65 protein-coding genes and 1 pseudogene (2 of these 66 cut by a window edge) are annotated in these 54345 nt (G+C 68.8%); 49 read left to right on the top strand and 17 right to left on the bottom strand.

Features of this window, described 5'->3' with window-relative positions:
- Positions 1-748, bottom strand: partial view of a phage tail protein gene (locus tag P8A20_RS14520; RefSeq protein ID WP_147959053.1) — the 5' portion only. Its footprint begins 452 nt before the window's first position; 748 of the gene's 1200 nt are visible here — the first part of the coding sequence; its start codon is at positions 746-748; the stop codon falls past the left edge of the window.
- A gap of 47 nt (positions 749-795) precedes the next feature.
- Positions 796-1614 (bottom strand): hypothetical protein, encoded by an 819-nt coding sequence (locus tag P8A20_RS14515; RefSeq protein ID WP_306103623.1) that lies wholly within the window; start codon positions 1612-1614, stop codon positions 796-798.
- Between the two features lie 80 nt (positions 1615-1694).
- On the opposite strand from P8A20_RS14515, the gene P8A20_RS14510 reads away from it, so the two are divergent.
- Together P8A20_RS14510 and P8A20_RS14505 are read left to right on the top strand one after the other, a co-directional pair.
- On the top strand, positions 1695-2081 hold the full coding sequence (locus tag P8A20_RS14510) for a DUF3592 domain-containing protein (RefSeq protein ID WP_147959055.1): 387 nt from the start codon (positions 1695-1697) through the stop codon (positions 2079-2081).
- Between the two features lie 167 nt (positions 2082-2248).
- Positions 2249-2620, top strand: coding sequence for a DUF3592 domain-containing protein (locus tag P8A20_RS14505; protein ID WP_424920516.1), 372 nt, complete (start codon positions 2249-2251; stop codon positions 2618-2620).
- 29 nt (positions 2621-2649) lie between these two features.
- Here P8A20_RS14505 and P8A20_RS14500 read toward each other — a convergent pair whose 3' ends face one another.
- The 4 genes from P8A20_RS14500 to P8A20_RS14485 all read right to left on the bottom strand — a co-directional run bounded on the left by P8A20_RS14500 (position 2650) and on the right by P8A20_RS14485 (position 4578).
- Entirely contained in the window at positions 2650-2988 is a 339-nt protein-coding gene (locus tag P8A20_RS14500; RefSeq protein ID WP_147960394.1) for a hypothetical protein, read from the bottom strand.
- A gap of 65 nt (positions 2989-3053) precedes the next feature.
- On the bottom strand, positions 3054-3344 hold the full coding sequence (locus P8A20_RS14495; protein WP_147959057.1) for a hypothetical protein: 291 nt from the start codon (positions 3342-3344) through the stop codon (positions 3054-3056).
- Between the two features lie 82 nt (positions 3345-3426).
- Positions 3427-4029 (bottom strand): phage tail tube protein, encoded by a 603-nt coding sequence (locus tag P8A20_RS14490; protein ID WP_306103622.1) that lies wholly within the window; start codon positions 4027-4029, stop codon positions 3427-3429.
- A 138-nt stretch (positions 4030-4167) separates the two neighbouring features.
- A complete protein-coding gene (locus tag P8A20_RS14485) occupies positions 4168-4578 on the bottom strand; it encodes a phage tail termination protein (protein WP_147959059.1) in 411 nt (136 codons plus the stop codon).
- A gap of 297 nt (positions 4579-4875) precedes the next feature.
- Here P8A20_RS14485 and P8A20_RS14480 point away from each other — a divergent pair, with 297 nt between their 5' ends.
- Positions 4876-5154: a hypothetical protein gene (locus tag P8A20_RS14480; protein ID WP_261988618.1), complete on the top strand. Its 279-nt coding sequence runs from the start codon at positions 4876-4878 to the stop codon at positions 5152-5154.
- A 60-nt stretch (positions 5155-5214) separates the two neighbouring features.
- Here the strand turns inward: P8A20_RS14480 and P8A20_RS14475 are convergent, their stop codons facing one another.
- Both P8A20_RS14475 and P8A20_RS14470 read right to left on the bottom strand, forming a co-directional pair.
- Entirely contained in the window at positions 5215-5409 is a 195-nt protein-coding gene (locus P8A20_RS14475; protein WP_147959060.1) for a MerR family transcriptional regulator, read from the bottom strand.
- The gene (locus P8A20_RS14470; RefSeq protein WP_147959061.1) at positions 5406-6149 is read right to left on the bottom strand and encodes a hypothetical protein; all 744 of its coding nucleotides are present in this window, start codon (positions 6147-6149) and stop codon (positions 5406-5408) included. The genes P8A20_RS14475 and P8A20_RS14470 overlap by 4 nt, the downstream gene beginning before the upstream one ends.
- Before the next feature lie 198 nt (positions 6150-6347).
- On the opposite strand from P8A20_RS14470, the gene P8A20_RS14465 reads away from it, so the two are divergent.
- The 6 genes from P8A20_RS14465 to tuf all read left to right on the top strand — a co-directional run bounded on the left by P8A20_RS14465 (position 6348) and on the right by tuf (position 12320).
- Positions 6348-6788: a helix-turn-helix domain-containing protein gene (locus P8A20_RS14465; RefSeq protein WP_147959062.1), complete on the top strand. Its 441-nt coding sequence runs from the start codon at positions 6348-6350 to the stop codon at positions 6786-6788.
- A 220-nt stretch (positions 6789-7008) separates the two neighbouring features.
- Positions 7009-7692: a hypothetical protein gene (locus P8A20_RS14460; RefSeq protein ID WP_306103621.1), complete on the top strand. Its 684-nt coding sequence runs from the start codon at positions 7009-7011 to the stop codon at positions 7690-7692.
- A 263-nt stretch (positions 7693-7955) separates the two neighbouring features.
- Complete coding sequence (rpsL, locus tag P8A20_RS14455; protein ID WP_003948652.1) at positions 7956-8327, top strand: 30S ribosomal protein S12; 372 nt, start codon at positions 7956-7958, stop codon at positions 8325-8327.
- Positions 8328-8329: 2 nt separating this feature from the next.
- Complete coding sequence (gene rpsG, locus P8A20_RS14450) at positions 8330-8800, top strand: 30S ribosomal protein S7 (protein ID WP_014154599.1); 471 nt, start codon at positions 8330-8332, stop codon at positions 8798-8800.
- 38 nt (positions 8801-8838) lie between these two features.
- Positions 8839-10968, top strand: coding sequence for an elongation factor G (gene fusA, locus P8A20_RS14445; protein ID WP_147959064.1), 2130 nt, complete (start codon positions 8839-8841; stop codon positions 10966-10968).
- Positions 10969-11126: 158 nt separating this feature from the next.
- Positions 11127-12320, top strand: a complete 1194-nt coding sequence (tuf, locus tag P8A20_RS14440; RefSeq protein ID WP_014154597.1) for an elongation factor Tu — start codon at positions 11127-11129, stop codon at positions 12318-12320.
- A gap of 175 nt (positions 12321-12495) precedes the next feature.
- Here tuf and P8A20_RS14435 read toward each other — a convergent pair whose 3' ends face one another.
- Positions 12496-13644, bottom strand: a complete 1149-nt coding sequence (locus P8A20_RS14435) for a sensor histidine kinase (protein ID WP_261988619.1) — start codon at positions 13642-13644, stop codon at positions 12496-12498.
- A 277-nt stretch (positions 13645-13921) separates the two neighbouring features.
- On the opposite strand from P8A20_RS14435, the pseudogene P8A20_RS14430 reads away from it, so the two are divergent.
- The 3 genes and pseudogenes from P8A20_RS14430 (at position 13922) to P8A20_RS14420 (ending at position 21423) form a co-directional block, all read left to right on the top strand.
- Positions 13922-20145, top strand: a pseudogene (locus tag P8A20_RS14430) (DNRLRE domain-containing protein).
- A gap of 101 nt (positions 20146-20246) precedes the next feature.
- Positions 20247-20456 carry a hypothetical protein gene (locus P8A20_RS14425; RefSeq protein ID WP_147959065.1) on the top strand — a complete coding sequence of 70 codons (210 nt, stop codon included), beginning with the start codon at positions 20247-20249 and terminating at the stop codon, positions 20454-20456.
- 364 nt (positions 20457-20820) lie between these two features.
- Entirely contained in the window at positions 20821-21423 is a 603-nt protein-coding gene (locus P8A20_RS14420) for a response regulator transcription factor (RefSeq protein ID WP_147959066.1), read from the top strand.
- Between the two features lie 61 nt (positions 21424-21484).
- Here the strand turns inward: P8A20_RS14420 and P8A20_RS14415 are convergent, their stop codons facing one another.
- Positions 21485-23488, bottom strand: coding sequence for a PIG-L family deacetylase (locus P8A20_RS14415; RefSeq protein ID WP_306105149.1), 2004 nt, complete (start codon positions 23486-23488; stop codon positions 21485-21487).
- 247 nt (positions 23489-23735) lie between these two features.
- Entirely contained in the window at positions 23736-25013 is a 1278-nt protein-coding gene (locus P8A20_RS14410; RefSeq protein WP_147959067.1) for an amidohydrolase family protein, read from the bottom strand.
- A gap of 161 nt (positions 25014-25174) precedes the next feature.
- On the opposite strand from P8A20_RS14410, the gene P8A20_RS14405 reads away from it, so the two are divergent.
- Positions 25175-25678 carry a MarR family winged helix-turn-helix transcriptional regulator gene (locus P8A20_RS14405; RefSeq protein ID WP_147959068.1) on the top strand — a complete coding sequence of 168 codons (504 nt, stop codon included), beginning with the start codon at positions 25175-25177 and terminating at the stop codon, positions 25676-25678.
- Between the two features lie 147 nt (positions 25679-25825).
- The gene (locus P8A20_RS14400; protein WP_306103620.1) at positions 25826-27010 is read left to right on the top strand and encodes a hypothetical protein; all 1185 of its coding nucleotides are present in this window, start codon (positions 25826-25828) and stop codon (positions 27008-27010) included.
- Between the two features lie 109 nt (positions 27011-27119).
- Here P8A20_RS14400 and P8A20_RS14395 read toward each other — a convergent pair whose 3' ends face one another.
- Both P8A20_RS14395 and P8A20_RS14390 read right to left on the bottom strand, forming a co-directional pair.
- Positions 27120-27584, bottom strand: coding sequence for a GNAT family N-acetyltransferase (locus P8A20_RS14395; RefSeq protein ID WP_147959070.1), 465 nt, complete (start codon positions 27582-27584; stop codon positions 27120-27122).
- Between the two features lie 12 nt (positions 27585-27596).
- On the bottom strand, positions 27597-27899 hold the full coding sequence (locus P8A20_RS14390; RefSeq protein WP_306103619.1) for a hypothetical protein: 303 nt from the start codon (positions 27897-27899) through the stop codon (positions 27597-27599).
- A 568-nt stretch (positions 27900-28467) separates the two neighbouring features.
- Between P8A20_RS14390 and rpsJ the strand changes: the two genes are divergently transcribed.
- The 31 genes from rpsJ (at position 28468) to truA (ending at position 45740) form a co-directional block, all read left to right on the top strand.
- Positions 28468-28776 (top strand): 30S ribosomal protein S10, encoded by a 309-nt coding sequence (gene rpsJ, locus P8A20_RS14385; RefSeq protein WP_003948644.1) that lies wholly within the window; start codon positions 28468-28470, stop codon positions 28774-28776.
- Positions 28777-28790: 14 nt separating this feature from the next.
- On the top strand, positions 28791-29435 hold the full coding sequence (gene rplC, locus P8A20_RS14380) for a 50S ribosomal protein L3 (protein WP_014154591.1): 645 nt from the start codon (positions 28791-28793) through the stop codon (positions 29433-29435).
- A 4-nt stretch (positions 29436-29439) separates the two neighbouring features.
- Positions 29440-30090, top strand: a complete 651-nt coding sequence (rplD, locus tag P8A20_RS14375) for a 50S ribosomal protein L4 (protein WP_147959072.1) — start codon at positions 29440-29442, stop codon at positions 30088-30090.
- The gene (gene rplW / locus P8A20_RS14370; protein WP_031096361.1) at positions 30090-30428 is read left to right on the top strand and encodes a 50S ribosomal protein L23; all 339 of its coding nucleotides are present in this window, start codon (positions 30090-30092) and stop codon (positions 30426-30428) included. The genes rplD and rplW overlap by 1 nt, the downstream gene beginning before the upstream one ends.
- Before the next feature lie 39 nt (positions 30429-30467).
- Positions 30468-31304 (top strand): 50S ribosomal protein L2, encoded by an 837-nt coding sequence (gene rplB, locus P8A20_RS14365; RefSeq protein WP_147959073.1) that lies wholly within the window; start codon positions 30468-30470, stop codon positions 31302-31304.
- Between the two features lie 12 nt (positions 31305-31316).
- Positions 31317-31598: a 30S ribosomal protein S19 gene (rpsS, locus tag P8A20_RS14360; protein ID WP_003966956.1), complete on the top strand. Its 282-nt coding sequence runs from the start codon at positions 31317-31319 to the stop codon at positions 31596-31598.
- 43 nt (positions 31599-31641) lie between these two features.
- Positions 31642-31989: a 50S ribosomal protein L22 gene (rplV, locus tag P8A20_RS14355; RefSeq protein ID WP_004571827.1), complete on the top strand. Its 348-nt coding sequence runs from the start codon at positions 31642-31644 to the stop codon at positions 31987-31989.
- The gene (gene rpsC / locus P8A20_RS14350; protein WP_014047784.1) at positions 31989-32825 is read left to right on the top strand and encodes a 30S ribosomal protein S3; all 837 of its coding nucleotides are present in this window, start codon (positions 31989-31991) and stop codon (positions 32823-32825) included. Before rplV ends, rpsC begins: the two co-directional genes overlap by 1 nt.
- A 5-nt stretch (positions 32826-32830) precedes the next feature.
- Positions 32831-33250, top strand: coding sequence for a 50S ribosomal protein L16 (gene rplP / locus P8A20_RS14345; RefSeq protein WP_014154587.1), 420 nt, complete (start codon positions 32831-32833; stop codon positions 33248-33250).
- Positions 33250-33474 carry a 50S ribosomal protein L29 gene (gene rpmC, locus P8A20_RS14340; protein WP_033297602.1) on the top strand — a complete coding sequence of 75 codons (225 nt, stop codon included), beginning with the start codon at positions 33250-33252 and terminating at the stop codon, positions 33472-33474. Before rplP ends, rpmC begins: the two co-directional genes overlap by 1 nt.
- On the top strand, positions 33474-33758 hold the full coding sequence (gene rpsQ, locus P8A20_RS14335; RefSeq protein WP_147959074.1) for a 30S ribosomal protein S17: 285 nt from the start codon (positions 33474-33476) through the stop codon (positions 33756-33758). The genes rpmC and rpsQ overlap by 1 nt, the downstream gene beginning before the upstream one ends.
- A gap of 100 nt (positions 33759-33858) precedes the next feature.
- Complete coding sequence (gene rplN, locus P8A20_RS14330; protein ID WP_003966950.1) at positions 33859-34227, top strand: 50S ribosomal protein L14; 369 nt, start codon at positions 33859-33861, stop codon at positions 34225-34227.
- Between the two features lie 2 nt (positions 34228-34229).
- Complete coding sequence (gene rplX / locus P8A20_RS14325) at positions 34230-34553, top strand: 50S ribosomal protein L24 (RefSeq protein ID WP_014047788.1); 324 nt, start codon at positions 34230-34232, stop codon at positions 34551-34553.
- Positions 34553-35110 carry a 50S ribosomal protein L5 gene (gene rplE / locus P8A20_RS14320; protein WP_014154585.1) on the top strand — a complete coding sequence of 186 codons (558 nt, stop codon included), beginning with the start codon at positions 34553-34555 and terminating at the stop codon, positions 35108-35110. The genes rplX and rplE overlap by 1 nt, the downstream gene beginning before the upstream one ends.
- 2 nt (positions 35111-35112) lie before the next feature.
- On the top strand, positions 35113-35298 hold the full coding sequence (locus P8A20_RS14315) for a type Z 30S ribosomal protein S14 (protein WP_003948630.1): 186 nt from the start codon (positions 35113-35115) through the stop codon (positions 35296-35298).
- 222 nt (positions 35299-35520) lie between these two features.
- Positions 35521-35919, top strand: coding sequence for a 30S ribosomal protein S8 (rpsH, locus tag P8A20_RS14310; protein ID WP_014154584.1), 399 nt, complete (start codon positions 35521-35523; stop codon positions 35917-35919).
- 21 nt (positions 35920-35940) lie between these two features.
- Positions 35941-36480: a 50S ribosomal protein L6 gene (rplF, locus tag P8A20_RS14305; protein WP_147959075.1), complete on the top strand. Its 540-nt coding sequence runs from the start codon at positions 35941-35943 to the stop codon at positions 36478-36480.
- Positions 36481-36483: 3 nt separating this feature from the next.
- Positions 36484-36867: a 50S ribosomal protein L18 gene (rplR, locus tag P8A20_RS14300; RefSeq protein ID WP_033297607.1), complete on the top strand. Its 384-nt coding sequence runs from the start codon at positions 36484-36486 to the stop codon at positions 36865-36867.
- A gap of 47 nt (positions 36868-36914) precedes the next feature.
- Entirely contained in the window at positions 36915-37517 is a 603-nt protein-coding gene (gene rpsE / locus P8A20_RS14295) for a 30S ribosomal protein S5 (protein WP_014047793.1), read from the top strand.
- The gene (rpmD, locus tag P8A20_RS14290) at positions 37517-37699 is read left to right on the top strand and encodes a 50S ribosomal protein L30 (protein ID WP_003966943.1); all 183 of its coding nucleotides are present in this window, start codon (positions 37517-37519) and stop codon (positions 37697-37699) included. Before rpsE ends, rpmD begins: the two co-directional genes overlap by 1 nt.
- A gap of 1 nt (position 37700) precedes the next feature.
- Entirely contained in the window at positions 37701-38156 is a 456-nt protein-coding gene (gene rplO / locus P8A20_RS14285) for a 50S ribosomal protein L15 (RefSeq protein WP_014047794.1), read from the top strand.
- A 221-nt stretch (positions 38157-38377) separates the two neighbouring features.
- Positions 38378-39697, top strand: a complete 1320-nt coding sequence (gene secY / locus P8A20_RS14280) for a preprotein translocase subunit SecY (protein ID WP_147959076.1) — start codon at positions 38378-38380, stop codon at positions 39695-39697.
- Entirely contained in the window at positions 39697-40356 is a 660-nt protein-coding gene (locus P8A20_RS14275; protein ID WP_147959077.1) for an adenylate kinase, read from the top strand. The genes secY and P8A20_RS14275 overlap by 1 nt, the downstream gene beginning before the upstream one ends.
- Before the next feature lie 120 nt (positions 40357-40476).
- Positions 40477-41313 carry a type I methionyl aminopeptidase gene (gene map, locus P8A20_RS14270; protein WP_147959078.1) on the top strand — a complete coding sequence of 279 codons (837 nt, stop codon included), beginning with the start codon at positions 40477-40479 and terminating at the stop codon, positions 41311-41313.
- 201 nt (positions 41314-41514) lie between these two features.
- Positions 41515-41736 (top strand): translation initiation factor IF-1, encoded by a 222-nt coding sequence (gene infA / locus P8A20_RS14265; RefSeq protein ID WP_003956442.1) that lies wholly within the window; start codon positions 41515-41517, stop codon positions 41734-41736.
- Positions 41737-41796: 60 nt separating this feature from the next.
- Positions 41797-41910, top strand: a complete 114-nt coding sequence (gene rpmJ, locus P8A20_RS14260; RefSeq protein ID WP_003956441.1) for a 50S ribosomal protein L36 — start codon at positions 41797-41799, stop codon at positions 41908-41910.
- Between the two features lie 197 nt (positions 41911-42107).
- Positions 42108-42488, top strand: a complete 381-nt coding sequence (rpsM, locus tag P8A20_RS14255) for a 30S ribosomal protein S13 (RefSeq protein WP_014154579.1) — start codon at positions 42108-42110, stop codon at positions 42486-42488.
- A 105-nt stretch (positions 42489-42593) separates the two neighbouring features.
- On the top strand, positions 42594-42998 hold the full coding sequence (gene rpsK / locus P8A20_RS14250; protein ID WP_003956432.1) for a 30S ribosomal protein S11: 405 nt from the start codon (positions 42594-42596) through the stop codon (positions 42996-42998).
- A gap of 136 nt (positions 42999-43134) precedes the next feature.
- Complete coding sequence (locus P8A20_RS14245) at positions 43135-44157, top strand: DNA-directed RNA polymerase subunit alpha (protein ID WP_003966937.1); 1023 nt, start codon at positions 43135-43137, stop codon at positions 44155-44157.
- A 143-nt stretch (positions 44158-44300) separates the two neighbouring features.
- Positions 44301-44807: a 50S ribosomal protein L17 gene (rplQ, locus tag P8A20_RS14240; protein ID WP_104788309.1), complete on the top strand. Its 507-nt coding sequence runs from the start codon at positions 44301-44303 to the stop codon at positions 44805-44807.
- A gap of 78 nt (positions 44808-44885) precedes the next feature.
- On the top strand, positions 44886-45740 hold the full coding sequence (gene truA / locus P8A20_RS14235; RefSeq protein WP_147959079.1) for a tRNA pseudouridine(38-40) synthase TruA: 855 nt from the start codon (positions 44886-44888) through the stop codon (positions 45738-45740).
- Here the strand turns inward: truA and P8A20_RS14230 are convergent.
- Both P8A20_RS14230 and P8A20_RS14225 read right to left on the bottom strand, forming a co-directional pair.
- Positions 45709-47598, bottom strand: coding sequence for a hypothetical protein (locus P8A20_RS14230; protein ID WP_306103618.1), 1890 nt, complete (start codon positions 47596-47598; stop codon positions 45709-45711). The genes truA and P8A20_RS14230 overlap by 32 nt on opposite strands.
- Before the next feature lie 64 nt (positions 47599-47662).
- The gene (locus tag P8A20_RS14225) at positions 47663-48514 is read right to left on the bottom strand and encodes a hypothetical protein (protein ID WP_306103617.1); all 852 of its coding nucleotides are present in this window, start codon (positions 48512-48514) and stop codon (positions 47663-47665) included.
- 67 nt (positions 48515-48581) lie between these two features.
- On the opposite strand from P8A20_RS14225, the gene P8A20_RS14220 reads away from it, so the two are divergent.
- The 4 genes from P8A20_RS14220 (at position 48582) to glmM (ending at position 53028) form a co-directional block, all read left to right on the top strand.
- Complete coding sequence (locus P8A20_RS14220; RefSeq protein WP_147959080.1) at positions 48582-50201, top strand: ATP-binding cassette domain-containing protein; 1620 nt, start codon at positions 48582-48584, stop codon at positions 50199-50201.
- A 228-nt stretch (positions 50202-50429) separates the two neighbouring features.
- Positions 50430-50873, top strand: a complete 444-nt coding sequence (rplM, locus tag P8A20_RS14215) for a 50S ribosomal protein L13 (RefSeq protein WP_073744271.1) — start codon at positions 50430-50432, stop codon at positions 50871-50873.
- Between the two features lie 47 nt (positions 50874-50920).
- Entirely contained in the window at positions 50921-51448 is a 528-nt protein-coding gene (gene rpsI, locus P8A20_RS14210) for a 30S ribosomal protein S9 (protein ID WP_031096420.1), read from the top strand.
- 221 nt (positions 51449-51669) lie between these two features.
- Positions 51670-53028 carry a phosphoglucosamine mutase gene (gene glmM / locus P8A20_RS14205; protein ID WP_147959081.1) on the top strand — a complete coding sequence of 453 codons (1359 nt, stop codon included), beginning with the start codon at positions 51670-51672 and terminating at the stop codon, positions 53026-53028.
- On the opposite strand, the gene P8A20_RS14200 is transcribed toward glmM, so the two are convergent.
- Together P8A20_RS14200 and coaA are read right to left on the bottom strand one after the other, a co-directional pair.
- Complete coding sequence (locus P8A20_RS14200) at positions 53009-53995, bottom strand: DUF389 domain-containing protein (RefSeq protein WP_147959082.1); 987 nt, start codon at positions 53993-53995, stop codon at positions 53009-53011. The genes glmM and P8A20_RS14200 overlap by 20 nt on opposite strands.
- 18 nt (positions 53996-54013) lie before the next feature.
- A protein-coding gene (gene coaA / locus P8A20_RS14195) for a type I pantothenate kinase (RefSeq protein WP_014154568.1) crosses the window boundary here: on the bottom strand, positions 54014-54345 show its end. The gene runs 661 nt beyond the window's last position; the window shows 332 of its 993 coding nt (coding positions 662-993); its start codon lies beyond the right edge, outside the window; the stop codon is at positions 54014-54016.

Below are 54345 nucleotides of genomic sequence, written 5' to 3'. Positions count from 1 at the left end.
CGCCCCAGATGCTGGACAGCTTCTCCTTGACCCTGCTGAAGGCCTTGGGGATGACGTCGCGGATCCAGTTGACCACCGGCGAGATGACCTTCTTGATGCCGTTCCAGACGCTGGAGATGACCTTCTTGACGGCGTTCATCACCGTCGTGATGATCTTCTTCCAGGCGTTGAAGTAGGTCGTGATGACGGTGGCGACGGCCTTGATGACGACGGTGATCGCCTTCTTGATGCCGTCCCAGACCGTCTTGATCAGCGCGCCGGCCTTCTTCATGATCGGTCCGACGGCCTTCATGACCGAGCTGATGACCTTCTTGATCGCGTCGAAGGCGACCTTGAGGACCTTCTGCATCGTCTTCGAGCGGGTGGCCATCTCGACCACCTTCTCGATCAGCGGGGCGAGGAGGGAGAGCAACTGACCGATGAGGTTGCCCTTCATCGACTTGTTGAGCCCCTTCATGCCCTTGGACGCCTTGTCGGCCCCGGACTTGAACTTCCCGACCTGGGTGCCGCTCGTCTGGCCGGTCTTGCCCGCCTTGGCCATGGAGCGCTCGGCCTTGTCGGCGGAGCCCTGGATCTTGGCGAGTTCGCGGGCGGAGGTCTGGGCGGAGGTCTTGATCTTCTTCAGCTCTCGGTCGCCGTTCGTGGAACCGGTGGCGAGCGCTTTTGTGGATTTCGCGGCATTTTCGGCCTCCGACCGGAACTTCCGCAGGGCGCCGGAGGATCTCCCCAGGGCTTGGGTCAGGTTCATTCGAGGTCTCCCGTGGATGGGCGCGCTGCCGGAGTGGCAGCCGTGCTTCAGACGGTCCTTGCGAGATCGGCCGCGGCCCCGTTCGCGTCCCTCAGCGCTGAAGCGGCGCGGCGGCTCTCGTCGTTCGTACGGCGGAGCGCGTCCTGCAGGCGTCGTTGCTGCTCGGGGTCCGCGCGGGGTGCTGCCTGAGCAGCTGCGGTCCGGGGGCGCGCGGGCGGGGACTCGGGCGGGGACGACGCGTTCCGGCGCCTCCTCCGGGCGGGCTGTCCGGCCGGACGTGCAGGGTCGGCGGGGGTGGGCTGTCCAGCCGGACGTGCGGGATCGGAGGGGCGTGCCGGGTCGGGCGGGCGTGCGGGGTCGGACGGGGTGGGCTGCCCCTCGCCCCCGTTCTCCGGATTGGCCGGCCTCCGAGTCGGAAGCAGGAGACCGTACTCGTTACGCGCGATGTGAAATCCGCGGCCCTCCGCATCCTGGAAGAGATTCATTCTCCCGAGCATTTTTTCGGTGAATATTTCCAGGTTGAAGAGAGTGGGAAGTTCGAATTTCAATGCCTGCCAGGCAAATGCGAGGCCGACTAATTCGGCCGGCTTGACGTGGGTCCAGAGGCTGGAGGCTGTTGCTTCCTGGAGTTCTTGTTGTGTGGCGAGATCCTGCTGGTCCGGTGTGCCCGGAGGTGTCGCCCCCTCGCCGGATCCGGTCGACCGGCCCGGGGGGGCCTCGTCCTCCGGGCCGTCGACCAAGGCCTTCGGCCTGACATCCGATCGTTTGAGCAGCCCCTCGACGGTGGAATTGTCGGCCTTCTTCCCAAGGGCCTCCTTGATGCCTGCGATGTCTTCGGCGAGCTTTTCATTTGTGGGTTCTGTCATAACCTCTCCACCATCTTGTCCGTACAGGTGTGGTGTGATGTGGTGCATCGTTGTCCGCACTGTCTTCGAAGGAGCTGCGCGTGGGCTCGGAAGTCCTTCTTTTCATACCGCCACTTCTCGGCCTTATTGCCATCATCTGGATATTTCGGCGACGGCTGCTGGTGCGGGCGCGCGGTATCGAGGCCGAGGCGCGTTGTTACGACCGGGAGTGGCGCACTCAGGGGGGCGGTCCCACGTTCCTCCTGAGCTTCACCCTGGCGGACGGCCGCCGGATGACCTGTTCCGCAGATGAGAGCGATGTGCCGGCGGGGACTCGAGTGGGCGACACCGTGACGGTCCGCTACGACCCGCAGGCGCCCGGCCGGGTGGAGACGGCGCTCAGCGCTCAAAAGCCTCTGTGGAAACGCATGGACCTGATCACGCTCACATTGGTCGAGGTCGTGTTCCTCGCCCTCGCCCTCAGGTAGGGCGGAGCCGTGCGGGCGCGGAGAGCGTCTGACTCAGGTGAAAGGCACATGAGTTCGGCTCTGCCGGGTGCCTCGGGCGGGTCGGCCTTCTCGCTCGCCTCGTGGTCCACGCGTATCGATAAATTCTGGGGCTTTCTGTGCTCGCGATAAGAATCTTCCTCTTTGTCATGGTGTGCGCTTCGTCTCTCGTATTGATCACTAACCTCTATGCCCTGCGAAAGGCGAAGCGCCTTGAATCCTCCGGTATGCGCGTCGAGGGTGAATGCGTCGACCATTACTGGCCCAGTGGCGGGTATGTGGGGGTCGTCTGCGCTTACTCCGCGGGAGACAGGGCTGACCTGTCCGTCCGCTCGTCGCGATACTCCGTCGCACCCGTGGAGATAGGTGATGTCGTGGACGTCATCTACGACCCGCAGAACCCGGAGCGCTCGATGTTGTCGTTCGAGGTGGGCAAGCGGGTGGGGTTCGACACGGGGCTGTCCGTCGTCGTGGGGACGCTGGCGGTGGCGGCGGTGGCGGGGATTCTCCTCACGCTGTGAGCCGGTTGCCCCCGCGGTGACCGTCGCCGTCAGGCGAAGAAGCGCATCAGCTCGGCGCGGTCGGGCACTTCTGGCGGTATGGGCTCTCCCGCGGGTGGTTCCTCGGGCTCCGCGTGGTCACCGGGCCGCGGTACCGGAACCGGACGCTCCGGTGGTTCCGAGTCCTCGTCCGTGTTGACGGAGGCGAACATCCAGTTGGCGGCGGCGAGATGGTCGACGGCGGCGGCCAGCAGGTAGTCCGTCACCGTCCATTCGGCGCCGTCGCCGTGGAGCTCCTGCGCGACGGCGCTGTCGCGTGGCATGTGCTTGACCAGCACCGCGAGCCGGCGTGAGGACAGCCGGCCGCGGTGCCAGTCGAGCAGGTCCACGCCGAAGTGCCGCAACAGGTCGGCTTCGAGTGCCTCGGCGTGTTCTTCGGCGAACGCGTCGAGGCTCAGCCTTCCCCCAGGCCGAGCCCGGTCTCCTTGCCGTACGCCTCCAGGATCGCGGCGATGTCCTGCATGGTGATGTCGTGCTGCTCGAAGCGCGCGAACTGTTCCTCGCCCAGCAGGAGTTTGAGCAGTCCGTCGACGTCGTTGTCGTCGAGGGAGCGGAGCGCCTTGGCGGTGGTGCGGCCGAGCTCGGTGGGGAGTTCGAAGGTGTCGTCGTCCAGGTCGAAGGCCCAGGAGCGGCCGAGCGCCTCCATGCGCTGGGCGCGGGCCGCGTTGACGTCGAATGAAGCCATGGGTGGGGAGTCTCCTTGCGTGGTGGTGCGGGCGGGGGTGCCGGGCGGGACCGGGGTGGACCGGCCCCACCCGGCAGGGAGATCAGGCCTCGGTCGGCACCGCGTAGGCGGCGTCCTTCATGACGAACGTCGCGAGTGCCTGGCCGTCGCCCGGGGAGAGCGCGGTGAAGGTGACGCCGAGCATCGCGGCGGCCTTGCGGGCCAGCTTGATGTCGTCGGTGGCCGTCACCTGGCCGCGCGGGATGACGAAGCGGTAGGTGACCGCCGTGCCGTCGGTGAACTCCAGTCCGAGGGCGCGCTCGTCGAAGGTCGGGCCGTCCGGCACATCGAACTGGACGATGTCCGAACCGGCCGAGCCCCGGCGGATGTCACTCCCGGAGCCGCCCAGGAAGAAGGGCAGCGTGTCCTCGTTGAACTGCAGCATCGAGAACTTCAGCGTCAGGTCGCGGTCCGCGTAGACGAACCGGGCCGGGCTGATCGACTGCCACGTCTCGACCGGGTCCAGCTTGTCCTTCTTGGAGAAGGTCACCCCGTCCGTGGAGGTGTAACCGAGGTCGGTCCACTCCGAACCCCAGTCGGCCGCCGGTGTGTCGGAGAACGCCTCCGGGAGAGGGGCGTTGAGGTTCCCGACCAGGATGCGGCCGGTGCCGGCCACGCGGATCTCGGACGAGTTGTTGCCTGCCATGGATGACTCCTTGGGATGGGTGGGCGTGGGTGGTGCCTGCCGTGGGTACGGCGAAGGCCCCGCCGGTGGCGGGGCCTTGTCTGTGGGGTGCGTGAGCGCGCCGGGTGGGGCGCCTGTCCGCGCCGTGGCGGTGCCGGGTCAGCCGATGCGCAGCGAGACCCGCAGCACGGTGAGGTAGCGGTTGGCCGCCGGGTACAGGTACTCGGGCAGCCAGCGCGGGCCGTCGGCCTCGACCACATCGGTGATCACGACGTTCGTGCCGTACGTCCGGCCGACCGCCGAGAGCAGCTCGGCGCGGGCGGCGTTCGCGAGGCGGTGTGCCGTCACCTTGTCCGGCCCGTAGGCCTCCAGTTCGATGAGCGGCTGGTCGAGGTGGAGGTCGTCGATCCAGGCGCCGCCGCGCCGGCTGACGATCACCGCCGGCTGGGTGCCGTCGAAGCCCGGCGGGGGAGTCTCGTCCACGACCGCGTCCGCTAGGTCCGGGCGGTCGGAGAGGAGCTCCACGACGATGGCCTCCACGTCGGGGAAGGTGCTCGGTGGTGAACTCATGACGGGGCATCACTCCTGTTCGTGGGCCTGCCGGCCGACGGGCGTACGGATACGGGAACGGCGGAGCTGCGCCCCGGAGGGAAGGTGGGCGCAGCTCCGCCGCTGCACCAACTGTGACGCATAACGTGCGTGCGCGCAACCACTTAGTGCGCGTCGGCAACCTCACGGGTCGCGCAACTCCCGCATTCCCTACGGCGGGTGCGTTAGTCTGCGACTATCGAACAAGCATTCGAGAGGTGGGGTTATGAGGCCCTGAGCGCCGCTGCTGGGCGTGTGGAACGAGGAAGTGGAACGGGTGTGGACGGGAGCGCGATGGTGATCAGTGCCCAGGAACGGCTGGCCGATGTGATGGCCGCCGTGGTCGAAGTGGCCGCGGAGTCGGGGGAGTCGGGTACCTACACCGCTGACGTCGCCAGGACGCTCACCGCCGTCGTCGGCAAGGTCGGGGCGAGAATCGCGGTGGAGGCGGAGACGCGCGGGTTCCGCAGCGGCTGGGGTGAGGCGGTGGCTCTGACCACCGGGAGTTCGGACGACGACGCCCAGGTGCTCCGGATGCAGCCCGCGCCCGAGGTGTAGACGCGGGGAAGCGGAGGGGGCGGGCCCGATCGGGCCCGCCCCCTCCGCTTTCCTCCTCCGTCAGCCGGCCGAGTGAGGCTTCCGCCGTACGGCACGCTCTGCCGCGAAGACGTCCTCCAGCCGGAACAACTGCGCACGGCCCTGCTTCCCCGCAGGGGCGAGGCGGCCCAGCTGGACCCACTTGCGGATCGTCGCCGGGGTCACGCCCGCCTCGTCGGCGGCCAGCACTCCCGTGATCAGGGTCGCGGCCGTCATCGGCGCACCTCGCGCTCCGCGGTGTCCACCGTCGAGCCGTTCAGTTCGGTGAGGTCCCCGCCGGATTCCTTCGCCAGTCGCGCCCAGGCGCCCTCGCTCCAGGCATGCCGGTGGGCGGGGTCCGTACGGCAGTCGCACTCCCGGTCGGCGCACCGGCAGGCCGGGTTGACGCACAGCACCGACCGCCGGGCCGGGAAGGCGCGCAGGGAGACCGAGTCGCACCAGGGGCAGCGGCCGCGTACCCGGACGACCGGTTCGGCCACTCCCAGGGCGCGGGTGCAGCGCCTCGCCATCCGCCGGACCTCGTCCCGGATGTGGGCCATGAGCAGGGCGTCTTCGGCCGCCCGTCCGAGCAGCGAGGCGACGCGGAGCAGCCGTTCGGCCAGCTGGGCGCGGCGGGGGCGCGGCAGGCGGAGCCTGTCGTGCACGGCCTCGTCGAGCTCCACCACCCCGTCGCTGATGTCGCGGATGGCGTCGGACACGTGCAGCCGCAACGGAGCGGTGGTGGGGCCCGACGGCGTGAGGCCGTGCAGCTGCTCGGCGCGCAGGGCCTCGTCGCGTTCCACGCGGGAGCGTCCCTGCGGGGCGGACGGCCTCGCGCTGTCCTGCGGAGGGGCGGAGGGGGAACGGTGGGTCGGTGCCAGCTCGCCGAGCAGCTCGGGGAACTGCTTCAACAGCAGTTCGATCCAGAGCAGGGCGTCACGGGCGGTCTTCTCGTTCTCGGTGGCGCGTGTGGTCATGGGCGGTCCCTTCTCCCCGGACACAAGTTGTTGCGAGGTCGCACGTTCGCATGTTGCGCGCTCGCTCGCAAGAGCATTTGCTGGAAACAGCCTGCATTTATGTCAGCAGAAACTTCACAAAGGAGACGGTGTGAGTGGGTAATTCTGTGCGCGCAAGCGCGATACTCTGAGGTCCGCTTCGGAGGGAGGCGACCGCTCATGACCACAGGCGAACTCGACCGCTTCGCGACCTGGATCGAGGAACTGATCCGTCGGCGCGGCTTCGACATCGACAGCCCGCGCGGTGGCGGAAAATCTCGCCTCGCAGACGAGGCCGGAGTCCATCGGGCGGCCATCACGCGGCTGCTCCAGCGTCAGAGCATGCCCGACCTGGAGACGACGCGCCGACTGGCCCAGGTCCTCCAGGTCCCGGTGCGCGACATGCTCATCCAGTCCGGCCGACTCACCGAGGACGACCTGCCGCTGCCGTCGGTCGGCCAGGCCCCCGCGGGTGGGCGGCGCCTCACGCTGGAGGAGGCTGCGGACGGTCTCGGGATCGCGCCGGACCAGCGGGAGATGTTCATCCGGATCGCCGGCCAGTTCCTGCCCTCGGAAGCGGTCAGGGCCTCCGGGGGGCGGACACCGCTCGCCTCCGACTGACTGCCGCTCGCACTCCCCGGGCGGCCGGCGCCGCCCGGCCCAGGACCCCTTCCGCCGGGTCCCTCCTGTGGATCATGAAGTGTCCCCGTAGGAGTCGGCTCCGGGACCGGCCCGTAAGCTGAGTCGGCCTGTCCCCCCGCTCCAGCAGGCATGCACGCGGCGATGACGCATGTTCCGTCTCGCCCGCGTGCGATTCGGGCTGGACGGAACGGGGGCGCGCGTGGTGGGACGTAACGGGCGATCCCGGATTCCGGTCGAAGAGGTCCAAGAGGCCGGAAGGGTCGAGGAGACCGGCGAGGCCGAAGAGACCGAAGGGTCCGCCGCTCGCGGCGCCCCCGCCGACTCCACCGCGGACACCCCTCCCGCGACGGACGCCCCCGTCGGGGCGGCCGGGACCCCCGGTCACGCGCCGGACACGCTCAGCGGGCTCCTCGCCGTACTCGGCGGCCACCTCGAGAGCCACGCGCCGGACGAGGTCGTGGTGCTGCTGCGGGACGAGCTGGAGCGGAGGGAGCTGCGCGCCTACTCCAGCGGCTGGCGTGACGCCGCCACCCACTACGAACCCGCGCTCCAGGAGGCGAGGGCCGCCGGCGGACGCGCGTTACGGCTGGTGAGAGGGGTGCCCGGGCAGGCCGCGGTGATACCCCTCCGGCAGCAGGGCCGTGACGCGGCCGACCGCGGTGCGGACGGCCGGAGCCGGGAGGGCGACCCCGCGGACGGGCGGACCGAGCGGTCCGCGCCGGCGGCCCACGGTGAGCGGGCGGGCCGGTCCCAGGCCCCTGCCCCCGCCCTGGTGCCCAAGAGCCGCAGCTCCCGGGTGCCCACGATTCCGAGGCTGCGTCCTCCGCCGCGCCGGTCGGCGGAAGGTGCGGCCCCCGTGACTCCCGACGGTGAGTCCGTGTGAGCCGGGGCCCGGGAGAGCGCCCGCCCCCAGGGCATTTGTTTTGACCCAGCTCCGTGAGGTAGGTACGCTCAAGCCTTGTGCCTGGGGTGTGCCTGGGCTCGGGTGCGTGTCCTCAACCGCATGGCGAGTCCGTAAGTGGCCACCGCAATCTGTGTCTCCTCTGCTTGAACGCAGGGGCGTGCAGTATTCGACACACCCGACCGCGTGGGTCGGCGAGTGTTCCAGGTTAGTTTCACGAACGGCACACAGAAACCGGAGAAGTAGTGCCTACGATCCAGCAGCTGGTCCGGAAGGGCCGGCAGGACAAGGTCGAGAAGAACAAGACGCCCGCGCTCGAGGGTTCGCCCCAGCGTCGTGGTGTCTGCACGCGTGTGTTCACGACCACCCCGAAGAAGCCGAACTCGGCCCTCCGTAAGGTCGCGCGTGTGCGTCTGACCTCCGGCATCGAGGTCACGGCCTACATCCCGGGTGAGGGACACAACCTGCAGGAGCACTCGATCGTGCTCGTGCGTGGCGGCCGTGTGAAGGACCTGCCGGGTGTTCGTTACAAGATCATCCGCGGTTCGCTCGACACCCAGGGTGTCAAGAACCGCAAGCAGGCCCGCAGCCGCTACGGCGCCAAGAAGGAGAAGTAAGAATGCCTCGTAAGGGCCCCGCCCCGAAGCGCCCGGTCATCATCGACCCGGTCTACAGCTCTCCTCTTGTCACGTCGCTGATCAACAAGATCCTGCTCGACGGCAAGCGTTCCACCGCCGAGCGGATCGTCTACGGCGCCATGGAAGGCCTCCGCGAGAAGACCGGTGCTGACCCGGTCATCACGCTGAAGCGCGCGCTTGAGAACGTCAAGCCCTCGCTCGAGGTCAAGTCCCGCCGTGTCGGTGGCGCGACCTACCAGGTGCCGATCGAGGTCAAGCCCGGTCGTGCCGCCACCCTCTCGCTGCGCTGGATCGTCGGTTACTCCCGCGCCCGTCGTGAGAAGACCATGACCGAGCGCCTCATGAACGAGCTGCTCGACGCCTCCAACGGTCTTGGCGCTGCCGTCAAGAAGCGCGAGGACACCCACAAGATGGCCGAGTCGAACAAGGCCTTCGCGCACTACCGCTGGTAGTCGCTCACCCCATCGAGACCGAGAGAAGATTGAGCCTTATGGCCACCACTTCGCTTGACCTGGCCAAGGTCCGCAACATCGGGATCATGGCCCACATCGACGCGGGCAAGACGACCACCACTGAGCGGATCCTCTTCTACACCGGCGTTTCGTACAAGATCGGTGAAGTCCACGACGGCGCTGCCACGATGGACTGGATGGAGCAGGAGCAGGAGCGCGGCATCACGATCACGTCCGCCGCGACGACCTGTCACTGGCCGCTCAATGATGTTGACCACACCATCAACATCATCGACACCCCGGGTCACGTCGACTTCACCGTCGAGGTGGAGCGTTCGCTCCGCGTCCTCGACGGTGCCGTCACCGTGTTCGACGGTGTGGCCGGCGTCGAGCCGCAGTCCGAGACCGTCTGGCGTCAGGCGGACCGCTACGGCGTGCCGCGCATCTGCTTCGTCAACAAGCTCGACCGCACCGGCGCCGAGTTCCACCGCTGTGTCGACATGATCGTCGACCGCCTCGGTGCGGTTCCGCTCGTCATGCAGCTCCCCATCGGCGCCGAAGCCGACTTCAAGGGCGTCGTCGACCTCGTGTCGATGAAGGCCTTCGTGTGGTCGGACGAAGCCGCCAAGGGCGAGATGTACGACACCGTCGAGATCCCCGACACGCACAAGGAGGCCGCCGAGGAATGGCGCGGCAAGCTCCTTGAGGCCGTCGCGGAGAACGACGACCAGATGATGGAGCTGTACCTCGAGGGCACCGAGCCCACCGAGGAGCAGCTGCACGAGGCGATCCGTCGGATCACCCTCGCGTCGAAGGGCTCGGCCGACTCCGTCACCGTGACCCCCGTCTTCTGTGGCACGGCGTTCAAGAACAAGGGCGTCCAGCCCCTGCTCGACGCGGTCGTCCGCTACCTGCCTTCCCCCCTGGACGTCGAGGCCATCGAAGGCCACGACGTCAAGGACCCGGAGCTGGTCATCAAGCGCAGGCCTTCGGACGACGAGCCGTTCTCCGGCCTGGCGTTCAAGATCGCGAGTGACCCGCACCTGGGCAAGCTCACCTTCGTCCGGATCTACTCCGGTCGCCTCGAGGCCGGCACCGCGGTGCTGAACTCGGTCAAGGGCAAGAAGGAGCGCATCGGCAAGATCTACCGCATGCACGCGAACAAGCGTGAGGAGATCGCGTCGGTGGGCGCCGGTGACATCGTCGCCGTCATGGGCCTGAAGCAGACCACCACGGGTGAGACGCTGTCCGACGACAAGAACCCGGTGATCCTGGAGTCCATGGACTTCCCGGCGCCGGTCATCCAGGTCGCCATCGAGCCCAAGTCCAAGGGTGACCAGGAGAAGCTGGGTGTCGCCATCCAGCGGCTCTCGGAGGAGGACCCCTCCTTCCAGGTGCACTCCGACGAGGAGACCGGCCAGACCATCATCGGTGGTATGGGCGAGCTTCACCTCGAGGTGCTCGTCGACCGCATGAAGCGCGAGTTCCGCGTCGAGGCGAACGTCGGCAAGCCCCAGGTCGCTTACCGCGAGACGATCCGCAAGACCGTCGAGCGCATCGACTACACGCACAAGAAGCAGACTGGTGGTACCGGCCAGTTCGCGAAGGTGCAGATCGCCCTCGAGCCCATCGAGGGTGGCGACGCCTCCTACGAGTTCGTCAACAAGGTCACCGGTGGCCGCATCCCCCGTGAGTACATTCCCTCGGTGGACGCGGGTGCTCAGGAAGCCATGCAGTTCGGCATCCTGGCCGGTTACGAGATGGTCGGCGTCCGCGTCACCCTTCTCGACGGTGGTTACCACGAGGTCGACTCCTCGGAGCTCGCCTTCAAGATCGCCGGTTCGCAGGCGTTCAAGGAGGGTGCCCGCAAGGCGTCCCCCGTGCTCCTCGAGCCGATGATGGCCGTCGAGGTCACCACGCCCGAGGACTACATGGGCGATGTCATCGGCGACCTCAACTCCCGCCGTGGCCAGATCCAGGCCATGGAGGAGCGCAGCGGCGCTCGCGTCGTGAAGGGCCTCGTGCCCCTCTCGGAGATGTTCGGCTACGTCGGAGACCTCCGCAGCAAGACCTCGGGTCGCGCAAGCTACTCGATGCAGTTCGACTCCTACGCCGAGGTTCCGCGGAACGTCGCCGAGGAGATCATCGCGAAGGCCAAGGGCGAGTAACTCTTCCGAGCGCACGCTTTAGGCTTGTCACCGGAGCCTGGTCGGGCATTCGTCGCAGTGCGTAAGCAGCGCGGCGAATGCCCCCGGCACCGGCATTCCAGCAAAGATCACCTGGCGCCGATGAAGCAAGGCGTACAGAACCACTCAGGAGGACCCCAGTGGCGAAGGCAAAGTTCGAGCGGACTAAGCCGCACGTCAACATCGGCACCATCGGTCACATCGACCACGGTAAGACGACCCTCACGGCCGCCATTACCAAGGTGCTGCACGACGCGTACCCGGACCTGAACGAGGCCTCGGCCTTCGACCAGATCGACAAGGCTCCTGAGGAGCGCCAGCGCGGTATCACCATCTCGATCGCGCACGTCGAGTACCAGACGGAGTCGCGTCACTACGCGCACGTCGACTGCCCGGGTCACGCCGACTACATCAAGAACATGATCACGGGTGCGGCGCAGATGGACGGCGCCATCCTCGTGGTCGCGGCCACCGACGGCCCGATGCCGCAGACCAAGGAGCACGTGCTCCTGGCCCGCCAGGTCGGCGTTCCGTACATCGTCGTCGCCCTGAACAAGGCCGACATGGTGGACGACGAGGAGATCCTGGAGCTCGTCGAGCTCGAGGTTCGTGAGCTCCTCTCCGAGTACGAGTTCCCGGGCGACGACCTTCCGGTCGTCAAGGTCTCGGCGCTCAAGGCTCTCGAGGGCGACGCCGAGTGGGGCAAGACCGTTCTCGACCTGATGAAGGCCGTGGACGAGAACATCCCGCAGCCCGAGCGTGACGTCGAGAAGCCGTTCCTCATGCCGATCGAGGACGTCTTCACGATCACCGGTCGCGGTACGGTCGTCACCGGCCGTATCGAGCGTGGTGTCCTCAAGGTCAACGAGACCGTTGACATCGTGGGCATCAAGCAGGAGAAGACCACCACCACGGTCACCGGCATCGAGATGTTCCGCAAGCTGCTCGACGAGGGCCAGGCCGGTGAGAACGTCGGTCTGCTCCTCCGTGGCATCAAGCGCGAGGACGTCGAGCGCGGCCAGGTCATCATCAAGCCCGGTTCGGTCACGCCGCACACCGAGTTCCAGGCCCAGGCCTACATCCTGTCGAAGGACGAGGGTGGCCGTCACACCCCCTTCTTCAACAACTACCGCCCGCAGTTCTACTTCCGTACCACGGACGTGACGGGCGTTGTGACCCTTCCCGAGGGCACCGAGATGGTCATGCCGGGTGACAACACCCTCATGGACGTCGCGCTGATCCAGCCGGTCGCCATGGAAGAGGGCCTGAAGTTCGCCATCCGTGAGGGTGGCCGGACCGTGGGCGCCGGCCAGGTCACCAAGATCGTCAAGTAATCACCTGACTGTCTGACCTGGTTGCTCCGCACTGAGCACCAAGAAGGGCCCCGCACCTCGCGAGAGGTGCGGGGCCCTTCGGCATGCGCGGCGCGGGTACGGGGCTCCGCCCAGCAGCACCGGGGTCGTTGCCGCCGACGTACGAACGGGCAGGGGCAGGGGACGGCGGGGGAGGTCAGGCAGTGGGCAGGAGTGCCTCGACGGTGAACGAGTCGTCCTCCCGGCCGGCGGCGAAGGTTCCGCCCAGCGTGTGCGCCCGGTATCCGAGCCCGGACAGGCCGGTCCCGCGCCGGCCGGGTTCCTGGGGCGGCGCGTCCGGGGCGAGGGCCCCGTCGTTACGGATGAGCAGCCGGATCCCGGAGGCGTCGGAGCGCAGCTCTATCTCGCACACGGCGGCGCGACTGTGCTGGAGCACGTTCCCCACCGCCTCGCGCAGCACGAAGCGGAGGCACGCCGACACCTCGGGGTCCGGTGCGGCACAGGGGGACAGCGCGGTGCGCACCGCGATACCGGAACCGTGGAGCACGCGCTGGGCGTGGGCCAGTTCCTCGGAGAGCGAGGGGCCCTCGTCGTCCGGCTGGCCGATGGCCCGTATCTCCGTGTGCAGCCGGCGGGCGAGCCCCACGATCTCGGTGAGTGCCCTCCGTGCGGCGTCGGGAGCCGTGTCCGCCGGGACGGGCCCGCGCAGCGCGGCTTCGCCCTGCACCACGATCGCGGAGAGCGAGGAGCCCGCCAGGTCGTGGAGGTCCTGTCGCATCAGGGCTCGCGCCCGCTGCTCCGCGAGCCGTGCCGCTTGTTCCCGGCCGGCGTGGAGGCGGGCCGAGAGCAGAGCGAGATGGCCCACCGCGAAGACGGTGCTGGCCGTGATCGCCGTGCTGAGCAGCACGCTGACGGCGCCGCGGTCGGTGCGCACCAGGTCGGTGTGCACGATCAGCGGCCCACTGGCACCCACCAGCAGGGCGATCGGGACGGAGCTGGTCGGCGGCAGGGTGAGCAGCACGGCTCCGGCGAGGAAGCCGAGCAGGCTGAGCCACCTGTAGTGGAAGAGCAGCAGTGGCAGATAGGTGAGCAGCACCTGCATCATCAGGAGCCCCCACCGCCAGCGGTAGGGCAGCCGGTAAGGGGGCGGTGCGTACTGGCCCAGCAGCACGGCGGGCATCAGGACCAGCAAGGACAGGCCGGTGGCGACCGAGCGCCTGCTGAGGTGGGAACCGGCTACGTCCAGCGCCACCAGCGCCAGGGAACAGACCACCAGGACCACCAGGGCCCCGAGTGCCACCGGGGAGCCCTGCGGCCACGCGGCCCGATGCAGCTTGCCGCGCACGTGATCCCCCTGTCACCTCGGCTGTCGCACCATTCTCGCGTATTCATGGGCCTTTGAAGATCGTGCTCGGGCCGCTGCCGGGCGTATCGCCCGCACACCGGCGTAAGACGTGAAGTCTTCCCTTTTTCCGCGGCCTCCCCGCTGCTTTGCTCACCGCGTTCCTCCAGTCATCGACAGAGAGTGGTCAGCGGTGTCAGAACGTATTCCCCCCACCGGAGTGTGGGCGGGGTCAGCGGTGGCGATGCAGAGGCGAAGACGGCTCCTGCCCCGGATCGCCATGGGTGTCGCCCTCCTGCTCGCGGTGGAGACGGCCGCCGTCACCGACGGCGTCAGGGCCGAGGCCGCGGAGCCCTCGCGGACAAGGGCGGCAGGCGACGCGGCGCCGGAGGGGCCGGACGAAGCGGCCGACATACTCTCGGCGAAGGTCGCTGCCCGGTTGTACGGCAAGAGGGTCGAGGCGCTGTCCGAGCGCTCCGGGACGTCGACGACCTGGGTGAACAAGGACGGCACCCTCACGACCGAACTGTCGGCCGGACCGGTCCGCTTCGAGCGGGACGGCGCCTGGACCGATGTCGACCTCGCGCTCCGGGAGACGGCGGAGGGGGTGCAGGCCAAGGCCCATCCGCACGGACTGCGGCTCGCGGGCAGGGGCGGGACCCCGCCCCGCTCACTCGCGGCAGCCGACGCCTCCCCGGCCCGCGACCTGGTGAGCCTCGGTGAGGGTGACGAGCGGATCACCCTCCAGTGGAAGGGCGGACTGCCCGCGCCGGAGCTGGACGGTACCCGGGCGACGTACCCGGACGCCCTGCCCGGTGCCGATGTGGTGGTCGAGGCGACCCGCACCGGATTCGAGCAGTACGTCGAGATCAAGCGGCGGCCCGCGGAGGGCTACTCCTACACGCTGCCCCTGAGGACCGGTGGGCTGACGGCTGCCGAACAGCCCGACGGAAGCGTGGTGTTCACCGACCGGAAAAAGAAGAAGCGGGCCGTCATGCCCGCCCCCGTGATGTGGGACGCGACGGTGGACAGCGTCTCCGGTGAGCACACCCGGCGGGTGCCGGTGGCCATGAAGGTCGTGCAGCGCAAGGGCGCCGTCGACCTGGTCGTCACACCCGACGCGGACTTCCTCGCCGACGACAGGACCCGGTACCCGGTGACCGTCGACCCGTCGACCTCGTCACTGTCCAACGTCTTCGACACCTACGTCCAGCAGGGCGAGACCGGCAATCTCTCCAACGACGTCGAACTCGACTTCGGTGATCCGGGCACGACGAACGCCAACGGCACACCCCGTACCGCTCAGACGTTCATCAGCTGGAACACCTCTCCGATCGCCGACTCCCTGGTGTCGGGTGCCAAGCTGAGCCTGTGGAACTTCCACTCCGCCAACACCACCTGTGCGGTCCAGCCGTGGCAGGTCTGGTCCTCGCCCGCCGCTTCCACGGCCAGCCGCTGGACCAACCGTCCGACGATGAGCGCCCTGAAGGCGGAGTCCACCGAGACCCGCGGCAACGCGGCGTGCGCGTCCCAGCCCGACGGGTGGATCAACGCGGACGTGACCGCGCTCGCTCAGGAATGGGCGTCGGCCAAGGCGACGCGCGGCCACGTCGGTGTACGGGCGAAGAGCGAGTCCACCGTCGCGCAGTGGAAGCGGGTCAACTCGGCCAATGCCGCGAAGAACCCGCCGAAGCTGACGGTCACCTACAACTTCCGGCCGAAGACGGGCACGAAGCAGGAGGCCGGTCCGCCGTTCTTCTCCTACTCGGGCGTCTACATGGTCAACACCCTGACGCCGACGCTCCGCGACACCTTCGTCGACGCGGACGGTGACAAGGTCAACGGCACCTTCCAGATCCACGACACCACCACCGGCACCCAGGTCGGCGGCAACATGGTGTCGAAGTACGTGCCCTCGGGACAGCCCGCGTCGGTGACCGTACCGGCAGGTGTGCTCGCCGAGGGGAAGACGTACAGGTTCCGGACCTCGCCGTACGACGGTACGCACTACAACACCGGCTGGTCGGCGTGGAAGACGTTCACCGTCGACACGAAGGCCCCGTCCGCGCCCGGCGCCATAACCTCGACGGACTACCCGGCCGGCCAGTGGGTCAAGGGTGAAGGGCAGCCGGGGACCTTCACGGTGACACCGCCGTCCGGATCCGACCACCACTGGCTGGAATGGTCGATCGACGGCATGACGTGGACCAAGGTCGACACCGGAGGGTCGGCCGCGGCCAAGCCGATCCGCGTCACCCCGGACAGGAACGGCACCCACACCCTCCAGGTCCGTGCGGTGGACAGGGCGGACAACAGGTCCGAGACGCTCGACCACGTCTTCCACGTCGGCTCGGGGGGCTTCATCCAGCCCTCCGAGGGAGAGCGCACCGCGCGCAGGCTACCGCTGGCGGCCGAGGCCGAAGCGGGCACCTACACCGCGGTCTCCTTCTCCTGGCGACGTTCGGAGGCGGATCCCTGGGTGCGCATACCCACCGGCGACGTCACCTCGGGGGGCAGCGCGCTGTCCGCGTGGCCCGTTCCGCTCGTCGACGGGAAGAACTCCCCGCTGGTGTGGAACGCCACGGACACCGTCGACCCGGACGGCAGTGTGCAGATCAAGGCCGACTTCACCGGCCCCGGCTCCGCGGCCGGCAGCGCCGCCCCGCTGACCGTGACCGTGGACCGAAACGCGGACGGTGCGGCCACCTCGGCGGTGGGACCGGGCACGCTCAACCTGCTCACCGGCAATTTCACGCTCAGCGAGAGCGATGTGTCGCTCTTCGGGATGTCCGTGTCCCGGACCGCGGCCTCCCGCACCCCCGACCGGGGGGCGTCGCAGGAGGGACAGGCCGCGATCTTCGGCAAGGAGTGGGTCGCCGGCACCACCGCTGAGATGACCGAGTCCGACTACAGCCACGTACGGCGGGTCTCCGACACCGCCGTCGACGTGGTCCTGGAGGAGGGCGACGCGATCCACTTCAGCGCCGACTCCGCCCGGACCGGATGGATACCGGAGACCGGCGCCGAGGACCTCACACTCAAGGGCTCCGTGACCGGGACCTTCACACTGTCGGACACCGAGGGCACGGTCACCACCTTCGCCAAGGCCGACCCGGCGGCGACGACCTGGCAGGTCGCGAGCACCCTGCTCGACGGCCTGGCCAACAGCACCACGAAGGTGGTCTCCGAGACCGTGACGGTGGGCGGGGCCAAGCTGGCCCGGCCCAAGCGGGTCATCGCCCCCTCCTCGGCGGCGACGACGGCCGCATGCGAGGCCGCGCCCGCCACCAAGGGCTGCAGGGTGCTGGACTTCGTCTACGCGGCCACCACCACCGCCACCGGCACGGGCGGCAACGAAGAGTTCGGCGACATCGCGGGCCAGGTGCGCGAGATCCGCGTGTGGACCACCGAGCCGGGCGCGTCAGCCGCCACGGCGACGGCCGTCGCGACGTACCGCTACGACTCCAACGGCAGCCTGCGGCAGCAATGGGACCCCAGGCTGAGCCAGGCGACCCAGACCCAGTACGCGTACTGGGGCGGCCGGGTCACGTGGATGCAGCAGCAGGGGCAACTGCCGTACACCTTCACCTACGGAAACGCCGGTGCGGGAACGGCGCCCGGCGACGGCATGCTGCTCACGGCGTCCCGGGAGGCCCTGCGGCGGGGCACCTCCGCCACGGTGGAGGGCAGCGCCGTCACGGGCATCGTCTACGGCGTGCCCCTCACGGGCACCAAGGCGCCGTACGCGATGGGAGCCGGCGACGTGAGGGCGTGGGGCCAGCTCGACGCCCCGACCGACGCCACCGCCGTCTTCCCCGCGGACGCCGTCCCGGCAGCCCACTCGGGTGCGGCACTGGGGGCCCCGGACTACCGGCGGGCCACGTTGACGTATCTCAACGCCTCGGGACTCACCGTCGGCACAGCCGCTCCCGGTGGCCACATCTCGGTCACGGAGCACGACCGCTTCGGCAACACCGTCCGTGAGCTGAGCGCGGGCAACCGGACGCTCGCACTGGGTGCGACCGCCGGCGAGCGGGAGACCCTCACCGATCTCGGCATCGTCGGCAGGTCCTCGGCGGAGCGGGCTCATCTGCTGTCCACCACCTCCTTGTTCGACGCGACCGGAACCCGTGAACTGGAGGAATTCGGACCGATCCGCCGGGTCGACCTGACGGAGGACCTGAAGGAGGGCGGCACCGTGCTGGTCACCGCCGGGACCTCTGTGCCCGCACGGGCGTGGACGGTGAAGGAGTACGACGAAGGGCGCCCGACGGACGGCACGGCGGCCGTCAAGGACCAGCTGACGCTGACCGTCACCGGAGCCCGGGTACGCGACTTCTACTCGGTGATGGGCGAGAAGCGCGTGGACGAGACCGTCTACGACTGGGTGAAGGGTCTGCCCACCCTCACGATCAAGGACTCGGGAGGGCTGAATCTGACCACGTCCACCGGATACGACGACCAGGGACGGGTGACGTCCCAGTCGCTGCCCGGAAGCACGGGCAGCGACGCGGGCACCCGCATCACGGCGTACTGGTCTGCGACCGGTACCGGCTGGTGCAAGGGACGCCCGGAATGGGCGGACCAGGAGTGCTGGACCGGCCCCGCGGGTGACATCACCGGCGGCGGGACGCAGCCCGCCCAGCTGGTCGACACGACCACGGAGTACGACGGCTGGGGCAACGCCACTCTGGTCACCGACCACACCGGCGGGACGACCCGGACGACGGCCACCACGTACGACGCGGCCGCCGGCCCACCGGCGTGACCGTCGGGGGAGGCCTCGGGCAGCCGGTCCCGAAGTCCACCACCGACTACGACCCGGCCACCGGCCAGATCACCAGGGTCAGCTCTCCCACGGCCGGCACCGTGACGAAGGAGTACGACAGGCTCGGACGCCAGATCGTGTACACCGACGCCGACGGAGGCGTCACCCGGACCGAGTACGACCTGCTCGACCGCCCGGTCACGGTCAGTGACTCCGTCCCCTCGGCCGTGACGTACGCCTACGACCACGCGGCAGAGCCACGCGGCCTGGCCACGAGAACGACGGACTCCGTCGCCGGGGCCTTCGCGGCCACGTACGACTCCGACGGTTCCGTCGCCACCGAGCGGCTGCCCGGCGGTCACACCCTCACCGTCACCGAGGACACCACCGGTTCCACCACCGCACGCGTCTACACCCGGGACAGCGACGCGACCACCCTGTACGCGGACAGCGTCAGCGAATCCGTGCACGGTCAGGTCACCTCCCACCAGGGGTGGTCCAGCCAGGGCTACCGCTACGACCGCTCCGGCAGGCTGACCGTCGTCGAGGACACGGCGGGGGAGGTGTGCACCCGGCGGGCGTACGCCTTCGACCGGCGCGCCAACCGCACCGGCCTCACCACCGCCGTCGGCGACCCGGGAAGCGGCTGCACCGCCTCGGGAGGCACGGAGACCACCTTCACCTACGACAGTGCCGACCGGCTCGTCGGTACCGGCTACACCTACGACGTCTTCGGACGGACCACGGCTGTGCCCGGGAGTTCCCTCGGCTACTACGCGAACGACCTGGCCCACCGGCTGACGGCCGACGGCAGCCGGCAGACCTGGGAACTCGACCCGAACCTGCGCTTCCGCTCATGGACGGTCGAGACCGGCAGCGGCAGCACATGGACGCGGACGGCGTCCAAGGTGAACCACTACGACGGGGACAGCGACAACCCCCGCTGGATCACCGAGGACACGGCGGACGGGACCGTGAGCCGCAACGTGGACTCGGCCTCCGGCGACCTCGGAGCCACCACGAGCGGTTCGGGCGACACCGTCCTCCAGCTCAGCAACGTCCACGGCGACATAGCCCTCCAGCTCCCGCTGGACACCGGGACAGCGCCGACGGCCCTGGACAGCGACGAGTACGGCAACCCCAGGCCCGGTGGACAGACCGCACGCTACGGCTGGCTCGGCGCCAAGCAGCGGTCGGCCGAGACGCTCACCGGTCTCACCCTCATGGGCGCCCGCCTCTACAACCCGGCGACCGGACGGTTCCTGTCCGTCGACCCGGTGTACGGGGGCAACCTCAACGCCTATGAGTACGCGCACGCGGACCCGCTGAACCGCTTCGACCTCGACGGCCGGTGGAGCTGGGGCAAGAAGCAGTGGAACCGCGCCAAGAACAAGGCGCGGCGGGTGGGCCGCAACCCCAACTGGCGCTCCGTCTACTGGTCCGGGAAGTTCGCGATCAGCACGGCGGCGCTCGTCTCGCCGTTCGGACGGGCGAGGACCGCCAGGAACGTGTGGCGTGCGGCCAAGAGTCCCAGGAGCACGGCGAAGCGCTGTCTGAAGTCCGGCAGCCGTTTCGTGCACTGCGCAGGTGCGGGCTGGGGTGCGCAGACCGCCGTGAGCGACTTCCGCAACTGGAACAGCAACAGACGGTTCCGCAACGCCTGGAACGACTCGTTGACGAACGCCGGACGCCGTTCCGTCTGCAGGAAGTACACCGGCAGGAACAGCTGCCGCTGACCCGATGGTCCCCGGACGGCGGTGACCGGCCGACGGGGAGGCGGTACGCCCGTCTCCCCGTCGGCCCACCTCCGGCCGGACACAGCAGAATGAGAGAACCTATGCGCAACTACCGACTGACGTCGCTGCTCTTCTTCGTCCCGTTCATGGCCATCAGCGGGATCGACCGGGTCCAGGAGGCCGGTTGGGCCCGGCTCTGGGGCATGGCCGAGATCCTCCTGGCCGTCTGCATCCTGGCGGGTGCCGTCAGGGAGATCCGCACCGGCCTGGTCCGCAGGAAGGAGGAGCGGACCACCGGCCCGAGCGCCTGACCCGCGTCCTGTCTCCTCGCGTGAGGAATTCACCGGTGTCGCCCGTCGCCCCGTGATCGGATCGGTCGTCGTACGGACGCGAGCACGGGGGGACCCGTGGCGGCCAGGACGTTCACGCGGCGTGAGCGGGTCGAGAACGGTGCCGTCGTCGCGCCGGCCGTGCTGGTGCACGGGGCGGCCGTCGTGGCGGTGGTGGCCGCCGGGCCACGCGCACCGGTGTGGTTCCTGCCGCCCGTGCTCGGCTCATTGGTGGCGGTCCGGTGGGTGCGCCGGGGAATCGCGGGAGCCGGGACGGGAGCGGCAGTTCCGGAGCCCGCAGTTCCGGAGCCACGCGTTCCGGGCAGGCCCGGCGATAATCAGGTCCATGATCAAGGTGCTGGTGGTTGAGGACCACGCCGTCGTGCGGGCCGGACTGACCGCGCTGCTGTCCGGGGAGATCGGCATCCGGGTCGTCGGCGAGGCGGCCGACGGCAAGGACGCCCTGGACGAGGCCCAGCGGCTGCGCCCCGACGTCGCGCTCCTCGACATCGACCTTCCGGGGGCGGACGGCATCACGGTGGCGGGAGAGCTCGCCCACCTGGTGCCCGGCTGCCGGGCCCTGATGCTCACGGCACTGGACCGGCCCGGCCACCTGGAGCGGGTACTGGCCGTCGGTGCCGCGGGCTATCTGCTGAAGACCGCGGACCCCGCGGAGATGACGGACGCCATCCGCCGGGTCGCCGGAGGCGGGCGGGTGATCGACCCCCGGATGCGGGACGCCCTGCGTGCGGGACCCAGCCCGCTGACGGACGGCGAGGCGGAGGCCCTGCGGCTGACCGCCTCCGGCGCCCATGCGCGGGAGATCGCCGCCGATCTCTTCCTGAGCCTCGGAACCGTACGCAACCGGCTGTCCTCCGCCGTCGGCAAACTCCACGCCCGCACCCTGGTCGACGCCGTCCGGATCGCGGAGGGCCACGGCTGGCTGTAGCCGCGCGCGGGCAAGCCTGCCCGGTACCCTTCCCCGCCCGCCGGGTGACTCCGGTTCCTCTCTACGGCCGCCAGGCGAAGGGGAGCGCGTCCTGGCCCAGGCCCACCACCACCGGGCGCCCGTCGTCGAGCCGGAGCGTGGCGCCGTCCAGGGCCACTGGCCCCCGCGTACGCCGGGACAGCCGCGTGCCCGTCAGGACCTGGAGCTGCCCCCCGGCGGTGCGGCCGAGCAGGGAGGGGCCGGCGGCTGCCAGCTCCCCGTACCCGTCGAAGCCGACGAGGTCCGTGGCCACCCCGTCGCGTACGGCCGTCGTCACGGCACGCGCCTGTGCCCGGTAGAACAGGTCCACGGAACCGTCGGCCGCGGGCAGCCCGGTGGGTGCGTCGCCCGGTACCGGGCCGGCGTCGATCTGCGTCCGGGCGGTGAGCTCCGAGCCCGGCGCGTCCTGCGTCCAGTGGTGCACGGCGTGATGACCCGCGGCATGGACGTGGACGCGGCCGGTCCCGTCCACCACGACGCTCAGGCCGTCCTGCACTTCCCCGCCGCCCAGGTCGCGCCACTCGCCCCACGTCCTGTCCGCCTCCCGCACCCGGGTGCTGAGCCCCTTCTCCGCGTTGCGCACGAAGAGGTGGGTCCGGCCGTCCGGTGCCGTCACGGCGACGGGTACGCCGATGCGCCGGCCGTCGTCCCGGCCGGGGGAAGGGTTGCCGAGACCCCGCCAGGCGAGGAAGCCGCTGCCGGGAGCGCTCTGCGCCAGCAGCACGATCTCGCGCTCGTCGGCCGCCCCGTGCCCACGCGGTCCGGCGAAGCGCAGCCCGAACAGCAGCAGGGTGCCGTCGCCCGCGGTGGCCGACCCCAGCGCGGGGGCGAGCGGGCCGCCCCCGAGGTCGACCGGCGGGCCCCACACCCCGCCCGCCGGTTCTTCCTCGCGCCACCGGACCAGGCGGAGTCCCACCACGGCGTACGCGTCGAGCCGGCCGCCGGGCCCGGTGGTGACGACGGCGCGGACGCCCGGATAGCGGTGGCGGGTCGAGCGGACCCAGCCCTTCCTGTTGGTCAGCGGCCGGTCGCCGCCCACGTTGTAGTCCCCGCAGCCCGACGGGTTGCCGCAGTCCCAGTCGGGCGAACCGCCGTAGGGGACCAGATGCGCGGCTTTCTCCGCGAGCACGGTCGGCGGGAGGTTCTTGGGCCAGTGCCGGTTGTAGTACCCGCGGAACGAGGTGACCGCGAAGCCCGGTACCTGGCCACCGTCACGGGTGCTCCTGGCGACCCACCGGATCATCGCAGCCCAGGCGAAGCAGGCGGCGGCCGTGTGGTCGGCGTGGTCGGAGTAACCGGGTTGTTCGCTGTCCCTGCGCCGGACGGCCTCGGTGCTGTGCTGGATGTCCGGATCGGGGTCCAGGGTGTGCACGACGGTCGGCCGGTGGCGCTCCAGCAGCCCGACGAGGACGTCGACGAGCCCGTCGTAGGTGTACGCGCCCGGGCGCTCCAGGGGCGAACCCTCGGCGACGACCGTGCGGAGGGTCAGCCGCCGGTCGTGCCACAGGCTGGGGAGTCCGAGGCGGTGGCGGGTGGTGTGCATGGCGGTGTCGATGAAGACCAGTTCGACCCTGCGTCCCCCGGCGGCCAGGGTGTTGACCTCGGCCAGGTGCCCGTCGCCGAGCTCGGCGACGGATATCTGCCAGGGGGTGAACTTCTCCAGCCCGAGCAGGGTCGCGTACGCCTGACGCAGCCCCTGGTGGCGCGCCGACGAGTACGCCGCCTTGTCCGGTGCGGGGCGGGGGCGGCCGGGGACCTTGTTGAGGCCGTCGGCCTCGCCCGCCGTGAGGTACACGCAGACCAGCGGTGTCCCGGTGTCGAGGACGCGCCGGGTGTCCGGGTTCATGAAGTACAGATCGTCGTCCGGGTGGGCGAGTATCTGCATCAGCAGCGCCCGCCGCGCGGTGCTGATGGGCATGCCGGGCGCGGGGTCCGGCGCGGGGTCGGGACGCCGGGGCGGCGGGACCGAGCAGGCGCTGAGCGCCAGCCCGGCGGCGGCCGTGGTGATGACGGTGCGTCGTCGCACACCGCTTCCGGGCAGGGCAGGTCCATTCGTCACGCCACGCACTCCGTCCGCGTCCCCCCGCAGCGGGCGGGTCGGTGCCCTGAGCTGCGTGCTGCTGGTCAGCGCAGGTCAGGGCCGTGTGCCTGCTCCTGCGGGGGGATAGACGGGGAACCGGGCGACCGGGTTGCCCGGAGGGACGGGACCGCTCGGGCCGTCGGCTCGGGACGGACCGGGGCCGGTCGCGTGGGCCGATGGGCCCACGCGCCGGTCAGGCCGCGAGCCGGGTGAGCGTGCCCCGGCGCCAGACCGCGCGGAGGTTGAGGGTGTCGGCGATGGTGGTGGTGGGGTCGCCGTCCACCAGGAGCAGGTCGGCACGGAGCCCCTCGGCGATGCGGCCGCGGTCCGTCAGGCCGAAACGGCGTGCCGGGGTGAGAGTGGCGGCGCGCAGGGCCTGTACCGGTGTGAGGCCGGCCCGGACGAGGTACTGCAGCTCGTGGTGGACGCTGGCGCCGTGGATCATGCCGCCCAGGAACGGCAGCGGCATGGGCGCGGCGTCGGTGCCCGCGAGGAGGTCGACCCCGGCGTCGTGCAGTGCCTTGACCGAGGCCAGGACGTCCTCCAGCTTGCCCTGGGGGTAGCGGTCGTAACTGCTGCGCAGGGTCTCGCTCCACGCGGGGGTCAGACGTGATCCGACGCGCGGGTCGTCGGCGAGGTCCGAACCGGTGATGCCCGTCATCGAGGCGTTCAGGACGACACAGGGGGCGACGAACGCGCCGGAGGCGGCGATGAGGCCGATGATCTCGTCGGTGTGCGGCTGGTCCATGAACAGGTGGGCGAAGCCGTCGATGCCGGCTTCGATCGCCATTCGCGTCGCCTCGACGGTCAGGGTGTGGGCGATCGTGAGCATCCCGTGCCGGTGCGCCTCGGCGACGCCGGCGGTCAGGGTCGCCTGGTCGAGCATGGGCAGACCGGGGTGCCCCTCGACGGAGCCGTCGTCGACCATGAACTTGATGTAGTCAGAGCCGGCGGCGATCAGCTGCGGGATGAAGCCGACCGCTTCGGCCGGGGTGCTGGAGAACGGCATCAGCGGAGCCGGGCCGTGGGCCTGCTGTCCACCGTGGCCCGAGTCTCCGGAGTCCGGCTCCCCGGCATCCGGTTCTCCGTGGCCGCCCGGCTCGAAGTCCTCGGGGAGCAGTTCGCTGGGGTGCCCGCCGGGCGGGGTGATACCGAACCCCGAGGAGCGGACGTCGGCGACGGAGTCGTCGCCGAGCACGTGCTCACGGAAGCTCTTGGTGTACATGCCCTGCATCTCCAGCTCCGTCGTGACGCCGAACCGCAGCGCCAGCGCGAGCCCGTCCTCGGAGGTGTGGACGTGGGAGTCGATCAGGCCGGGCATGAGCGTCGCGCCCGAGGCGTCGACGACGTCCGCCCCGGCGGGCGGCTCCCCGCCGATCGCGGCGATGCGGGTGCCGTCCAGCAGGACGGTGGTCTCCGCGCGGACGCGCTCACCGTCGAACACACGGGCGTTGGTGATGGCCGTGACCATGCTGCTCCACCTTTCTTCGCAGGCCTGAAGGCCTGGTGCGGGCCTGATGTGGGCCTGATGCGGCGAACACCTCACCGCGTCGGTCAGGCCAATGCTACTCGCAACTACATGCATGTTTGCACGCAACTGCTGTTTGCAAGCTTTTGGGGTAAGGTCGTGGCGTGACGAACTCCGATGCCTGCGACCCGCAGGGAGAGGCTCTGCTGGATGCTGTGGGCACGGCTTTCGCCCGACTCCGGCGGCGCACCATGCAGGCCCCTGTCGAGCCCCCGGTGGGCCGTAAGGACCTCAAGCGCAATCTGGTCCTCAATCTCGTCGACGAGTCGGCCGAGGCCGGCAGGGAGATCACGGTCGGCGGGCTCGCCGATCTGCTCATGGTCGATTCGTCCGTCGCCAGCCGGATGGCGAGCGACTGCATCACCCACGGCTATTTGGTCCGCATCGCCTCGCAGCAGGACGGCAGGCGCACCGTGCTCAGGCTGACCGAGGACGGCAACACCCTTCTCGGCCACTTCCGCCGCCAGCAGCGGCAGGCCTTCGAGCACATCACCCGTGACTGGCCCACGGCCGAACGCGTCGAATTCGCGCGCCTGCTCCTGAAGTACGCCGACGCCACGGCCCGGCTTCCCGTGCCCGGCGGCGAGGGCGGTTCCTCCACGCCGTGACCTCCACACCTTCGGCCGCTCCCGCTGCGGGATGTCCGGGGTGTGGCATCACATGATCGTCACCGTTTGCTTCGTACTCTTGTCCGAATGCTGCTCGGCGGCGTGAACTGGTGGTGGCAGAGTCGCGTGGGGGAGTGGAACAGAACAGTGAGTACCAGAACGCCGGCAGGGGAACCGTCCGAGCGCCCGGACGACGGGAGCGTCGTTTCCGACGAGCAGTGGGCGGAGCTCGTCCGGCAGGCCGAGAGGGGTGGAGCCGACGCGCCGAAGGAGCCCTCGGCGCGTGCCCGGATGGTCACCGCGCGCCTGCGCGCGCTGGACGAGGAGGCTGCTGCGAGCGGGCGGCGCTTCGGCCGGAAGCGCAAGCCCGCCGAACCGTGGCAGCCGGACGGGTGGCGCACCGGCCCGGCCTGGCAGGAGATGAACGGCCGCGCACGGAAGCGGCGGCGGCTCGTCGGCGCCCTCGGGTTCGTCGTGGTCCTGGGGGCCCTGGTGGTCGCCATGCGGCCGAGCCTGCTGACCGACCACCTCCCCGGGGGTGGCGACGCGGTGGACATCCTGCCGCTGCCCGCGGAGACCGCACCGCCGACCGCCGCGCCTGCCGACGGGTCCGGTACCGAGCGGCCGACCACGGCACAGCCCTTCCGGGGCTCGCCCGCCCTCCGCTGGGCGGACGGGGCGGCAGGAATCGAGATGCCCCAGGCCAAGGCGGTCGGGGGGATGAGCAGGGACGAGGTCGAGCAGGCACTCCGGACGACCCGGCAGTTCCTCGTCGAGGCCAACCTCGATCCGGCCACCCTGCGCGGGGAGAAGCCCGAGGAGGCGCTGGACCTGCTGGACCCCTTGCAGAAGGGCGAACGGAAGCGGCTCGAACAGTCCCTGGCGGAGCCCGGCGAGGAACGGGACCCGTTGGTGATGTTCACCCGGTTCGACCCGGACGAGATCCGGCTGGTGGGAGACGTCGTCAAGACCCGTGGGCGGATGACCTTCGAAGCGGGCCCCACGGGCTCCGTGGAGGTGCGGGCCGACTACACCTTCGTCTACCCGCTGGTGCGGGTGGGCGAGGACGAGGTGGCGCGCACCATCGTGAGGCGGGAGCTGACGATGGCACTGCACGACCCGGAGAAGTTCGTGGCGACGGCCGGCAAGCTCTCCGTGATCAGCGCGCAGCAGAACGTCGGCAACACCGCCTGCGAGGTGGACGACGGCTTCCTGCACCCGTCCTTCCCCGGTGACGGCCCGGGTCCCAGCCCCACAGGGCCCGATGTGGACCCCTACTACCGCGGCGAGTGGCAGCCCGACGGGGAGTGCGGCACGGTCACCCGCACCTGAGGGGCCCGTGTGTACGGGGAGCGTCTCGATGTCCCGCCAGGCCAGGCCGAGTTGAGGCGCCGGGTCGCGGACCGCCACGCGAGGCCGGGTCCGGCACCCCGCCCGGGGGTCAGGATCCGGCGCCGGGCGGGCGGACCATGAACACGTCCACCGGGTCCTCCCGCTCCGGAGTGAAGCCGTGCCGTTCGTACAGGCCACGGGCGGCACTGCCCTGCAGGACGTTCAGCCGGACCGTCACACCCTCGGCATCGGTGCGGGCCAGGAGTCCGGCCAGGACGGCCGTGCCGATGCCTCGGCCCTGCACTTCCGGTGCGAGGTAGAAGTGCTCCAGCCAACAGCAGTCCTCGGACGGCCGCAGGGCGACGCAGCCCGCGACGGCTCCCCCCGCCTCCACCACGGAGGTGTGCTCCGGCACGTAGGCGTCGCGCAGCCGCTGCCGCACCCGGTGCTCGTCGTACCGGCCCAGACGCTCCAGGTCGGGGCGCATGGCCGAGGCCCGGATCCCGGCTATCGGCTCGACGTCCTCGAAGGTGGCCGGCCGCAGGCGCCAGCCCCGGAGGGTGCTCGTAGACATGGCCGGATTCTGTCAGGCGTCCACGAACAACTCCTCGGCCCTCTCCACCGCGAGTGCCCGCGCCAGCCAGCGGGCCAGTGTGTCGGCGTCCGCGCACCCGTTGATCCGGGCCCTGACACCGTCGGTGACGGTGATGCCGCGCTGTTCCAGTACCTGGACCACCGCCTCCGCCTTGCCTTCCGCCTTGCCTTCCGCGCGCAGTCGCTGTGAGGACTCCGAGCGGAAGAACGAGAGGTCGATGGCCATGAGGTCCCTCCAGATCTGGGCGGCCGGGGTGTTGCCCAGCCCGAGTTCGGTGAGCTCGCTGAAGACCATCGCGGTCTCTTCGTCAGCGGGTGCATCGCTTCGTGCGACGAATTGACCATGATCCGGACGTTAGGGTCGGCATCCCGAGGGCATATGCCGGAGGCGGCAGCTTCACCCCATCCGTGGATGTCCCGAACGGTTCTGCGAACCCGAGGTGCAGAAGCTCCCGGACCTTCGCGTCGGCGCCCGCGTTTGACCGGTCCCTCGCAGGGGGTAAGATCCCGGACCCGATTGGCCAGGCCCATGAGCCGTGTGGCACACTGGCCAGGTTGCTCGGTTGAGTGTCAATGCTGCGCGCCTCCCGCCGGGAGGACCGGAAGCGAGTCCCACGGTACTCGTCGACCCCCAGGGTCGGACGTACGGGAATCTTTCGGGAAGCGTCAGTGGGGCGCTGACCAGGCACCCGGTGGGGTTTCGCCCCCGGCAGCGCGGTTTCGGCCCGCACCCCCTTGGTTGGGAAATCCTTCGGGAGATCTTCGTAGAGGGGATGCGACACGCCCGACCGCGTGGGTCGGAGGCGGAGTTACGAGAACTCCCGGGTTCCAGAGCGTTATGAGAGACAGGACTACTAGTAGCCATGGCGGGACAGAAGATCCGCATCCGGCTCAAGGCCTACGACCACGAGGTCATCGACTCCTCGGCGAAGAAGATCGTCGAGACGGTGACCCGCACTGGTGCGTCGGTCGCAGGCCCGGTGCCGCTGCCCACTGAGAAGAACGTGTACTGCGTCATCAAGTCGCCGCACAAGTACAAGGACTCTCGCGAGCACTTCGAGATGCGCACGCACAAGCGCCTCATCGACATTCTCGACCCCACCCCGAAGACGGTTGACTCGCTGATGCGTCTCGACCTGCCGGCTGGCGTCGACATCGAGATCAAGCTCTGAAGGGACGGGCCGAGATGAGCAAGAACATCAAGGGCGTCCTGGGCGAGAAGCTCGGCATGACCCAGGTCTGGGACGAGAACAACCGGGTTGTCCCGGTGACCGTCGTCAAGGCCGGTCCGTGCGTCGTGACGCAGGTCCGTACGAACGACAGCGACGGCTACGAGTCGGTCCAGATCGCCTTCGGCGAGATCGACCCGCGCAAGGTGAACAAGCCCCTCAAGGGCCACTTCGCCAAGGCCGACGTGACCCCGCGCCGCCACCTGGTGGAGCTCCGCACCCCTGACGCCAGCGAGTACACGCTGGGCCAGGAGGTCACTGCCGAGGTGTTCGAGTCCGGCGTCAAGGTCGACGTCACGGGCAAGAGCAAGGGCAAGGGCTTCGCCGGTGTCATGAAGCGTCACAACTTCAAGGGCCTCGGCGCCGGCCACGGCGTCCAGCGCAAGCACCGTTCCCCCGGTTCGATCGGTGGCTGCGCCACCCCTGGGCGTGTCTTCAAGGGCATGCGCATGGCCGGTCGCATGGGTAACGAGCGCGTCACCACCCAGAACCTGACCATCCACGCGGTTGACGCGGAGAAGGGTCTGCTCCTCATCAAGGGCGCAGTCCCCGGTCCGAACGGCGGCCTCGTCCTGGTCCGTACCGCGGCCAAGGGGGCTTGAGGTAATGAGCACCATTGACATCCTTTCGCCGGCAGGCGACAAGGCCGGTACCGTCGAGCTCCCCGCGGAGATCTTCGACGCGAAGACCAGCGTCCCGCTGATCCACCAGGTCGTCGTCGCACAGCTGGCAGCTGCCCGTCAGGGCACGCACAAGACCAAGACCCGCGGCGAGGTCCGTGGTGGTGGGCGCAAGCCGTACCGCCAGAAGGGCACCGGCCGCGCGCGCCAGGGTTCGACCCGCGCGCCGCAGTTCGCCGGCGGTGGCGTCGTCCACGGCCCGCAGCCGCGTGACTACTCGCAGCGCACCCCGAAGAAGATGAAGGCCGCCGCCCTGCGCGGTGCCCTCTCGGACCGGGCGCGTCACTCCCGCATCCACGTCGTCACCGGCGTGGTCGAGGGTGGGATCTCCACCAAGGCCGCCAAGACGCTGTTCGGCAAGATCTCGGAGCGCAGCAACCTGCTCCTGGTCGTCGACCGCGCCGACGAGGCCGCGTGGCTGTCCGCTCGCAACCTGCCCCAGGTGCACATCCTGGAGCCGGGCCAGCTGAACACGTACGACGTGATCGTCTCTGACGACGTGGTCTTCACCCAGGCCGCTTTCGAGTCCTTCGTGTCTGGCCCCCAGACCGCTGAGACCGAAGGGAGCGCCGCCTGATGAGTGAGGCGACCGTTACCAGCTCGACCATCACGAGCAAGACCTACTCGGACCCGCGCGACGTTCTCGTCAAGCCGGTTGTCTCCGAGAAGAGCTACGCGCTGCTCGACGAGAACAAGTACACGTTCATCGTCGCGCCCGGCTCCAACAAGACCCAGATCAAGCAGGCCGTGGAAGCGGTCTTCTCGGTCAAGGTCACCGGGGTCAACACGATCAACCGGCAGGGTAAGCGCAAGCGCACCAAGACCGGTTTCGGCAAGCGCGCCGACACGAAGCGCGCCATCGTGACCCTCGCCGAGGGCGACCGTATCGACATCTTCGGCGGCCCGACCTCCTGACGGAGGTCGAGTCGTCCGGAATCGGACGAGGACTGAGAAATGGGTATCCGCAAGTACAAGCCGACGACCCCGGGCCGTCGTGGCTCCAGCGTCGCCGACTTTGTCGAGATCACGCGGTCCACGCCGGAGAAGTCGCTGGTCCGCCCTCTGCACAGCAAGGGCGGCCGTAACAACGCCGGTCGTGTGACCGTTCGCCACCAGGGTGGTGGCCACAAGCGCGCCTACCGCGTGATCGACTTCCGTCGTCACGACAAGGACGGCGTGCCGGCCAAGGTCGCGCACATCGAGTACGACCCGAACCGCACCGCGCGCATCGCGCTGCTGCACTACGCGGACGGCGAGAAGCGTTACATCGTCGCTCCCCGTGGCCTGTCGCAGGGTGACCGTGTCGAGAACGGTCCGGGCGCCGACATCAAGCCGGGCAACAACCTGGCGCTGCGCAACATCCCGGTCGGTACGACCATCCACGCCATCGAGATCCGCCCCGGCGGCGGCGCGAAGTTCGCCCGCTCCGCGGGTGCCTCCGTGCAGCTGCTGGCGAAGGAGGGCACGATGGCCCACCTTCGTATGCCGTCCGGTGAGATCCGGCTGGTCGACGCCCGCTGCCGCGCCACCATCGGCGAGGTCGGCAACGCCGAGCAGTCGAACATCAACTGGGGCAAGGCCGGCCGCATGCGCTGGAAGGGCGTCCGCCCGACCGTCCGCGGTGTCGCGATGAACCCGGTTGACCACCCGCACGGTGGTGGTGAAGGCAAGACCTCCGGTGGACGTCACCCGGTCTCGCCGTGGGGTCAGAAGGAGGGTCGTACTCGCTCGCCGAAGAAGGCATCGAGCAAGTACATCGTCCGCCGCCGCAAGACGAACAAGAAGCGCTAGGAGCGGGTTTAGATGCCGCGCAGTCTCAAGAAGGGGCCCTTCGTCGACGGCCACCTCATCAAGAAGGTGGACGTACAGAACGAGGCAGGCACCAAGAACGTCATCAAGACCTGGTCCCGTCGCTCGATGATCGTCCCGGCCATGCTGGGTCACACCATCGCGGTGCACAACGGCAAGATCCACGTCCCGGTGTTCGTCACCGAGTCGATGGTCGGCCACAAGCTCGGCGAGTTCTCGCCGACTCGCACCTTCCGCGGCCACGTCAAGGACGACCGGAAGTCGAAGCGCCGCTAACCGCGGGGTGGAAACGACTATGACTTACACCGAAGGGACAACCATGGAAGCCAGGGCCCAGGCGCGGTACATCCGCGTCACGCCCATGAAGGCCCGCCGCGTGGTGGACCTCATCCGTGGCATGGATGCCACGGAGGCTCAGGCGGTCCTGCGTTTCGCCCCGCAGGCCGCGAGCGTGCCGGTTGGCAAGGTGCTGGACAGCGCCATCGCCAACGCTGCACACAACTACGACCACACCGACGCCTCTTCGCTGGTCATCAGCGAGGCGTACGTGGACGAGGGCCCGACCCTGAAGCGGTTCCGTCCGCGTGCTCAGGGCCGTGCCTACCGGATCCGTAAGCGGACCAGCCACATCACCGTGGTCGTCAGCAGCAAGGAAGGAACCCGGTAATGGGCCAGAAGGTAAACCCGCACGGGTTCCGACTCGGCATTACCACGGACTTCAAGTCCCGTTGGTACGCCGACAAGCTGTACAAGGACTACGTCAAGGAAGACGTCGCCATTCGTCGCATGATGACGAAGGGCATGGAGCGGGCCGGCATCTCGAAGGTCGAGATCGAGCGCACCCGCGACCGCGTCCGCGTTGACATCCACACCGCCCGCCCGGGCATCGTCATCGGTCGCCGTGGCGCCGAGGCCGACCGCATCCGTGGCGAGCTGGAGAAGCTGACCGGCAAGCAGGTCCAGCTGAACATCCTCGAGGTCAAGAACCCCGAGGTCGACGCTCAGCTGGTGGCCCAGGCCGTCGCCGAGCAGCTCTCCTCCCGCGTCTCCTTCCGTCGTGCCATGCGTAAGAGCATGCAGAGCACGATGAAGGCCGGCGCCAAGGGCATCAAGATCCAGTGCGGCGGTCGCCTCGGCGGCGCCGAGATGTCCCGCTCGGAGTTCTACCGTGAGGGCCGCGTGCCCCTGCACACGCTCCGTGCGAACGTCGACTACGGCTTCTTCGAGGCCAAGACGACCTTCGGCCGTATCGGTGTGAAGGTCTGGATCTACAAGGGCGACGTCAAGAACATCGCCGAGGTTCGCGCCGAGAACGCCGCGGCCCGCGCCGGTAACCGTCCGGCTCGTGGCGGCGCCGACCGCCCGGCCGGCCGCGGTGGCCGTGGTGGCGAGCGTGGCGGCCGCGGCCGCAAGCCGCAGCAGTCCGCGCCGGCAGCGGAGGCCCCCAAGGCCGACGCTCCCGCCGCCGCTGCTCCGGCTGAGAGCACCGGAACGGAGGCCTGACCGAAATGCTGATCCCCCGTAGGGTCAAGCACCGCAAGCAGCACCACCCGAAGCGCAGCGGTATGTCCAAGGGTGGCACGCAGGTTGCGTTCGGCGAGTACGGCATCCAGGCGCTGTCCCCGGCGTACGTGACGAACCGCCAGATCGAGGCAGCTCGTATCGCGATGACCCGCCACATCAAGCGTGGCGGCAAGGTCTGGATCAACATCTACCCGGACCGCCCCCTGACGAAGAAGCCTGCCGAGACCCGCATGGGTTCCGGTAAGGGTTCTCCCGAGTGGTGGATCGCGAACGTCAAGCCCGGTCGGGTGATGTTCGAGCTGTCCTACCCGAACGAGAAGATTGCTCGTGAGGCGCTCACCCGCGCTGCTCACAAGCTTCCGATGAAGTGCCGGATCGTTCGGCGCGAGGCAGGTGAGTCGTGATGTCGGCCGGTACCAAGGCGTCCGAGCTGCGCGAGCTGGGCGGCGAGGAGCTCCTCAACAAGCTCCGCGAGGCCAAGGAAGAGCTGTTCAACCTCCGCTTCCAGGCGGCGACGGGGCAGCTCGAGAACCACGGTCGGCTCAAGTCCGTCCGTAAGGACATCGCCCGGATCTACACCCTGATGCGCGAGCGCGAGCTGGGCATCGAGACGGTGGAGAGCGTCTGATGAGCGAGAAGACTGTGACTGAGACCAAGACCGACCGCGGCTTCCGCAAGACCCGTGAGGGTCTGGTCGTCAGCGACAAGATGGACAAGACCGTCGTCGTCGCTGTCGAGGACCGCGTCAAGCACGCGCTGTACGGCAAGGTCATCCGCCGTACGAACAAGCTCAAGGCCCACGACGAGCAGAACGCTGCTGGCGTCGGCGACCGCGTCCTCATCATGGAGACGCGTCCGCTGTCCGCCTCGAAGCGCTGGCGCATCGTCGAGATCCTCGAGAAGGCCAAGTAATCCCTGAGGGGGTCTCCCCTCAGGACAGTTCCGCCAGGCTCGGCAGGGGCTTCAGCAACGGAGCCCCTGCCGGGAACCGGCAGACGATCAGGAGATAGACGTGATCCAGCAGGAGTCGCGACTGCGCGTCGCCGACAACACGGGTGCGAAGGAAATTCTCACCATCCGTGTTCTCGGTGGCTCGGGTCGCCGCTACGCGGGCATCGGTGACGTCATCGTCGCCACCGTGAAGGACGCGATCCCCGGTGGCAACGTGAAGAAGGGTGACGTCGTCAAGGCCGTCATCGTTCGCACCGTCAAGGAGCGTCGTCGTCAGGATGGCTCGTACATCCGCTTCGACGAGAACGCCGCTGTCATTCTCAAGAACGACGGCGACCCCCGCGGCACCCGTATCTTCGGCCCCGTGGGCCGAGAGCTGCGCGAGAAGAAGTTCATGAAGATCATCTCGCTCGCGCCGGAGGTGCTGTAAGCATGAAGATCAAGAAGGGCGACCTGGTTCAGGTCATCACCGGTAAGGACAAGGGCAAGCAGGGCAAGGTCATCGTTGCCTTCCCCGCCCAGGACCGTGTCCTCGTCGAGGGTGTCAACCGGGTCAAGAAGCACACCAAGGCCGGTCAGACGGCTCGCGGTTCGCAGACGGGTGGCATTGTCACCACCGAGGCCCCGATCCACGTCAGCAACGTTCAGCTGGTCGTGGAGAAGGACGGCAACAAGGTCGTCACCCGCGTCGGCTACCGCTTTGACGACGAGGGCAAGAAGATCCGCGTTGCCAAGCGGACCGGTGAGGACATCTGATGACGACCACCACTGCGCCGCGTCTCAAGACGCGCTACCGCGAGGAAATCGCCGGCAAGCTGCGTGAGGAGTTCTCGTACGAGAACGTCATGCAGATCCCCGGTCTGGTCAAGATCGTGGTCAACATGGGTGTGGGCGACGCCGCCCGCGACTCCAAGCTGATCGACGGTGCGGTCAAGGACCTCACCACGATCACCGGCCAGAAGCCCGCCGTCACGAAGGCCCGCAAGTCGATCGCGCAGTTCAAGCTGCGCGAGGGGCAGCCGATCGGCTGCCACGTCACCCTTCGTGGTGACCGCATGTGGGAGTTCCTGGACCGTACGCTGTCGCTCGCGCTGCCGCGTATCCGTGACTTCCGTGGTCTGTCGCCGAAGCAGTTCGACGGCCGTGGCAACTACACCTTCGGTCTCACGGAGCAGGTCATGTTCCACGAGATCGACCAGGACAAGATCGACCGGGTCCGGGGCATGGACATCACCGTGGTCACCACGGCTGCCAACGACGACGAGGGTCGTGCCCTGCTTCGTCACCTCGGCTTCCCGTTCAAGGAGAACTGACCGTGGCGAAGAAGGCTCTGATCGCTAAGGCCGCCCGTAAGCCGAAGTTCGGCGTGCGCGGGTACACCCGCTGCCAGCGCTGCGGCCGGCCCCACTCCGTTTACCGCAAGTTCGGCCTGTGCCGCGTGTGCCTTCGTGAGATGGCTCACCGTGGCGAGCTGCCGGGCGTGACCAAGAGCTCCTGGTAATTCTCCTTCGCCCCTAGGGGCTTGGGAGGACCAGAAGCTCTCGGTAAGTATCCGGTCGGCAGGAGCCCCGCTTTTCATGCCGTAGGCTTGAAGGGTTGGGCGCCTGCCGCCCTGACCGACTTACTACGCCGTAGGTCCCCGCACCGCACCCGTCCCGCCACTGAGTGGGGAGAGGGATGGCGCATACAGGAAACCCCGGCGAGAGAGGCCGAAGGCCAACTCATGACCATGACTGATCCCATCGCAGACATGCTCACGCGTCTGCGTAACGCGAACTCGGCGTATCACGACGATGTCGCAATGCCGCACAGCAAGATCAAGTCGCACATCGCGGAGATCCTCCAGCAGGAGGGCTTCATCACCGGCTGGAAGGTCGAGGACGCCGAGGTCGGCAAGAGCCTCGTTCTCGAGCTGAAGTTCGGGCCGAACCGCGAGCGTTCGATTGCCGGCATCAAGCGCATTTCGAAGCCGGGTCTGCGTGTATACGCAAAGTCCACCAATCTGCCGAAGGTTCTCGGCGGCCTGGGCGTGGCGATCATCTCCACGTCCCACGGTCTCCTGACCGGCCAGCAGGCCAGCAAGAAGGGCGTAGGTGGGGAAGTCCTCGCCTACGTCTGGTAGTCGGGAACGGAGGAATAGCTCATGTCGCGAATCGGCAAGCTCCCCATCCAGGTTCCCGCCGGTGTGGACGTCACCATCGATGGCCGCACGGTCGCGGTGAAGGGCCCCAAGGGTTCCCTCTCGCACACCGTCGCAGCGCCGATCGAGGTCACCAAGGGTGAGGACGGCGTGCTCAACGTCGTCCGCCCGAACGACGAGCGTCAGAACAAGGCCCTTCACGGCCTGTCCCGCACGCTGGTGGCGAACATGATCACCGGCGTGACCGCGGGATACAGCAAGGCGCTCGAGATCAGCGGTGTCGGTTACCGAGTCCAGGCGAAGGGCTCCAACCTGGAGTTCGCCCTGGGCTACAGCCACCCGATCCTCATCGAGGCCCCCGAGGGCATCACCTTCAAGGTCGAGTCGCCCACGAAGTTCAGTGTCGAGGGCATCGACAAGCAGAAGGTCGGCGAGGTCTCGGCGAAGATCCGCAAGCTGCGGAAGCCTGACCCGTACAAGGCCAAGGGCGTCAAGTACGCCGGCGAGGTTATCCGCCGCAAGGTCGGAAAGGCGGGTAAGTAAGCCATGGCATACGGTGTAAAGATCGCCAAGGGCGACGCCTACAAGCGTGCCGCCCTCAAGCGCCGCCACATCCGCGTGCGCAAGCACATCTCCGGTTCGCCGGAGAGGCCGCGCCTGGTTGTGACGCGTTCCAACCGCCACATCGTCGCCCAGGTCATCGACGACATCGCGGGCCACACGCTCGCGTCCGCGTCGACCCTGGACACGTCGATCCGTGGTGCGGAAGGCGACAAGAGCGCCCAGGCCAAGCAGGTCGGCGCCCTGGTCGCCGAGCGTGCCAAGGCTGCAGGCGTCGAGGCCGTCGTGTTTGACCGCGGTGGTAACCAGTACGCCGGGCGGATTGCCGCTCTGGCTGACGCCGCCCGTGAAGCCGGGCTGAAGTTCTAAGCCCCGGTTCCAACGCACAGCGGACGTAACAGAGAGAGGTAAATCCAATGGCTGGACCCCAGCGCCGCGGAAGCGGTGCCGGTGGCGGCGAGCGGCGGGACCGGAAGGGCCGTGACGGTGGCGCTGCCGCCGAGAAGACCGCGTACGTCGAGCGCGTCGTCGCGATCAACCGCGTCGCCAAGGTAGTGAAGGGTGGTCGTCGCTTCAGCTTCACCGCGCTGGTCGTGGTGGGCGATGGTGACGGCACCGTCGGTGTCGGATACGGCAAGGCCAAGGAAGTTCCCGCGGCCATCGCCAAGGGCGTCGAAGAGGCCAAGAAGAGCTTCTTCAAGGTCCCGCGTATCCAGGGCACCATCCCTCACCCGATCCAGGGCGAGAAGGCTGCGGGCGTCGTCCTGCTCAAGCCTGCTTCCCCCGGTACCGGTGTTATCGCCGGTGGCCCGGTGCGCGCCGTTCTCGAGTGCGCCGGCGTTCACGACATCCTGTCGAAGTCGCTCGGTTCTTCGAACCCGATCAACATCGTGCACGCGACCGTGGCGGCCCTCCAGGGCCTGCAGCGTCCCGAGGAGATCGCGGCCCGCCGCGGTCTGCCCCTCGAGGACGTCGCCCCCGCGGCTCTGCTCCGTGCGCGTGCGGGAGCGGGTGCGTAATGGCTCGCCTCAAGATCACGCAGACGAAGTCGTACATCGGCAGCAAGCAGAACCACCGCGACACCCTGCGTTCGCTCGGGCTCAAGCGCCTGAACGACTCGGTTGTCAAGGAGGACCGCCCCGAGTTCCGCGGAATGGTTCACACCGTCCGCCACCTCGTGACGGTTGAGGAGGTTGACTGACATGGCGGAGAACAGCCCGCTGAAGGCCCACAACCTCCGGCCTGCCCCGGGCGCCAAGACCGCCAAGACCCGTGTGGGTCGTGGTGAGGCGTCCAAGGGTAAGACCGCAGGCCGTGGTACCAAGGGTACGAAGGCTCGTTACCAGGTTCCGGAGCGCTTCGAGGGTGGCCAGATGCCCCTCCACATGCGTCTCCCGAAGCTCAAGGGCTTCAAGAACCCGTTCCGCACGGAGTACCAGGTCGTGAACCTGGACAAGCTCGCGACGCTCTACCCCGAGGGTGGAGAGGTCACGGTGGCCGACCTGGTCGCCAAGGGCGCTGTGCGTAACAACCACCTCGTCAAGGTCCTCGGACAGGGCGAGATCTCCGTGGCGCTGCAGGTTTCGGTTGACGCCGTCTCCGGCTCCGCCAAGGAGAAGATCGCCGCCGCGGGCGGCACCGTCACCGAACTCGTCTGAGACAACTCGGACAGGACTGTGGCCTGAACACCCGACCGGGGATGCCTCTCATTTGGGGCATCCCCGGTTGGTCGTTCCTAGGGGGGCATGTCCGCCGGTAAGGTGGCGTGCGTTGCTGTGGTAAGTCCTGGGCAAACGCCCGGGGTCCTTTGGCTGTTACGTAATCGTCGATCCTCAAGACCGTCACCTCACGCTTTTGCGCGGGGGTCGCAGGAGGCACCGTGCTCACCGCGTTCGCCCGGGCGTTCAAGACGCCCGACCTGCGCAAGAAGCTGCTCTTCACGCTCGGCATCATCGTGCTCTACCGTCTCGGGGCGCACATTCCCGTACCGGGGGTGAGCTACGAGAACGTCCAGACCTGTGTTGATCAGGCCAGCAAGGGCAACAACAGCCTCTTCGGTCTGGTCAACATGTTCAGCGGTGGTGCACTGCTGCAGATCACGATCTTCGCGCTCGGCATCATGCCGTACATCACGGCCAGCATCATTCTTCAGCTGCTGACCGTCGTCATTCCCCGGCTCGAAGCCCTCAAGAAGGAGGGGCAGTCGGGCACGGCGAAGATCACGCAGTACACGCGTTATCTGACCGTGGCGCTGGCCATCCTCCAGGGCACCGGCCTCGTGGCGACCGCCCGCAGCGGCGCGCTGTTCAGCGGCTGCCCCGTCGCCGACCAGATCGTCCCGAACCAGTCGATCTTCACGACCATCGTCATGGTGATCACCATGACCGCCGGCACCGCCGCCGTCATGTGGCTCGGTGAGCTCATCACCGACCGCGGCATCGGCAACGGCATGTCGATCCTGATGTTCATCTCGATCGCCGCCAGCTTCCCCGGCGCCCTCTGGGCCATCAAGACCAGCGGCAAGCTGGCCGACGGCTGGATCGAGTTCATCACGGTCATCCTCATCGGCTTCGTGATGGTGGGCCTCGTCGTCTTCGTCGAGCAGGCCCAGCGTCGCGTTCCGGTGCAGTACGCGAAGCGGATGATCGGGCGCCGGTCGTACGGCGGTACGTCCACTTACATCCCGCTGAAGGTGAACCAGGCGGGTGTGATTCCCGTCATCTTCGCTTCTTCGCTGCTCTACATTCCTGCTCTAATCGTTCAGTTCTCCAACTCCACCGCGGGCTGGGCGACCTGGATTCAGGATCACTTCGTCAAGGGCGACCACCCGTACTACATCGCGACGTACTTCCTGTTGATCGTGTTCTTCGCATTCTTCTATGTGGCGATCTCGTTCAACCCCGAGGAAGTCGCCGACAACATGAAGAAGTATGGTGGCTTCATCCCGGGTATCCGGGCTGGTCGACCTACTGCCGAGTATCTGAGCTACGTGCTCAACCGGATCACTTGGCCGGGCTCGCTGTACCTGGGCCTGATCGCTCTGGTGCCGACGATGGCGTTGGCAGGCTTCGGCGGTGCGAACCAGAACTTCCCGTTCGGCGGGACGAGCATCCTGATCATCGTGGGTGTGGGTCTGGAGACCGTGAAGCAGATCGAGAGTCAGCTCCAGCAGCGCAATTACGAAGGGTTCCTCCGCTGATGCGAATCGTCCTCGTCGGGCCGCCCGGTGCCGGCAAGGGAACGCAGGCTGCGTTCCTTGCCAAGAATCTTTCGATTCCGCACATCTCCACGGGCGACCTCTTCCGCGCCAACATCAGCCAGGGCACGGACCTTGGCAAGCAGGCCCGCGCCTACATGGACGCGGGACAGCTGGTGCCGGACGAAGTCACCATCGCGATGGCCAAGGACCGCATGGCCCAGTCGGACGCCGAGAACGGTTTCCTCCTGGACGGCTTCCCCCGCAATGTGGGGCAGGCCGTGGCGCTCGACGAGATGCTTCTCGGCGAAGGCGTCAAGCTGGACGCGGTTCTTGACCTCGAGGTCCCCGAGGACGAGGTGGTCAAGCGCATCGCTGGCCGCCGCATCTGCCGTAACGACAGCTCGCACGTCTTCCACGTGACGTACAACGCCCCGAAGACCGAGGGCGTCTGCGACGTCTGCGGCGGTGAGCTGTACCAGCGTGACGACGACACCGAGGAGACCGTGCGCACGCGTCTCGAGGTCTACCACACGCAGACCGAGCCGATCATCGACCACTACCGGTCCCAGGGCCTGGTCGTGACGATCTCCGCACTCGGCAAGGTCACCGAGGTGACCGACCGGGCCATGGAGGCCCTCAAGAAGTCCGACGAGGGCTGATCACCCCGCTCCACCACTGCAGCCGGCCGCGGCGCCCTCGGGCGTCGCGGCCGACTGTTTGCGCCGTATCGTGGGTACGGCCGCAACCGTTCCCCTTCGTACGCAGAGAGGCGCCCAGCGATGGTGCAGATCAAGACCCCCGAGCAGATCGCGAAGATGCGCGAGGCGGGCCTCGTGGTCGCTGCCATTCACGCCGCCACCCGCGAGGCGGCGGTTCCCGGCGCCACCACGAAGGACCTCGACGAGGTCGCGCGCAAGGTGATCGCCGACCACGGTGCGAAGTCGAACTTCCTCGGCTACGGCGGGTTCCCCGCGACCATCTGCACCTCGGTCAACGACGTCGTGGTCCACGGCATCCCGGATGAGAAGACCGTCCTCAAGGACGGCGACATCATCTCGATCGACGCCGGCGCGATCATCGACGGCTGGCACGGCGACGCGGCGTACACCGCCTTCGTGGGCACGGGCCACGCTCCGGAGCTCGTCGAGCTCTCCCGGGTGACCGAGGAGTCCATGTGGGCCGGTATCGCCGCGATGAAGGTGAACAACCGGCTCATCGACATCTCGAAGGCCATCGAGTCCTACATCCGCCGCCAGCCCCGTCCGGCGACCGGGAAGTACGGGATCATCGAGGACTACGGCGGCCACGGCATCGGCACCGAGATGCACATGGACCCGCACCTGCTGAACTACGTCTCGCGCAAGCGCGGCAAGGGGATCAAGCTCGTCCCGGGCGTCTGCCTTGCCATCGAGCCGATGGTCTCGCTGGGCACGCCGCAGACCAAGGTCCTCTCCGACGAGTGGACGGTGCTCACCACCGACGGCACCTGGTCCTCGCACTGGGAGCACTCGATCGCCCTCACCGAGCAGGGCCCCCTCGTCCTGACCGCCCCGGACTGCGGCCGGGAGAGGCTGGCCCCGTACGGGGTCGAGGTGGCCCCCGACCCGCTGGGGTGACCGTCCACCGGCGGATCTGCGGGCCGGCGCCCGCAGGACCGTCCGGCTGATCCATGTCTAAGGATCAGGGCAAGTGGGCAAACTTGACGGATTCGTCTTTTGGAGTCCGCTGACGTAGACTGACTCGTCGGCTCTCGTGCATCCCTGTGTCTACATGCGGTGGCTTGAGTCGATCAAGGTAGCCGATTCGAAAGGCGAAGCGTGGCCAAGAAGCAAGGTGCCATCGAAATTGAGGGCACCGTGATCGAGTCCCTCCCGAACGCCATGTTCAAGGTGGAACTCCAGAACGGTCACAAAGTCCTCGCGCACATCAGCGGCAAGATGCGGATGCACTACATCCGTATCCTCCCGGATGACCGGGTCGTCGTGGAGCTTTCCCCGTACGACCTGACGCGTGGCCGGATCGTCTACCGCTACAAGTAGATCTTGCCGCCACCCCGCTTCGGCGTGGTGAGGGCACTGACCCGGAGAACCTGACATCCCATGAAGGTCAAGCCGAGCGTCAAGAAGATCTGCGACAAGTGCAAGGTGATCCGCCGTCACGGCCGGGTCATGGTCATCTGCGACAACCTGCGCCACAAGCAGCGCCAGGGCTGACGCACGACCACCTGCATCTCGCAGTTCTTCGCGCGACGCACGTAAACGTACATACGCAGTGCCCGTCCAAGCTTCGGCTGACGACACCTCCGGCGGGGGCCGGGGACCCGGGCGTACCACCTCCACCCATGCGGGCGAGGTCGGCGTTCGGGAGTGGCGCTGCGGAAGACCCCCGAAATGACAACTGGAGCCATTGAATGGCACGCGTTTCAGGTGTTGACATCCCGCGCGAAAAGCGCGTGGAGGTTGCCCTCACCTACGTCTTCGGTATCGGGCGCACCCGGTCCAAGGAGATCCTCGCCGCCGCCGGCGTGAACCCCAACACCCGCGTTCGTGACCTGGCCGAAGAGGACCTGGTCAAGATCCGCGAGTACGTGGACGCCAACCTCCGCACCGAGGGTGACCTTCGCCGCGAGATCCAGGGCGACATCCGCCGCAAGATCGAGATCGGCTGCTACCAGGGCATCCGCCACCGTCGTGGCCTGCCCGTCCACGGCCAGCGCACCAGCACCAACGCGCGTACCCGCAAGGGCCCGCGTCGCGCCATCGCCGGTAAGAAGAAGCCGGGCAAGAAGTAGTCCTCAGCGGACGTACTGCGGGTGTCCGGGCCACCGGACGTTCGCGGAAACCAGCGGTCTTCGCTGTAGGACCGATCACCTCCCCTCTCCATCTGGAGTCAAGACATGCCCCCCAAGGGTCGTCAGGGCGCAGCCAAGAAGGTGCGTCGCAAGGAAAAGAAGAACGTCGCTCACGGCCACGCGCACATCAAGAGCACGTTCAACAACACCATCGTCTCGATCACGGACCCCTCGGGCAACGTGATCTCCTGGGCCTCCGCCGGCCACGTCGGCTTCAAGGGCTCGCGCAAGTCCACCCCCTTCGCCGCGCAGATGGCCGCCGAGTCGGCCGCCCGCCGCGCGCAGGAGCACGGCATGCGCAAGGTCGACGTCTTCGTCAAGGGTCCCGGCTCCGGCCGTGAGACCGCGATCCGCTCCCTCCAGGCCACGGGCCTCGAGGTCGGTTCGATCCAGGACGTCACCCCGACGCCGCACAACGGCTGCCGTCCGCCGAAGCGTCGCCGCGTCTGATCCGTCACGGCCGGTGACGGCCGTGCGGCAGTAGCGTTGGTCCGGGCGGTATGTCCCTTCGGGGGCGTGCCGCCCGTACCCTTGTTTCATCTGTCGGGCATCAAATAGTGGGTGCCCACGACTGAAGGATCACCACATGCTTATCGCTCAGCGTCCGTCGCTGACCGAAGAGGTCGTCGACGAGTTCCGCTCCCGGTTCGTGATCGAGCCGCTGGAGCCGGGCTTCGGTTACACCCTCGGCAACTCCCTGCGTCGCACGCTCCTCTCCTCGATCCCCGGTGCCGCTGTCACCAGCATCCGGATCGACGGTGTCCTGCACGAGTTCACCACCGTGCCGGGCGTCAAGGAGGACGTGACCGACCTCATCCTCAACATCAAGCAGCTGGTCGTTTCCTCGGAGCACGACGAGCCGGTCGTGATGTACCTGCGCAAGCAGGGTCCCGGCCTGGTCACCGCTGCTGACATCGCCCCGCCGGCCGGTGTCGAGGTCCACAACCCGGACCTGGTCCTGGCCACGCTGAACGGCAAGGGCAAGCTGGAGATGGAGCTGACCGTCGAGCGCGGCCGCGGCTACGTCTCCGCCGTCCAGAACAAGCAGGTGGGCCAGGAGATCGGCCGGATTCCGGTCGACTCCATCTACTCCCCGGTGCTCAAGGTCACGTACAAGGTCGAGGCGACCCGTGTCGAGCAGCGCACCGACTTCGACAAGCTGATCGTCGACGTCGAGACCAAGCAGGCCATGCGTCCCCGTGACGCCATGGCGTCGGCCGGTAAGACCCTGGTCGAGCTGTTCGGTCTGGCGCGCGAGCTCAACATCGACGCCGAGGGCATCGACATGGGCCCGTCCCCGACGGACGCCGCGCTCGCCGCCGATCTGGCCCTGCCGATCGAGGAGCTCGAGCTCACGGTCCGTTCGTACAACTGCCTCAAGCGCGAGGGCATCCACTCCGTGGGTGAGCTCGTGGCCCGCTCCGAGGCGGACCTGCTCGACATCCGCAACTTCGGTGCGAAGTCGATCGACGAGGTCAAGGCGAAGCTGGCCGGTATGGGCCTGGCGCTGAAGGACTCGCCTCCCGGCTTCGACCCGACCGCCGCCGCCGACGCCTTCGGCGCCGACGACGACGCGGACGCCGGTTTCGTGGAGACCGAGCAGTACTGATCCGCTTTCCCGGCCAGGGGCGCCCGCCGACGCGGAGCCCCTGGGCCGGTCGCGGATCGACAAGGACTTCCGCGGGGCGGCCGCCTCGCGGGAACTGACACCGGTACCTGATACGGCCGGTGCAGCACACAAGGAGAAAAACCATGCCTCAGCCCGCCAAGGGTGCCCGTCTGGGCGGCAGCGCTGCGCACGAGAAGCTTCTTCTCATCAACCTCGCGAAGTCGCTGTTCGAGCACGGCCGCATCACCACGACCGAGGCCAAGGCCCGCCGCCTGCGTCCGGTCGCCGAGCGTTTCATCACCAAGGCGAAGAAGGGCGACATCCACAACCGTCGCCTGGTGCTGCAGTCGATCACGGACAAGGGCATCGTGCACACGCTCTTCACCGAGATCGCCCCGCGGTACGAGAACCGCCCCGGTGGTTACACCCGCATCACCAAGATCGGCAACCGTCGTGGCGACAACGCCCCGATGGCCGTCATCGAGCTGGTCGAGGCGCTGACCGTGGCCCAGCAGGCCACCGGTGAGGCCGAGGCCGCGACGAAGCGCGCCGTCAAGGAAGACGCCCTCAAGAAGGACGAGGCTCCGGCCGAGACCGTCGAGGACGCCAAGCCGGCCGACGCCGCCGCTGAGGAGTCCAAGGACGCCTGAGCGTTCTGAGACCCAGGTACGGGCCCGCATCTCCCTTCGGGGCGGTGCGGGCCCGTTCGGTTTTGAGAGGATCTTCGGGTGAGTGACGAGGCAGAGCCCGGATTCGTACGGGTACGGCTGGACCTTTCCTACGACGGCAGGGATTTCTCCGGCTGGGCGAAGCAGACCAGCAGGCGCACCGTGCAGGGCGAGATCGAGGACGCGCTGAGGACCGTGACGCGGTCGTCGGTGACGTACGACCTGACGGTCGCCGGGCGGACCGACGCGGGGGTGCACGCGCGCGGGCAGGTGGCGCACGTCGACCTCCCGGCGGAGGTGTGGGCCGAACACGAGGAGAAGTTGCTGCGGCGGATGGCGGGGCGCCTGCCGCTGGACGTGCGGATCTGGCGGGCGGCCGAGGCCCCGGCCGGGTTCAACGCGCGCTTCTCGGCGCTGTGGCGGCGTTACGCGTACCGGGTGGGGGACCGGCCGGGGGGTGTGGACCCGCTCACCCGGGGCCATGTGCTGTGGCACGACCGTCCGCTCGATGCGGCCGCGATGAACGAGGCGGCCGCCCTGATGACGGGCGAGCACGACTTCGCCGCGTACTGCAAGAAGCGTGAGGGCGCCACGACCATCCGCACGCTGCAGAAGCTGCACTGGGTGCGGGACGCGGAGTCGGGCGTACTGACGGCGACCGTCCAGGCCGACGCGTTCTGCCACAACATGGTGCGGGCGCTGATCGGCGCGGCGCTGTTCGTCGGGGACGGACGCCGCCCGGCGGGGTGGCCGGCGGAGGTGCTGGCGGCGAAGGTGCGGGATCCGGCGGTGCACGTGGTGCGGCCGCACGGACTGACCCTGGAGGAAGTGGCCTACCCGGCCGACGATCTGCTGGCGGCCAGGGCCCTGGAGGCGCGGAACGTCAGGACGCTGCCGGGGGCCGCCTGCTGCTGACCGGCCGGCGGCGCAGGGCGCGGATCAGCTTCGCCGCGAAGTACAGGGCGACGGCGCTGGACACGGTGGAGCGGAACCAGCCGATGTCCGGGGTCCACCAGGCGTAGACCGCCGCCACGGTGAAGAACAGCAGCGCCGCGGCCCGCAGCACCCACCAGTGGGCCGGGTGCGGTTCGTCCTGGGGCGGCGTCTCCGGGTGGACACCGTCCTTCGTCGTCATGGTGTCCCGCATGCCCGCGAGGAAGCCACGCCGGGCCAGCACCCGGGCGCCGGGGAGCTCCGCGAGGATCTCCTGCTCGCCGCCGTAGCCGGAGGGCAGCGGGGGGAGCCCCAGGGCGGCGACGAGCTCGCCCTGGTGGCGGGCGGGATCGCCGGCGGCCCGCAGGATGTGGGCCAGCGGGCGCGGGTCGGTGAGCCCGTAGGCACGGGCGAGCGCGGCAGCCGTCGTGGTCGCCTCCGCGTGGTCGGTGGCGGGGGCCGCGGTCTCCCAGGAGTGGTCCGTCACCTTCTTGCCCCGGTGCACGAGCGTGAAGCTGCTGCGTTCCGGGGTGCGGTGCAGGACCAGGGCCGGCCAGTTCTCGGCGGTGGTGAAGTTGTCGGCCGCGGAGGTGAGCGGGTCCTCGGGGAGCAGGGCCGCGCGCTTCCCCCGCACGGGGTCCGGGACGATCTCGACGTACGTGTGGCGGCTGCCGGCCGGGGCCGTCCGCAGGCTGTACCCGCAGATCAGGGCGGCCTGGGCCACCTCGGTGGGGCCGGTGGAGGCGATGGCCAGCGACCTCGGTGCCAGCTCGCGCTCCCAGTCGGGTGTTCCCGCCGCCGGGGGCTCGGGGGAGGCGCGGAAGAAGGGGATCCTCATCGCCAGCTCGACGCGGGTGTCGGAGCGGGCCTCCAGGAACTCCTCGCGGGCCTCGCCGAAATAGGTCCAGGGGAAGGTGGTGGCGTGCACCCCGATGCTGCGGAAGGCGGTGAGCGCCTCCTCGTAGCGGTTCAGCGACCACAGGACGAGGGCCAGGTGGTTGCGGAAGCCGGCGGCCTCCCGGTCCCCCGGGGCGTAGCTGTCCGAGAGCGCCTGCGCGCGGGTCACCGCCGCCTCGGTGCGCGGGGTGTACGGGTCGGGGTCGGGCGTCTCCTCGTCGGCGATCAGGTACTCCACGACGGCCTGGAGCGGCAGCGCGTGGAGCCGGGAGCCGGGAGGGGCCTGGTCGGCCGCGCGCTCGGCGAACGCGAACATCTCCTCGTGCGAGCCGTACCACTTGGCGCACAGGTACTGGAGCGCCTGGACGTGGCAGCCCTCGTGGTGCGGATCACGCGCGTTCGCCTCGGACAGATAGGTGTCGAAGACCTCGCGCGGTGCCTGGATGCCCCGGGCCTGGGTCAGTGCGATGCGCCACGGGACCGGGTCGTCCGGGTTGAGCTCGGCGGCGGCGGAGATCACCGGCACCGAGTCCCGCAGCACGGCGTGGAACGCCCGGAACTGGTCGGCCTCGACGTGCTTGGCGCGGGCACCGGTCCGTATCTGCCAGGCCTGGTAGATGTACTGGTCGGCCTTGACCAGGACGGCGTCGGGGTCCTCGGGGGACTCCTCCAGCCAGCTGTCCAGCCAGCCCGGGTGGTGCAGAGAGGCCCGCGCGAGACGGGAGACGCACGTGTCCCTGCGCTCCCACTGGGCGTGCTCGCGGGTGCCCGCGAGGAGCTCGGCGGCCGGGGCGTGATCCCCCGAGGCGGCGGCGGCGAGGGCCACCCGCAGCGAGGGGTCGGGGGCGTCGAGGACCACGGCGTCGTCCGGCGGGAGGTCGGCGCCCACGGCGTCGCTGTGGCGCAGGACGCGCGGGATGGTGAAGAGGGTGGTCAGACGCACGGCGGCGGGTCCTCGTTCGAGGGGAGGGGACGGGGCTGGTGCGTGGGGGGAGACGCGGGGAGGGTCAGGTGACGGGGGCCCCGGCGGCCGCCGAGGCCTGGACCTCACCGCGGTGCCGGATCTGGCGGAAGGTGAAGTCGGTCAGGTCGTCACCGACCGCGTACACGTCCTTGTGCGCCGTGGTCACGTTCTTCCCGCTGATGAAGCCGCCGACGGTGAAGTAGGCGTAGCGGCCGTAGGAGTTGGCGGTGCGCCGGCAGACGGACCCGCCGCGGCAGAAGGTGGGGACTCCCGAGCCGCTGAGGGAGGCGAGGCCGCCGGATGCCTGCTGGGCGGCCTTCCTGGCCTCCGCCTCGGTGCCGAAGACGGCCAGTCCGACGGTGACCGCGATGCCGTCCTTGCTGTACGTGGCGCGGATCACCTGGTCGCAGCCGTTGTTGTCGAGGATCGAGCCGAGGGCGCCCTGGGTCACCGTCGCGCAGCCCGTCGTACGCGTGGTCGCGCCCTTGGCGTAGACGCGGTCGCCCATGGTCAGTTTCCTGCCGGGGAAGAAGGCGTCCACGGTGACCGGGGACTTGTCCTTCTTCTCGTCGGCTATGTAGTCCTTCGGGTCCGGCGGGGGCGGCGGTGCGACCGAGGAGAAGGAGGGGCCCGGCGCGGACTCCGAGGGCAGGTCGGCGGGAGCCGGCAGCTTGCTCGCGTTCTTCTCCGGGCCCGGGGCGCCGCCGCCCCCGTCGGTGGTGATCACGGCGGTGGCCACGATCGCGCCCACCGCGGCGGTGGCGAGCGCGCCGCCGCCGATCATCAGCCACTTCCTTCGCCTGCCGCGTGCCGCGGAGGCGTCCGCCAGTGCCGCCCAGTCCGGAGTACGGCTGTCTCCCGGCCCCCAGGAGGGCCCCCCTTGCCCAAAGCTCATGCGGCGAATCCTAGACCGACCGTAATCCGGTTGGGCCAACGGTTCGGCTGCCGTGACAATGCTGTGCATGGGACATCTCGAAGCGGGCCACCTGGAGTACTACCTACCGGACGGACGGGTGCTGCTCGGCGACGCTTCGTTCCGGGTGGCCGACGGGGCGGTCGTCGCCCTCGTCGGGGCGAACGGTGCGGGCAAGACGACACTTCTGAAGCTCCTCGCCGGGGAGATCCAGCCGCACGGCGGCTCGGTCTCGGTGAGCGGCGGGCTGGGCGTGATGGCCCAGTTCGTGGGTTCGGTGCGGGACGGGCGGACCGTCCGTGACCTGCTGGTGTCCGTGGCCCAGCCCCGGATCAGAGAGGCGGCCGAGGCCGTCGACGCGGCCGAGGAGCGCATTCTCACCGTGGACGACGAGGCCGCGCAGATGGCGTACGCGCAGGCGCTGAGCGACTGGGCGGAGGCGCGCGGTTACGAGGCCGAGACGCTGTGGGACATCTGCACCATGGCCGCGCTCGGCGTGCCGTACGAGAAGGCGCAGTGGCGCGAGGTACGCACGCTCAGCGGGGGTGAGCAGAAGAGACTGGTGCTGGAGGCGCTGCTCCGCGGGCCCGACGAGGTGCTGCTCCTGGACGAGCCGGACAACTATCTGGACGTCCCCGGCAAGCGGTGGCTGGAGGAGAAGCTCAAGGAGACCCGTAAGACGGTCCTCTTCGTCTCCCACGACCGGGAACTGCTCTCGCGGGCCGCGGAGAAGATCGTGAGCGTGGAGCCCAGCCCGGCGGGCTCGGACGTCTGGGTGCACGGTGGCGGATTCGGCACGTACCACCAGGCCCGCAAGGAACGCTTCGCGCGCTTCGAGGAACTCCTGCGGCGCTGGGAGGAGGAGCACGCCCGGCTGAAGGCTCTCGTCCTGCGGATGCGGCAGCAGGCGGCGAACAGCCCCGACATGGCGAACCGATACCACGCGATGCAGACCCGCTTCAAGAAGTTCGAGGAGGCCGGCCCGCCGCCGGAGCCGCCCCGCGAGCAGGACATCAGGATGCGGCTGCGCGGCGGGCGGACCGGGGTGCGGGCGGTGACGTGCACCGGCCTGGAGCTGACCGGGCTGATGAAGCCGTTCGACCTGGAGATCTACTACGGGGAGCGGGTCGCCGTGCTCGGCTCCAACGGGTCGGGCAAGTCGCACTTCCTGCGGCTGCTGGCGGGCGAGCCGGTCGAGCACACCGGTGAGTGGAAGCTCGGGGCGCGGGTCGTGGCCGGTCACTTCGCCCAGACCCACGCTCACCCGGAGCTGCTCGGCAAGACGCTCGTCGAGATCCTCTGGACGGAGCACGCCAAGGACCGCGGCGGCGCGATGTCGGTGCTGCGGCGCTACGAACTGGAGCGCCAGGGGGACCAGGCCTTCGAGAGGCTGTCCGGCGGGCAGCAGGCGCGCTTCCAGATCCTGCTCCTGGAGCTGGCCGGCACGACGGCGCTGCTGCTGGACGAGCCGACGGACAACCTGGACCTGGAGTCGGCCGAGGCCCTCCAGGACGGGCTGGAGGTGTACGACGGGACTGTCATGGCCGTCACCCACGACCGCTGGTTCGCGAAGTCCTTCGACCGTTACCTGGTCTTCGGCTCCGACGGGGTGGTCCGGGAGACCACGGAGCCGGTCTGGGACGAGCGCAGGGTCCAGCGGGAGCGGTAGGCCCGGCGCGTTTTGACCCGTCCCGGGCGGGGCGGGTACTGTCAGGGGTTGTCATACGTAATGGGCTTCGTCGTTCACACGCGAAGAACCCCTGCGTAGGTTCTCTGGAGCAGTTACCAGTGGCTCGCATACGGGCAGTGTCCCCGGCATTGTGAGCCCCAGCTGCATGATCGCTTCAGGGGTGCCATGTGTCTGGACCTCATCCACTGAAGAAGCGAAGGCTACGAAGTGCGTACGTACAGCCCCAAGCCCGGCGATGTCACTCGCCAGTGGCACATCATCGACGCTGAGGACATCGTCCTCGGCCGTCTGGCCACCACGGCCGCGAACCTCCTCCGAGGCAAGCACAAGGCGATCTACGCCCCCCACATGGACATGGGCGACTTCGTCATCATCATCAACGCCGAGAAGGTTCACCTCTCCGGCAACAAGAAGACCCAGAAGATGGCGTACCGCCACTCGGGCTTCCCGGGCGGTCTCCGTTCGGTGCGCTACGACGAGCTCCTCGCGAAGAACCCCGAGAAGGCCATCGAGAAGGCCATCAAGGGCATGATCCCCAAGAACACCCTGGGTCGTCAGATGATCTCGAAGCTCAAGGTCTACGCGGGCGACCAGCACCCGCACGCTGCGCAGCAGCCGGTCCCGTTCGAGATCACCCAGGTCGCGCAGTAGTTCCGGCCTCCACCCCCTAAGACGTAAAGAAAGATCTGAGGAGAATCGTGGCCGAGACCACTGCAGAGACGCCCGTCGAGGGCACCGAGGGCGAAGAGACCTTCGCCGAGGTGACCACCTTCGAGTCGGAGGTCCCCGTCGAGGGTGAGTACACCTCCGAGTCGCTCGCGGGCCGCTTCGGTGACCCGCAGCCCGCCGCCGGCCTTGGCCGTCGCAAGAACGCCATCGCCCGCGTCCGGATCGTTCCGGGCACCGGCAAGTGGAAGATCAACGGTCGCACCCTTGAGGACTACTTCCCCAACAAGGTGCACCAGCAGGAAGTCAACGAGCCCTTCAAGGTGCTCGAGCTCGACGGCCGCTACGACGTCATCGCCCGCATCTCGGGTGGCGGCGTCTCCGGTCAGGCCGGTGCCCTGCGCCTCGGCGTGGCCCGCGCGCTGAACGAGGCCGACGTGGACAACAACCGCGCCACGCTGAAGAAGGCCGGCTTCCTCTCCCGCGACGACCGTGCGGTCGAGCGCAAGAAGGCCGGTCTCAAGAAGGCCCGTAAGGCCCCGCAGTACAGCAAGCGCTAAATATCGCCTGCTCGTCCGCTTCACACGTTCGCCCCGGCGGCACACACCGTGCCGCTGGGGCGTTCGTTTATCAGCGGCCACGGGCGTATAACGGCTAAAGACGTTTGCATGTTTATCGGGCTGGCGACCTCAGGCGCGCCCTTCTTTGCGGTGCCTTGCCTCTCTATGCCCTGTTTTGTTTACTTTGGTTTTGCGGTTTCGGAGCACCTCGGAGGACACCAGTGGGACGACTCTTCGGTACGGACGGCGTACGCGGTGTCGCCAACGCGGACCTGACGGCCGAGCTCGCGCTCGGTCTCTCGGTCGCGGCGGCACACGTACTGGCCGAGGCGGGCACCTTCGAGGGGCACCGGCCGACCGCCGTGGTGGGCCGCGACCCGCGCGCGTCCGGAGAGTTCCTGGAGGCCGCCGTCGTGGCGGGGCTGGCAAGCGCCGGCGTGGACGTGCTGCGCGTCGGGGTGCTGCCCACCCCGGCCGTCGCGTACCTCACCGGCTCGCTCGGCGCCGACATCGGTGTCATGCTCTCCGCCAGTCACAACGCCATGCCGGACAACGGCATCAAGTTCTTCGCCCGCGGTGGGCACAAACTCGCCGACGAGCTGGAGGACCGCATCGAGTCGGTCTACGAGCAGCACCGCACCGGTGAGCCCTGGGAGCGCCCGACCGGCGCCGGAGTGGGACGCGTCACCGACTACACCGAGGGCTTCGACCGCTACGTCGCCCACCTCATCGCCGTCCTCCCCAACCGGCTCGACGGGCTGAAGGTCGTTCTCGACGAGGCGCACGGCGCCGCCGCCCGTGTCTCGCCCGAGGCGTTCGCCCGGGCCGGGGCCGAGGTCGTCACCATCGGTGCGGAACCGGACGGCCTGAACATCAACGACGGCTGCGGCTCCACCCACCTGGAGCTGCTGCGTGCTGCCGTCGTCGAGCACCGCGCCGACCTGGGCATCGCGCACGACGGTGACGCGGACCGCTGCCTGGCCGTGGACGCGAACGGCGAGGAGATCGACGGCGACCAGATCCTGGCCGTGCTCGCCGTCGCCATGCGCGAGGCGGGCCACCTGCGCAAGGACACCGTCGTCGGCACGGTCATGTCGAACCTCGGCTTCAAGACGGCGATGGAGCGGGAGGGCATCCAGCTCGTCCAGACCGCCGTCGGTGACCGCTACGTCCTGGAGTCGATGAAGGCCGAGGGCTTCGCGCTGGGCGGCGAGCAGTCCGGCCACGTCATCGTCCTGGACCACGCCACCACGGGTGACGGCACGCTGACCGGACTGATGCTCGCGGCCAGGGTCGCCGCCACCGGACGCACGCTCGCCGACCTGGCCGGCGTCATGCAGCGCCTCCCGCAGGTCCTGGTCAACGTGCCGGACGTCGACAAGTCGCGCGTGGAGACCTCGCCCGAGGTGGCCACCGCGGTGGCCCGGGCCGAGCACGAACTGGGCGACACCGGGCGCGTACTCCTGCGCAAGTCGGGCACCGAGCCGCTCGTGCGGGTCATGGTCGAGGCCGCGGACCTGGAGCAGGCGCGCGCCGTGGCCGGGCAGCTGGCCGACGTGGTCAAGTCCGCTCTCGGCTGACGGAGCCTCGAATCCCGGAGGGGCCCGGCCGCACGGCCGGGTCCCTCCGGCGTTGCCAGGCCCACAGCGCCCGCTGCACCAGCAGCGTCAGCGTCCCCGCGAGGACGATGCCGGCGAGGTTGGCCATCAGCTGGACGGACGACCCCCAGGTCTGCTGGAGGTCCTGATAGCTGAACGCGACCGCGGCGTTGGCGGCCGCCGGCACCGTGGTCACCGAGATCGCCACACCGATCAGCGCCCCCGACTTCGCCGAGGTCAGCGAGAGCGTCCCCGCGATGCCCGCCAGGAGGGCGACCACGAACGACATCCAGTCCGGGTGCCAGATGAAGCCGGTGTTGGGCCGTTCCGCCGTGACCATGTCCTCGGTGAACAGGCCGAGCGCGTCCATCAGCCAGGCGAAGCCCGCCGTGAGCGCCATCGCCACCACGAAGCCGCCGATGAGCGCCCACAGGGACCGCGCCACCAGCCGGGGCGCCCGCTGCACCAGTGCTGTCGAGATGCCGGCCAGCGGGCCGAACTCCGGGCCCACCGCCATGGCGCCCACGATCAGGACCGCGTTGTCCAGCATCACCCCGCACGCGGCGAGCATCGTCGCGAGGGCGAGGAAGGCCACATAGGTGACGCTGAACGTCGACTCCTCGTGGGTCACCTCGCTCAGCTCTTCCCAGAGCACCGCGTCCGCGCCCTCGCCCGGCGCCTCCCGTTCGGCCTCGTCGGCGTGCCTGGAGAGCGTGAGGTCCAGGTTCTCGACGGTGATCGAGCCGGTGCTGTCGACGCCCATCTCCCGCAGCGCGCCGATCAGTTCGTCGCCCGCCTCGCGCGCCACGTCGCACATGACCACATCGCCCGCCGGGTTCCGCGCGGCGCCCGTGAGCACCACGACATGGGCGGTGCCCACGGTCCGCTCGACCAACGCCACCACCTCGTCGGTGGTGTCGGCGGGCACGATGAGGCGCAGATGCAGCACGGTGCACCCTTTCCGGAGTCAGAGCTTGCGCAGTGACAGGCGCTGGACCTTGTGGTCCGGCCCCTTGCGCAGCACCAGAGTGGCACGGCCACGCGTCGGCGCCACGTTCTCCAGGAGATTGGGCTTGTTGATGGTCCGCCACATGGTCCGCGCGTAGTCCAGCGCCTCCTCCTCGGAGACCTGGGTGTACTTGCGGAAGTACGAGAAGGGGTTCTGGAACGCCGTCTCACGCAGCCTGCGGAAGCGGTGGAGGTACCAGGTCTCGATGTCCTCGGCGCGCGCGTCGACGTACACGCTGAAGTCGAAGTAGTCCGCGAGCCCGACCCTGGTCCGGCCGTCCTTGCCGGGCA

The sequence above is a fragment of the Streptomyces sp. Alt3 genome (genome assembly GCF_030719215.1).
Taxonomy (GTDB): Bacteria; Actinomycetota; Actinomycetes; order Streptomycetales; family Streptomycetaceae; genus Streptomyces; species Streptomyces glycanivorans.
Note: the sequence above shows the minus strand (reverse complement) of the source record. Positions and strands in the feature narration are given on the sequence as shown.

Excerpts from the sequence above, each read along its gene's own strand:
- P8A20_RS14475 (WP_147959060.1), bottom strand. The coding sequence starts at position 5,409 with ATGACGGCCGCGACCCTGATCACGGGAGTGCTGGCCGCCGACGAGGCG.
- rplE (WP_014154585.1), top strand. The coding sequence starts at position 34,553 with ATGACGACCACCACTGCGCCGCGTCTCAAGACGCGCTACCGCGAGGAA.
- fusA (WP_147959064.1), top strand. The coding sequence starts at position 8,839 with ATGGCCACCACTTCGCTTGACCTGGCCAAGGTCCGCAACATCGGGATC.
- rpmC (WP_033297602.1), top strand. The coding sequence starts at position 33,250 with ATGTCGGCCGGTACCAAGGCGTCCGAGCTGCGCGAGCTGGGCGGCGAG.
- rpsS (WP_003966956.1), top strand. The coding sequence starts at position 31,317 with ATGCCGCGCAGTCTCAAGAAGGGGCCCTTCGTCGACGGCCACCTCATC.
- P8A20_RS14485 (WP_147959059.1), bottom strand. The coding sequence starts at position 4,578 with ATGAGTTCACCACCGAGCACCTTCCCCGACGTGGAGGCCATCGTCGTG.
- P8A20_RS14470 (WP_147959061.1), bottom strand. The coding sequence starts at position 6,149 with ATGACCACACGCGCCACCGAGAACGAGAAGACCGCCCGTGACGCCCTG.
- P8A20_RS14515 (WP_306103623.1), bottom strand. The coding sequence starts at position 1,614 with ATGACAGAACCCACAAATGAAAAGCTCGCCGAAGACATCGCAGGCATC.
- map (WP_147959078.1), top strand. The coding sequence starts at position 40,477 with ATGGTGCAGATCAAGACCCCCGAGCAGATCGCGAAGATGCGCGAGGCG.
- rpsK (WP_003956432.1), top strand. The coding sequence starts at position 42,594 with ATGCCCCCCAAGGGTCGTCAGGGCGCAGCCAAGAAGGTGCGTCGCAAG.
- rplR (WP_033297607.1), top strand. The coding sequence starts at position 36,484 with ATGGCATACGGTGTAAAGATCGCCAAGGGCGACGCCTACAAGCGTGCC.
- P8A20_RS14220 (WP_147959080.1), top strand. The coding sequence starts at position 48,582 with ATGGGACATCTCGAAGCGGGCCACCTGGAGTACTACCTACCGGACGGA.
- P8A20_RS14465 (WP_147959062.1), top strand. The coding sequence starts at position 6,348 with ATGACCACAGGCGAACTCGACCGCTTCGCGACCTGGATCGAGGAACTG.
- rpsQ (WP_147959074.1), top strand. The coding sequence starts at position 33,474 with ATGAGCGAGAAGACTGTGACTGAGACCAAGACCGACCGCGGCTTCCGC.
- P8A20_RS14505 (WP_424920516.1), top strand. The coding sequence starts at position 2,249 with ATGGTGTGCGCTTCGTCTCTCGTATTGATCACTAACCTCTATGCCCTG.
- rplD (WP_147959072.1), top strand. The coding sequence starts at position 29,440 with ATGAGCACCATTGACATCCTTTCGCCGGCAGGCGACAAGGCCGGTACC.
- rpsC (WP_014047784.1), top strand. The coding sequence starts at position 31,989 with ATGGGCCAGAAGGTAAACCCGCACGGGTTCCGACTCGGCATTACCACG.
- rpmD (WP_003966943.1), top strand. The coding sequence starts at position 37,517 with ATGGCTCGCCTCAAGATCACGCAGACGAAGTCGTACATCGGCAGCAAG.
- rpsM (WP_014154579.1), top strand. The coding sequence starts at position 42,108 with ATGGCACGCGTTTCAGGTGTTGACATCCCGCGCGAAAAGCGCGTGGAG.
- rplF (WP_147959075.1), top strand. The coding sequence starts at position 35,941 with ATGTCGCGAATCGGCAAGCTCCCCATCCAGGTTCCCGCCGGTGTGGAC.
- P8A20_RS14490 (WP_306103622.1), bottom strand. The coding sequence starts at position 4,029 with ATGGCAGGCAACAACTCGTCCGAGATCCGCGTGGCCGGCACCGGCCGC.
- rplX (WP_014047788.1), top strand. The coding sequence starts at position 34,230 with ATGAAGATCAAGAAGGGCGACCTGGTTCAGGTCATCACCGGTAAGGAC.
- P8A20_RS14495 (WP_147959057.1), bottom strand. The coding sequence starts at position 3,344 with ATGGCTTCATTCGACGTCAACGCGGCCCGCGCCCAGCGCATGGAGGCG.
- P8A20_RS14275 (WP_147959077.1), top strand. The coding sequence starts at position 39,697 with ATGCGAATCGTCCTCGTCGGGCCGCCCGGTGCCGGCAAGGGAACGCAG.
- P8A20_RS14245 (WP_003966937.1), top strand. The coding sequence starts at position 43,135 with ATGCTTATCGCTCAGCGTCCGTCGCTGACCGAAGAGGTCGTCGACGAG.
- rplP (WP_014154587.1), top strand. The coding sequence starts at position 32,831 with ATGCTGATCCCCCGTAGGGTCAAGCACCGCAAGCAGCACCACCCGAAG.
- rpmJ (WP_003956441.1), top strand. The coding sequence starts at position 41,797 with ATGAAGGTCAAGCCGAGCGTCAAGAAGATCTGCGACAAGTGCAAGGTG.
- rpsH (WP_014154584.1), top strand. The coding sequence starts at position 35,521 with ATGACCATGACTGATCCCATCGCAGACATGCTCACGCGTCTGCGTAAC.
- rplV (WP_004571827.1), top strand. The coding sequence starts at position 31,642 with ATGGAAGCCAGGGCCCAGGCGCGGTACATCCGCGTCACGCCCATGAAG.
- P8A20_RS14395 (WP_147959070.1), bottom strand. The coding sequence starts at position 27,584 with ATGTCTACGAGCACCCTCCGGGGCTGGCGCCTGCGGCCGGCCACCTTC.
- P8A20_RS14390 (WP_306103619.1), bottom strand. The coding sequence starts at position 27,899 with ATGGTCTTCAGCGAGCTCACCGAACTCGGGCTGGGCAACACCCCGGCC.
- rplC (WP_014154591.1), top strand. The coding sequence starts at position 28,791 with ATGAGCAAGAACATCAAGGGCGTCCTGGGCGAGAAGCTCGGCATGACC.
- P8A20_RS14420 (WP_147959066.1), top strand. The coding sequence starts at position 20,821 with ATGATCAAGGTGCTGGTGGTTGAGGACCACGCCGTCGTGCGGGCCGGA.
- P8A20_RS14425 (WP_147959065.1), top strand. The coding sequence starts at position 20,247 with ATGCGCAACTACCGACTGACGTCGCTGCTCTTCTTCGTCCCGTTCATG.
- rpsJ (WP_003948644.1), top strand. The coding sequence starts at position 28,468 with ATGGCGGGACAGAAGATCCGCATCCGGCTCAAGGCCTACGACCACGAG.
- rplB (WP_147959073.1), top strand. The coding sequence starts at position 30,468 with ATGGGTATCCGCAAGTACAAGCCGACGACCCCGGGCCGTCGTGGCTCC.
- rplW (WP_031096361.1), top strand. The coding sequence starts at position 30,090 with ATGAGTGAGGCGACCGTTACCAGCTCGACCATCACGAGCAAGACCTAC.
- P8A20_RS14225 (WP_306103617.1), bottom strand. The coding sequence starts at position 48,514 with ATGAGCTTTGGGCAAGGGGGGCCCTCCTGGGGGCCGGGAGACAGCCGT.
- rplQ (WP_104788309.1), top strand. The coding sequence starts at position 44,301 with ATGCCTCAGCCCGCCAAGGGTGCCCGTCTGGGCGGCAGCGCTGCGCAC.
- P8A20_RS14410 (WP_147959067.1), bottom strand. The coding sequence starts at position 25,013 with ATGGTCACGGCCATCACCAACGCCCGTGTGTTCGACGGTGAGCGCGTC.
- rpsE (WP_014047793.1), top strand. The coding sequence starts at position 36,915 with ATGGCTGGACCCCAGCGCCGCGGAAGCGGTGCCGGTGGCGGCGAGCGG.
- rpsG (WP_014154599.1), top strand. The coding sequence starts at position 8,330 with ATGCCTCGTAAGGGCCCCGCCCCGAAGCGCCCGGTCATCATCGACCCG.
- rplO (WP_014047794.1), top strand. The coding sequence starts at position 37,701 with ATGGCGGAGAACAGCCCGCTGAAGGCCCACAACCTCCGGCCTGCCCCG.